The organism is Denitromonas iodatirespirans (genome assembly GCF_018524365.1).
Classification (GTDB): domain Bacteria; phylum Pseudomonadota; class Gammaproteobacteria; order Burkholderiales; family Rhodocyclaceae; genus Nitrogeniibacter; species Nitrogeniibacter iodatirespirans.
In genome coordinates this window covers 1-57,144 of record NZ_JAEKFT010000008.1, presented here as the reverse complement: position 1 = coordinate 57,144, position 57,144 = coordinate 1, and the positions used below count along the sequence as shown (strand labels likewise).

Here is a 57,144-nt window from a genome sequence, read left to right as displayed (position 1 = left end):
CCACGTCTTCGGTCAGGTCAAAGTAATGCACCCTGGCCGCCACCGCCGCCTCGGCCAGCGGCGCGCTCAGGTCGAAGGGGCAGGCATTGATCAGTGCCTGCTGGTCGGACAGCACCGTGGCCAATTGCGTGGCATCGCCGGCATCGATCTGGCACAGGTTCGCCGCCGGCAGTACCTGCGCCAGGCGCGCCAAGCGTTGCGCGTCCCGATCGACCACCGTCACTGCGTAATCGCCTGAGGCGATCAACAGATCGGCAATCACCTCGCCGATCTTGCCTGCTCCCACGAGGGTCACCTGTCGCATGTCATGCTCCCGGCCGTGTCCTTCAGGTCGGACCGAGGTTACGCCAAAACGTGCCCGCCGGGGATCAGGCGAAACGCGCCGTCGTCGCCTTCAGCGACTCGGCCAGCGCGCGCAACGCCCGCGAGGTGTCGCTCAGCGCGCCGCTGTGGCTCACAGCCCGCTCCGAGCGCGCCTGAAAGCCGCGCATGCGCTCGGCAATGGTTTCGGTGATGCCTTCCTGCGAATGCACCGCCGACGCCACCGACTGGTTCAGTTGCACCACGCCGCCGATCTGCGCGGCAATGTCGGCAAAGCGCGCGTTGAGCGCTTCGCTCTGGTGCTGGGTGTGGTTCATCGCCTCGCCGACGGCGTCGAGTCGATCGACGGCGCCGGTCACGTCCTGCGACAAGCGGCGCAGGATGCCATCGACCACCTCGGTCGATTGCCGCGTGCGTCCGGCCAGCTTGCGTACCTCGTCGGCCACCACTGCGAATCCCCGCCCCTGCTCGCCGGCGCGCGCCGCTTCGATGGCGGCGTTGAGGGCCAGCAGGTTGGTCTGGTCGGCGATCTCGCCGATTTCGGCGAGCACACCGGCCACCTGGGCGGTCAGCGCATGCACGGCTCGGCTGGCGTCGGTGGCGTGCGCCAGCGTCGCCGACAGCGCCGCGACCGCTTCGCGGTTCTCGGCGATCGCCTCGCGCCCCCGCTCCGACGAGGTCTCGATCTGCACGGCCGCGGCGTTGGCCGAACGGGTGCAATCCACGATCTGGCCGATGGCGGCGGTGATCTCGTCGACCGCCTCGGTGATGTCGCGGCATTCGCCGTGCTGGGCGAGCAGATCCGCATGGCCGCTCTGCACGCCACGGTCGAGCTGTCCGGCGGCCGCATCCACCTGGGTCGCCACCCGGCCGATGTCGGCCACCAGGGCCTGCAGCGCACCGACCATCTGCGCCATCGCGTGCTCCAGCGTGGCCACTTCGGCCACCCCGCCGCGCGCCACCGTCACCGACAACTGCCCGCCGGCGATGGCTTCGGCCACCCCGGCGGCGCGCACCAGCGGCGCCAGGTAGTGCTGCATCAGCGCATACAGGCCGGCGATGCCGAGCCCGACGATCAGGGCCAGCGCCGCGCCGGCCCGCCACAGAAAGCGCGACGCCTCATCCAGTGCCGCAGTGGCCTCGCACACCGCCAGCCAATGCCCGATCACCACACCGGCGGCGTTGCTCACCGGCAGCCGATTGACCCGGTAGCCAGCCGCCCCGGTACGCCACACCGTCTGCCGCGCATCGCCCGAGAACGACGCCCACAGCCGGTCTGCATCGATGCCGTCCGGCAGGCCGCTGGTCAGCGTCGTCTGGGCCGTGCCGCGGATGACGATCCCCTGGCCGCTCTCCTCGGCCATCGCCGCCGCCATCGGCGCCAGGCCCTTGACCAGTACCGCGATGCCGATCAACCGGTCGCGCGAGCGCAGCGGAAAGGCCTTGACGGCCCACGGGACGCCGCCGGGCGTGGCGACGAGGTCGGTCAGCTCCTGATTTTGCCGGGCCACGGCCGCCACCAGCGCGTCGATCTCCAGCGGCGGCGCCGACTGGCTGCGGTAGAGCGACCGGCCGTCGGGCGCGTGGATCGACAGGTGGTCGTAGCCGCCGCCGTCACCGGTCAGGCCGATGAAGCGCTCGGCGTACCCGGCCAGCGCGACGGCATCGCCCTGCTTGAGGGCGGTGCGCAGGTCGAATTCGCTCTCGAGCGCCGTCACGGTGGGGGCCATCTGCCGGTACAGCCGGCCCAGCGCACGGGCCCACACGCCGGCATTGCTGCGTTGTTCGGCATCGATCAGACGCTCGCCCATGTGTTGCTGACCGACGGCGCCGAGCGCGCCCATCAGGAGCGCGACCATGACGGTGATCAGGGCGCTGAGCAAGGTGATACGCAACTTCAGAGACATGCTGTGCACTCGCAATATTTCCGGACGAGTAGCCTATCGTCACAGGCATGGAGTGCCTGATAGGTGTCACCAAAACTTAATGTTGCGTCGCGCCATCACATCGTCACAATGCGTCGCCCGCCCCTCAGTCAGCGTCGTCCGGCGCAACGACACCGGCGAGTTGTTCGAGCAGGCGCGGGTATAGCGCGCGGGCCTGGGCCGGGTCGAAATCGGTCTTTTTGAGCTTCTTGACGCCGAAGGTGTCGAGGCGCACATGGACCGTCGGCGTCAGGCCGTGCTGGGCCAGGGTTTCGCGCACGCAGGCAAGCACGCAGCCGTCGAGCGCGATCAGCGGGCGGCCGGTGCGCGCCATGTGCACCAGCGGCGCCACATGACCGCCCACGCCGGCAATGCAGGACATGTCGGCCCGCCCCTCCCGGTCGAGCCGCAGCGCGAAGTGGTTGGCCAGTTGCGCGGCGCTGGAGCAGCCCGAGCAGGAATAGACGATCGGCCGCTCGCTCATTGCGCGGCGAACCCCCGCTCGACGGCGAATACCGCCGCCTGCACGCGGCTGCTCAGGTGCAGCTTCTTGAGAATGCTCTGCACATGGATCTTGACCGTGCTCTCGGCCACGTCGAGATTGCGCGCGATCTGCTTGTTGCTCTGGCCCTTGGCGATGCAGCCGAGGATGTCGCGCTCGCGCGGAGTGAGCTTGTCGAGCGCGCCGTCGGCCACCGGCGCTGCGGGGCTGGCGCCCGTGCGGTTGGCCAGCAGCTTGCCCATCATCAGCGGCGAGATCACCGGTTCGCCGCGCGAGGCCATGCGGATGGCGTCGATCAGGGTTTCGGCCTCGATGTTCTTGAGCAGGTAGCCGGTGGCGCCGGTGCGCAGCGTGCCGAGCAGGTCTTCGGAATCTTCCGACACGGTGAGCATCAGCACCTGGGTGCCGGGCACGTCTTCGAGGATCAGCTTGAGCGCATCCAGGCCGCCGACCCCCGGCATGTGCAGGTCGAGCAGCACCACGTCGGGTTGCAGCTGCTTGGCGCGCTTGGCGCCTTCCAGGCCGTCGGCCGCCTCGCCCACCACCTCGAACTCCTCGCTGCGCTTGAGCAACGAATTGATGCCGCTGCGGAACAAGGCGTGGTCGTCGACCAGCAGAACGCGAATCCGATCACTCATGCCGTGCTTGTCTCCTGATCCCGTTCGGTCAGGCGCAGGCTGACCGCCGTCCCGCCGCCCGGTTGCGATTGAATGTCCAGCACGCCGCCGATGCGCGCGGCGCGCTCGCCCATGATGTGCAGACCGACGTGCTCGCCCTGGTCGGGCGCTCCCGCCGCCTGTGACTCGAAGCCGATGCCGTCGTCGCGGATCTCCAGGCGCAGGCTGTCGGTATCGCGCCACAGCTCGACGAGCACATGCTGCGCCTGGGCGTGTTTGCGCACATTGGACAGCGCCTCTTGCGCGATGTACAGCAACTGGGTATCGACCTCGGCAATCGACGGCGGGCTGGCGCCATGCACCCGCAGCTCGCCCTTCACGCCGCTCTGTTCGGAGAAGCGATCCACCGCCAGGCGCAGCGCGGCGGCCAGATCCTGCTGCGGCAGGCGGGCGCGGAAGTGCTGCAACAGTTCGCGCACGTCGGCATAGCTCTCCTGGATGCCCTGGCGGATCATCTCGACCACCTCGCCGGTCTCCTCGATCCGGCCATGGGCCAGCGCATCGTCGAGCATCTGCACCTGCAGGTTGAGGAAGGCCAGCCCCTGGGCGATCGAGTCATGCAGCTCGCGGGCGATCAGGTTGCGCTCTTCGGAGACCGCCATCTCCTTCTCGCGCGAGAGCAGGCGCACGTTGTCGATGGCCATGCCCAGATGCTGGCCGAGGCTTTGCAGCACCTGCCGGTCGCCCTCGGAGATCTCCAGCTTGCGGCGGAAGTAGAGGTTGAAGATGCCCAGCGCCCGGTTGTTGTGATTGACCGGCACCGCGCTGACGGTCTCGAAACCGGCCCGGTTGCAGGTGTCGCGGGTGCGTGCGCTGTCCGGGTCCGCGGTGCCGCTGACGATCGGGATGTCGCCCAGCACCGCCTGCCCGCACAGGCAGTTGCCGCAGTCGAGAATGGCTTCCTCGTCGATGAACTCGGTGGCCAGGCCCTGGTGGGTGGTGATGTAGAGATTGTCGGCGGCGGCATCGAAGAGCCGCACCGAGGCGGCATCGGCATCGAAGGTGCGCCGCACCTCTTCGAGGAAGCCGCGCGAGAGCTCCTCGATGCTCATCGGCTGGCGCAGCAGGTGGGCGATGTTGTAGAGAATCGACAGCTCGCGGTTCTTCTCGGCCAGCGACCGGGTCTTGGTGGCCACCCGCTCTTCGAGCGTGCCGTAGAGTCCTTCGAGGTGGCCGGCCATGCGGTTGAAGCCGCGCGACACCTCGCCGAACTCGTCGTTGGTGAGCACCGGCACGCGGGCGGTGAAATCCTCGCGCTCCATGCGCTGCATGCCGCTTTGCAGGGTGTCGAGCGGGCGGATCACGGCGACGAAGAAGAAGCGCATCAGCACCACCGTGCCGATCACCGCCAGCGCCACCAGCAACACCTGGTAGCTGCGCAGCACATTGGTGTGGGCGGTAAAGCTGTTCTCCATCTTGCGCACCACGGTGTCGATGCTCTTGACGTAGCCGTAGGTGGCGCCTTCGAGCGCCATCACCGCCTGGCGGGCGGCCTCGGGCGAGTCCGCGCCGGTCACCTGCTCGATCAACGGCCGGATCTCGGCATGCCACACCCGGGTAATGGCCGCCACATCGTCGGGGATGCCGTCGTCTCGCGGGATGAAGAGCGGCCGTGCCGGATCGCCCTTGGCGAGCCCCGCCTGCACCGCTTCGATGTCGGCCATGTCGTGACGCAGGACGACCAGGCGGGCATCGCGGCTGGCACCGTCGAGCGGCAGTACGGCGGCGTGGTGGGCCACTTTCCAGGAACGCATGCGCAGGCTGCCGGCGTCGTTGATCGCCGCGGCCACGCCTTCGAGTTTCCACGACGAGTAGAGCGTCAGGCCGATGGCCACCAGCGCGAGCAGGAAGAAGGCCAGCAGCACGCCGATGATCTTGGTCGCCAGCTTCTGGCCGAGCAGGGTATTCAAGAGCGCGTATTCCGTACCAACGGGATGTTCGTCAATGCCTGCCAAGATGCCCTCCCCGGCCGCTTGCGTCCATGAGCCTGGTCAACGAAAACGGGCGACCGCCCGAGATCGGCGGTCGCCCTGGGACGTCACGGTGCTCAGGCCGCGCGACGCTTGGTGCGCACGATCTGGTAGGCCCGGCCGACATAGCTCAGCGGGGCGGTGAGGATGTGCACCAGACGGGTGAAGGGGAAGATCAGGAACACCGTCATGCCGAAGAAGATGTGGGCGCGGAAGATCGGATCGACCGCTTCGAGCAGCTCCGGCTGGGGGTTGAGCACCAGGATGCTCTTCACCCAGTCGGCCAGCGCCAGCATCACCGACGGATCGTTGTTGTTGGCATGGCCGATCGAGAATGGCACCGTCGACAGGCCCAGCAACAGCGTCACCATCAACCAGCTGATCACTAACATGTCGTTCTTGCGGCCGGTGGCGCGGATGCGCGGGTTGAACATGCGGCGCGACCACAGCATGGCGCCGCCGATCAGGCACATCAGGCCGAAGACGATGCCGGCGATGATCGCGATCCACTGGTGGGTCATGTCGGAGATGCCCAGGCCCAGCCACAGGCCGTGCGGCAGCACCAGACCGGCGAAGTGGCCGCCGAAGATCGACAGGATGCCGATGTGGAAGAAGTTGCTGGCCACCACCATGCTCTTTTTCGACAGGAGCATGGAGGAGTCGGTCTTCCAGGTGTATTGCTGGTAGTCGAAACGGATCCAGCTGGCCACCACGAAGATGGTCAGGCAGATGTACGGATAGACCGCGAACAGAAATTTCATCAAAGACATGTCACTCTCCTCACGCTGCCAGACGGGTCAGCGTGCCGTGGTTTTCGAGAATGCGGATCAGCGGCGCGTAGGGGCTGCCGGCCTTTTCCAGGTTCTGCGCCAGCACCGTGAAGATCTTCGCCACATCGGCGAGGAACACCTTGGCGCCCGGCGCGTCCAGTTGCGACACGAACTCCAGCATCAGCGGCAGGAAATCGGGGATCTCCGTTTCCTCGTGCGTGAAGCCGAAGGACTTGTAGTACTCCGACAGGTCGATCAGCGCCGGGCCGCGGTTCTTGTCGTCACCGAACAGGTGATGCGTCAGGTGCAGGCTGTGGTCCGGCACCATGTCGAAGGTGGCCACGTAGGCCGCTTCGCGCTCGGTGGCGTCCTGCGCGATCAGCGCGTCGATGAAGCCGGCGATGGCTTGGCGGTCGGCCGTGCTGAACACGTCGTCGCGGTCGATCTCGGCCAGCCAGACCAGCGCCGTCCCGTGTTCGGTGACGGCGTTGTCCAGCTCGCGGACCAGCGCCTGGTTCGGATAGTCCAGCAGCTCGGCGAGCAGTTTGTAGGTCTGCATGCGTCGATCCTCCTCAGTACTGTTCGCCGGACGCGTCATGCGTCGGCTCGGCCAGCGGGGCCGGTTCGCGCGACTCGACCGTGTCCTTGCGGCGGGCCGGGAACAGCGCGTTGTTGGTCACGCCGAGCGACGAGGCGTTGCCGAAGGTGAAGCCGGTCTGGCCCTGGAAGCCGTAGTAATCGTCCAGGCGCATCTCTTCCTTGGAGGTCGGGATGACGAAGCGGTCTTCGTAGTTGGCAATCGCCAGGTAGCGGTACATCTCCTTGGCCATGTCCTCGGTCATGCCGGTGGCGTCGAGCGCACGGGTGTCGGCCTTGCCGTCGACATGGATCGAGCGCTGGTAGGAGCGCATGGCGATCATGCGGTTGAGCGCATCGACGATCGGCTGCTCCTTGCCCGCGGTGAGCAGGTTGGCCAGGTACTGCACCGGCAGGCGCATGGCTTCGGCCTTGGGCAGCACGCCGTCGACCTCGGTCGGCAGGTTCTTCTGGTCGATCTGCGATTGCACCGGCGAGAGCGGCGGCACGTACCAGATCATCGGCAGCGTGCGGTACTCGGGGTGCAGCGGGAAGGCGATCTTCCACTGCACGGCCATCTTGTAGATGGGCGATTTCTGCGCGGCAAGGATCCAGTCGTCGGTGATGCCGTCCTTCTTGGCCTGGGCGATGATCTTCGGGTCGAAGGGGTCGACGAACATGTCCAGGTGGTTCTGGTACAGGTCCTGGGTATCGTCGGCGCTGGCGGCCGCTTCGATCTTGTCGGCGTCGTACAGGATGATGCCGTTGTAGCGGATGCGGCCCACGCAGGTCTCGGAACACACGGTCGGCAGACCGTTCTCGACACGCGGGTAGCAGCCGATGCACTTCTCGGCCTTGGACGATTCCCAGTTGAAGAACACCTTCTTGTACGGGCAGCCGGAGATGCACATGCGCCAGCCGCGGCAGCGGTCCTGGTCGGACAGCACGATGCCGTCCTCTTCACGCTTGTACAGCGCGCCCGAGGGGCAGGACGCGACACAGGCCGGGTTGATGCAGTGGTTGCAGATGCGCGGCAGGTACATGTGGAAGGTGTTTTCGAACTGCTTGTACATCTCCTTCTGCATGTTGGCGAAGTTGGCGTCGCGCGAGCGCGAGGCGAATTCGCCGGCCAGGTCGTCTTCCCAGTTCGGGCCCCAGGTGACCTTGTCCATCTTCTCGCCGGTGATCTGCGAGATCGGGCGCGCGGTCGGCGCGGCCTCGGACAGCGGCGCGTTCTGCAGGCGTGCGTAGTCGAAGGAGAACGGCTCGTAGTAGTCGTCGATCTCGGGCAGGTTGGGGTTGGCAAAGATCTGGATCATCTTCTTGATCTTGCCGCCGGCCTTGAGCTCGAGCTTGCCGTTGATCTTCTCCCAGCCGCCCTTCCATTTTTCCTGGTCTTCCCACTGCTTCGGATAGCCGATGCCGGGCTTGGACTCGACGTTGTTGAACCAGGCGTATTCGACGCCCTTGCGGTTGGTCCACACGTTCTTGCAGGTCACCGAGCAGGTATGGCAACCGATGCACTTGTCGAGGTTGAATACCATCGCGAATTGCGCGCGGATTTTCATTTGATTCTCCAATTCCTGTGTCGTCGTAGGGCGGAAAAGCGCAGCGCCTTCCGCCGTGTTGCATGCGGCGGATGACGCCGCGTTGCGGCTTATCCGCCCTACGTTGTCTGCTTACTTCGAGCCGATGCCCTCGGGGTTGCGCCGGGCCTCGCGTTCGGGCGTCAGCGGCCGCTCGAGCCAGTCGATGTCCTGATCCTCGATCTTGTGCAGCACCACCATCTCGTCACGCTGGCAGCCCACCGTGCCGTAGTAGTTGAAGCTGTACGACAGCTGGGCGTAGCCGCCGACCATGTTGGTCGGCTTGACCACCACCCGGGTCACCGAGTTGAGGATGCCGCCGCGCTTGCCGGTGGTGTTCGAGCCGGGCACGTTGATGTTCTTTTCCTGGGCGTGGTACATCAGCGCCATGCCGCGCGGCACGCGCTGCGAGACCACCGCCCGGGCCACCGTGGCGCCGTTGCTGTTGATCGCCTCGACCCAGTCGTTGTCGCGGATGCCGACCGTGGCCGCTTCTTCCTCGGACAGCCAGATGTAGGGGCCGCCGCGGAACAGGTTGAGCATGCGCAGGTTGTCCTGGTAGCTGGAGTGGATGCCCCACTTGGAGTGCGGGGTGATCCACGACAGCGTCAGGTGCGGCTTGGCGCGGACGCTGGCCGGCACGTTGTCATGGGCCTTGAGGTCGACCGGCGGCTTGAAGGTGCAGAAGCCCTCGCCGAAGTCGAGGAACCACTCGTGATCCTGGTAGAAGTGGGCCCGGCCGGTCAGCGTGCGGAACGGGATGTGTTCATGCACGTTGGTGTAGCCGGCGGTGTAGGACACCGTCTCGGACTCGATCCCCGACCAGGTCGGTGCGGTGATGATTTTGCGCGGCTGGGCGACGATGTCGCGGAAGGTGATCTTGTCTTCATGACGGCCGGCGTACAGGTGGTGGTGGTCGATGCCGGTCTTCTTCGACAGCGCGCTCCACGACTTGTGGGCCACCTCGCCGTTGGTCTCCGGTGCCATGCGCATGATCGCGTCGCACACGTAGATGTCTTCTTCCAGCGACGGCATGCCTTTCGACACGCCCTCTTCGGTCACCGTGTAGTTGCACTTCTTGAGCTCTTCGTACTCGGCCTGGGTGTCCCAGTCGATGCCCTTGACATTGTTGCCCAGCTTGACCATCAAGGGGCCGAGCGCGATGTACTTGTTGTAGGTGCTGGCGTAGTCGCGATCGACCACCTTGAGGATCGGCATGGTCTTGCCCGGAATCGGCTCGCACTCGCCCATCTTCCAGTCACGCGCCTCGCCCAGCGGCTGGGCCAGTTCCATGGCCGAGTCGTGCTGCATCGGCAGCGCCACCAGGTCCTTGGCGCCCGGCAGGTGCTTGGCGGCGAGCTTGGAGAACTCCTTCGACAGGCGCTTGAAGATCTGCCAGTCGGACTTGGACTCCCAGCCCGGCGTGACGGCTTCACCCAGCGGATGGATGAAGGGGTGCATGTCGGTGGTGTTGAGGTCGTTCTTCTCGTACCAAGTGGCCGTCGGCAGGATGATGTCCGAATAGGCGCCGGTGGAGTTGAGGCGGAAGTTGATATCCACCATCAGGTCCAGCTTGCCGGTCGGGCCTTCTTCACGCCATTTGACTTCCTTGCAGCCGTTGCCGGCGCCGCCCTCGCTCATCACGCCGTTCTGCGCGCCGAGCAGGTGTTTGAGGAAGTACTCGTGCCCCTTGGCCGACGAACCGATGAGGTTGGCGCGCCACACGATGAGGTTGCGCGGCCAGTTCTCCTCGGCGTCCGGATCGGCGAAGGCCACATCCAGCTTGCCGCTCTTGAGCTGCTCGACCACGTACTGCGCCACGCCGGCCTCGTCCTTGGCGCCGGCCTTCTCGGCCTCGGCCACCAGCGCGACCGGGTTGCGGTTGAAGTGCGGCGCCGACGGCAGCCAGCCCATGCGGGTGGCCTTGACGTTGTAGTCGGCCAGGGTCAGGCCCTTGTTGCGGTTCTTGCCGGCCGGCGAGAGCAGCGCGTCAGCGTCGATGGTCTCGTAGCGCCACTGGTCGGTGTGGAAGTACCAGTACGAGGTGGAGTTCATGTGGCGCGGCGGACGCTGCCAGTCGAGCGCGAAGGCGATCGGCGCCCAGCCGGCCTGCGGACGCAGCTTTTCCTGACCCACGTAGTGCGCCCAGCCGCCACCGGTCTGGCCCACGCAGCCGCACATGTGCAGCAGGTTCATGATCGCGCGGTAGGACAGATCGTTGTGATACCAGTGGTTGATCGCCGCGCCCATGATGACCATGGACTTGCCCTTGGTACGCGAGGCGTTGTCGGCAAACTCGCGGCCGGTACGCTCCAGGTCGGCCGCCTTGACGCCGGTGTACTTGGCGGCCCAGGCCGGGGTGTAGGGCACGGTGTCGTCATCGTAGGAGGTGGCGACATTGTCGCCGCCCAGGCCGCGGTCGATGCCGTACTGCGACACCTGCAGGTCGAACACCGAGGCCACCAGCGCCTCTTCGCCGCTGGCCAGGGTGAGCTTGCGCACCGGCACGTTCTTCCACAGCAGCGCCGGCTCGCCCGGTGTGAAGTGCGGGAAGCCGACCGACACCACGTCGTCGCGGCTGTCGATGCACGACAGCTCCAGCTCGGTCTCGGCGCCGGCGCCGGACTTTTCGAGCAGGTTCCACTTGCCGTCCTCGCCCCAGCGGAAGCCGATCGAGCCGTTCGGCGCGACATAGCTGTTGGTCTTCGTGTCGAAGGCCACCGTCTTCCACTCGGGGTTGTTGGTCTCGCCCATGGCGCCGTTGAAGTCGGAGGCGCGCAGGTTGCGGTCGGTCACATAGCCGCCGTCATGCTTGCGCAGCATGACCAGCATCGGCAGGTCGGTGTACTTGCGGGCGTATTGCTGGAAGTACGGATCCTGCTTGTTGATGTAGAACTCCTTGAGCGCCACATGGCCCATGGCCAGGAAGGCGGCGGAGTCGGTGCCCTGCTTGACCGGCATCCACAGGTCGGCGAACTTCACGTACTCGGCGTAGTCCGGCGCCATGGAGACGATCTTGGCGCCCTTGTAGCGCACCTCGGTGGCGAAGTGGGCGTCCGGCGTGCGGGTCATCGGCAGGTTGGCGCCGGTGATGATCAGGTAGGTCGAGTTGTACCAGTCGGCCGCTTCGGGCACGTCGGTCTGCTCGCCCCAGGTCTGCGGGCTGGCGGCCGGCAGGTCGCAGTACCAGTCGTAAAAGGAGCCGCAGGCGGCACCGATCAGCGACAGGTAACGCGCACCGGCGGCGTAGGAAATCATCGACATCGCGGGGATCGGCGAGAAACCGTAGATGCGGTCCGGGCCCCACTTCTTGATGGTGTAGACGTTGGCCGCGGCGACGATCTCGCTGACCTCGTCCCACGAGGTGCGCACGAAACCGCCCAGGCCGCGCACGCGCACGTACTTGTCGCGTTTTTGCTCGTCTTTCTGGATCGCTTCCCAGGCCTCGACCGGATCCTTGCCGCTCTTGCGCTCGGCACGGTACAGCTCGAGCAGACGGCCGCGGATCATCGGGTGCTTGATCCGGTGCGGCGAGTACAGATACCACGAGAACGAGGCGCCGCGCTGGCAGCCGCGCGGTTCATGGTTGGGCAGATCCTCGCGGGTGCGCGGGTAGTCGGTCTGCTGCATCTCGAAGGACACCAGGCCGTTCTTGACGAAGATCTTCCACGAACAGCCGCCGGTGCAGTTCACGCCATGGGTGGAGCGCACCACCTTGTCGTGGCGCCAGCGGTTGCGGTAGGCGTCTTCCCAGTTGCGGTCTTCGTCGGTGACGATGCCGTGGCCGTTGGAGAAGGTCTCCTTGACCCGCTCGAAAAACTTCAGTCGATCCAGAAAGTGACTCACTTGTTGCTCCTTCCTTCTAGCTTATGAGGTACGGGGCGACGCCTTCCCGCCCCCGGGGTGCGCGTTCAGGGGTTTTTGACGTAAGCGTTGGGACGCAGGTAAAACCACCAGTTGATGACCAGGCACGCGGCGTAGAACATGGCAAAGCCGTACATGGCGTTCTCGGGCGTGCCGGCATGGATCTGCCCGCCGATCATCGTCGGCGCCACGAACGAACCATAGGCGGCGACCGCCGAGGTCCAGCCCAGCACCGGGCCGGCCTGCTCACGATTGAAGATGTGTCCGACCGAGCGGAAGGTCGAGCCGTTGCCCACGCCCGAAGCAAGGAACAACAGCGTGAAGCACACCATGAAGAGCATGAAGTACTGCTCCGGCGTCTCGGAGTGATAGGCCAGGTACATCACGTAACCCGCCGCGACCGACGCCGCAGCCATGACCGCCGACACCGCCTGCGTGACGATGGAGCCGCCGAGCTTGTCCGAAATCCAGCCACCGACCGGGCGTGCCGCGGCGCCGACGAAGGGACCGATCCACGCATAGGTCAGCGCGGAGGGGGCGGCCGGATTCTTGACATGGCTCCACACGCCGGTGGCGGCGTCCAGGACATGCTTGTCGCCGAAGATCACCGTGATCGCCAGCGGCAGGGCCAGCGAAAACCCGATGAAGGAACCGAAGGTCACGACATAGAGCGCCGTCATCGCCCAGGTGTGCTTGTTCGAGAAGATCGCGAACTGCTTGGCGACGTTCTCCTTCATGGGGCCAAACGCGGCGAGCTTCATGATCAGCAGCGCCATGGCGATATCCAGCGGCACCAGGAACCAGGCGTTGATCAGGCCGAGACCGGTCGGCGCCGGCAGATACAGATACAGGCCGAGGATCGACGGAATGAAGGCCAGCGTGTAGAGCCAGGTGATCTTGGCAAAGCTGGCGGCCACGCCGGTCTGCGGCGAGACCGTACGCAGGTTGTTCATGCCGAACCAGGCGGCAATCGCCACCGGCACCAGAATCAGGATGCCCACGAAGCCGGCGTTCTGGATATAGGTGGGCGAACCGGCCGGAATCTTGCCGAACAGCCAGCCAGAATCCTTCACCAGCGTCATCGCCTCGCCGCCGACGGCACCGAACAGCCCCACGGTCATGAACAGCGGAATGAAGATCTGGGTCGCGGTCACACCGAAATTGCCCAGCCCCGCATTCAGCCCGAGCGCCGTCCCCTGGAGGCGCTTCGGGAAGAAGGGATTGATATTCGACATGGAACTGGCGAAGTTGCCACCGCCCACGCCCGACCACAGCGCCAGGAGCTGGAACACCCACAAGGGAAGATCCTGGTGCTGCAGGGCGATACCCGTGCCAATGACCGGGGTCAGCAGCATGGCCGTGGTCAGGAAGATCGTGTTGCGTCCGCCGGCCAGGCGAATGAAGAATGACGACGGGATCCGCATCGTCGCGCCCGACAGGCCGGAGATCGCGGTAAGGGTGAACAGCTGCTCCTTGGTGAACGGAAAACCGAGGTTGAGCATCTGCACCGAGATGATTCCCCACATCGCCCACACCGCGAACCCGCAATACAAGGCCGGGATCGAGATCCACAGGTTCCGGTTGGCGATGCGCTTGCCCGATCGCTCCCAGAAGCCTTCGTCTTCCGGATCCCAATGTTCGATATCGGCGCCACTGCCGGTCGTTGGTGCGAGCGGCAGGCGCTCGACATTGGTCGTATTCACTCGATTCTCCCTTGCTATCTCGAAACCGGAATCACTTGCCCAGCGCGTTGGCCGTGGCCATGTCCGGCTCACCCTTGAGCACCTCGGTGCCGCGCACCTCGGTCCAGTACATCCAGATGAGCGACACCCAGGTCACGCCGTAGAGCAACATGAAGCAGCTGGAACGCACGCCGGTCAGATCGACCATCGCGCCGAAGAGGATGGGCAGCAGGAAGCCGCCCAGGCCGCCGACCAGGCCGACGATGCCGGACACCGCGCCGATGTCATGCGGGAATTCGTCGGAGATGTACTTGAAGACCGAGGCCTTGCCGAAGGCCCAGGCCACGCCGACGGTGAACATCAGCGCGGTGAACACCCACGGGTTGAGACCGATGTCGAAGGTCTTCGGCCCATTGACGGTGAGGATGGTCAGATGGGTCTGCGGGTAGGACAGGATGAACAGGCAGATCCATGACACCCACATCACCCACCAGGTCACCTTGTGGGCGCCGAAGCGGTCGGAGAACCAGCCGCCGAAGGCGCGCAGCACCCCGCCCGGCAGCGAGAACGCCGCCGCCAGCAGCGCCGCCAGTTGCAGCGAAAAGCCGTACTCGGTGACGTAGTACTTGGTCATCCACAAGGCCAGCGCCACATAGCCGCCGAAGACGATCGAGTAGTACTGGCAGTACTTCCACACCCGCGGATCCTTGAGTGCACGCAGCTGGTCGCCGAAGGTCACATGCGAGGCCACCCGATGGGACGGATCGTCGTAACTGAACACCCAGAAGGCCAGCGCCGTGACCAGCATCGCCACGGCATACACCGTCGGCACCATCTCCCAGCCCCAGGCGGCGACGATGGTCGGCGCCACGAACTTGGTCAGCGCGGCACCCGAGTTGCCGGCGCCGAAGATGCCCATCGCCAGGCCCTGGCGCTTGCGCTCGAACCAGCGCGCGCAGTAGGCGATGCCGACCGAGAACGAACCGCCGGCCAGGCCGACGAACAAGCCGATGACGAGAAACTGCCAGTATTCCGTGGCATGGCCGATCAGATAGATCGGCAGCACCGTGCTGAGCATCAGCACGAAGAACACCAGCCGGCCGCCCAGCTTGTCGCCCCATAGGCCGAGCGGCAGACGCACCAGCGCGCCGGTGAGCACCGGCATCGAGGCCAGCAGGCCGAACTGGGTCTCGTTGAGGTTCAGCTGCGCCTTGATCGGCACGCCGATGACCGCAAAGATCATCCACACCGCAAAGCACACCGTGAAAGCCACGGTGCTCGACGAAAGCACGGATATCTGCTGATGACGTAGCGTCGCCATTGGCGTAATTCCTCCTGCTGCACACGGACGTTTCAATGCCACCGAGCGTATCGGCTGGGCGGCAAGCGCAACATTCGCCATCCGCAGGAGATCGGCTGCGCAGAGGAACTAGATCAAAAGGACTAGGCGGTCCGGCCTCGCATCACCGGCGCACACCGAGCGCCGTCAACGACACGGCCCCGGACAGGCGAGAAACGCCGTGCCCGGGGCCGGGAGAAGGGTGGAATCAGTCGTTGAGCAGCGCGCTCAACGCCTCATGATCGAGGATGCGGATGGTGCGCCCGCCGCCATCGATCAAGCCGGCGTCGCGCAGCTTGCGCAGCGCCCGCGACAGGGCTTCGCTGCTGAGGTTGAGCATCGAGGCAATGGTGTACTTGGGCGCCGCCAGGCGCACGCAGCCGGCCGGCGCGTCCCCCGCGCCCTGCTGCTCGATCAGGTAGGCCGCCACCCGTTTGTGGGCCAGCAGCGGCGCGGTCTGGCTGATCGACTCGATCAGCGACTGCACCCGCCCCGACACCTCGGAGAGCATGCGCAGGGCCAGGTCGTGATCTTCACGCACCGCCTGGCGCAGCGCGTCGGAGGGGATGTGCAGCAAACGCGTCGCGCGCACCGCCTGCGTCCAGGCCCGATAGCGCGCCAGGCGGAAAACGCCGATCTCGCCGAAAAAGCGCTTCTCGGTGAACAGCTCGATGACCTTTTCGCGCCCGTCCGGCTCCAGCGCCAGCAGCTTGATGCCGCCCTCGATGACGAAGAACAGGCCGGTGGGCACCGAGCCGCGGCGGAAAACGATCTCGTCGCGCTCGTAGCGCAAGCCGGCGGCATGCTCGGCGAGCAAGGCCAGCGTGCCGGCCCGAATGCCCTTGAGCAAGGGCATCGCCTTGAGCAGCGCGACGGCTTCCGTCCGGTCGTCGGTCTGACAGCCGGCCATCTGGCGCCGCGCCTGACTGATCCTCATGTCCATGCGCACCTCGTCGTTCGACCGCGGGCATCGGCGCATCCGGCCACCGGAGGCGCGGATACCCGCTTCATGGCATGAACGATACGAAGGACGGCACAGCGCCACAATCGGCCGGACGGCCATCCCCCGAAAGAGGGAGGAGGCCTCGTCCGAAAGAACTACGCCCCCGGCAACGCGCCGATCAGGTGCGCCGTGCCTGCTCCACGCCGGCCACGTCGCTCATCAGCCCGATGGCGCGCTGGATCTGCTGCGAGCCGTTGACCTCGATGGTGAAGCGCATGTGCGCCTTGCCCTTGCGGGTCAGCGTATTGACGGCGATGACGTTGAGCTTCTCGCGCGAGAGCACGTCGGAGATGTCGCGCAGCAGGCCCTGGCGGTCGCTGGCCTCGACCACCACATCGACCGGATAGCGGCTGCCCGGCGCATCCACGCCCTCGCCCCAGGTGGCGGGAATGGCACGCTCGGGGTGGCGCTTGAGCAGGGCCTGGAAGTCCGGGCAATCGACCCGATGCACCGAGATGCCCCGCCCGCGCGTGACGAACCCCTCCACCGCATCGGGCGGTGCCGGCTTGCAGCAGCGCGCCAGCGAGGTCATCAGCTTGCCCACGCCGACCACCAGGATGTCGTCGTCGGTGCTGCGCTGGCGGCGGCGACTGATGATGACTTCGTCGGTCGCCGGCGTGCTCACCTGCTCGGCCTGGGTGGCGATCTGCACCGCCCGCGGGCCGACCTCGCCGCGCCCGGCGGCGATGAACATCGCGTCGGTGTTCTTGAAGCCCAGGCGCTGGGCCAGGGTCTCGTTGTTGAACTGGGTCTGCCCTTCGCGCTGCAACTCGCGGTGGATCACCGCACGGCCGCGTTCGAGCAACTCGCCCTGTTCGAGCTGGGCGAAGTACTGCTTGATCTTGCGCCGCGCCTTGCCGGTGGTGACGTAGTTCTGCTGCGGATTGAGCCAGTCGCGCGACGGGCCGCCTTCCTTGGCGGCGGTGATCTCCACCGTCTGCCCGCTCTCCAGCGGCTTGTTGAGCGGGATCAGGTGGCCATCCACCTTGGCGCCGCGGCAGCGATGGCCCAGGTCGGAATGCAGTGCATAGGCGAAGTCGACGGCAGTGGCGCCGCGCGGCAGATCGACCACCCGCCCCTGCGGCGTCATCACGTAGAGCGTGTCGTCGAGCGAGGCGTCGCGGTATTTTTCTTCCCAGTGGTCGGCATCGGTCACCTCGTCGCGCCATGACAACAGATCGCGCAGCAAGGCGATCTTCTCGTCATAGGCGCTGCCGCCGGCACCGCTGCCTTCCTTGTAGCGCCAGTGCGCGGCCACGCCGAACTCGGCATGCTGGTGCATGTCGTGGGTGCGGATCTGCACCTCCAGCGCCCGCCCGTCGGCCGCGCGCACCGCCGTGTGCAGCGACTGGTAGTTGTTGCCCTTGGGCTTGAGGATGTAGTCGTCGTATTCCTTGGGGATCGGCGTCCAGATCTGGTGCACGATGCCCAGCACCGCGTAGCAATCGCGCACCTGGCTCACCAGCACGCGCAAGGCGCGCACGTCGTACACCTGCGAGAAGTCGAGGTCTTTCGAGCGCATCTTGTTGACGATGCTGAAGATGTGCTTGGGCCGCCCGTACACCTCGCCGCTGATACCGGCGGCGGCCATCTCCTCGCGCAGCCGGGTGACCGCGTCGGCGATGAACTGCTCGCGCTCGACCCGACGCTCGTCGAGCATCTTGGCGATGCGCTTGTAGGTGTCCGGCTCGAGAAAGCGGAAGGACAGATCCTCCAGCTCCCACTTGAGCTGCCACACGCCCAGGCGGTTGGCCAGCGGCGCGTAGATGTCCAGGCTCTCGCGCGCCGCGTCGAACTGCGACTCGGCTTCGGGATGCTCGGCGTAGTAGCGCAGGGTCTGGGTGCGCGAGGCCAGGCGCAGCAACACCACGCGGATGTCCTCGACCATCGCCAGCAGCATCTTGCGCAGGGTTTCGGACTGCTGGCGCATCTCGGGCGCACGGTTGGTGGCCGTCTTGCGGGTGATCACGCGCAGGCCGTTGAGACGGTGCAGCCCACCCACCAGCCGGGCCACGCGCGCGCCGAAATGCTTCTCGAGGTATTCGGTGGCGTTGTCCATGTGGCTGTGCAGGGCGAACAGCAGCGCGGCCAGCCGGGCGTCGCCGTCCATCTTGAGCGAGACGCAGATCAGCGCCATGCCCAGCGCGTGGCGCAGGGTCGGCTCGCCGGTGCCCAGCGGCTGCTGGGCGTACTGTTCGGTGATCAGCGACAGGGCCGCTTCGATGCGTTGCCGGTCAGCCGCGGGCAGGCCTTCGCAGATGCGATCGATCGGCGGTGTTTCCGATTCGGCGTAGGAAATAGCGTTGGTGACGGATACCATGGCCGGGATTATCCTTGAAACCTCGGTTGGACGTGGTTGTTGGTGCGTCTGGGCGGGATGGCCGGCGCGAAGCGACGACGCGGCAGGCATCTGCCTGCAAGGAGAAGCGACAAAGCCGGACGCCCGACCCGGCGTGCCAGCGACCGCGTAGCGCTGCCACCCGACGGGTCAATCGAACTGAAATTACAGCGGTCGGAAATCATGTGGCGAATCAGCCATGGACAAGCGGCCAACTGAGGTTTCAAGGATTATCTCTCATTGAGCGGAGCTGACGCGCAGATGATAATCGCGCCTTCGCCAAAACGCCTCACGCCCAACCCCCGACATGCGCCGCCTCTTCGATCTGCCCTACCTGCTGCTCACCCTGACCGCCCTCTTCTGGTCGGGCAACATGGTCATCGGCCGCGGCGTCCGCGCCGACGTGCCGCCGCTCGGCCTCGCCTTCTGGCGCTGGACGCTGGCCCTGTGCCTGATGCTGCCCTTCGCCTGGCCCCATCTGCGCACCCAGTGGCCGCTGGTACTGCGCCACTGGCGACCGATCGTGCTGCTCGGCGCGCTCGGCGTGGGCGGCTACAACACCTTCGCCTACCTGGCCTTGCAATACACCACGGCAATCAACGCCACCATGCTCAATTCGCTGATCCCGGTGGCCACCCTGCTGCTCGCCGGCGTGCTGCTGGGCCGCCGGCTGCACCGGCTGGAGGTCATCGGCGTGGTGCTGTCGCTGATCGGCGTGACCGTCATCGTCACCCATGGCCACCCGGCGATGCTGCTCGGCTGGCAGTTCAACCCCGGCGACTTCTGGATGCTCGTGGCGGTGATGGTGTGGGGGCTCTACACCGTCGGCCTGCAGTGGCGCCCCAGCGGCATGCACCCGATGGTGATGCTGGCGGCCATGACGGTGGTCGGCATCGCGGTACTCGCGCCGGCCTGGGCCTGGGAGCTGTCGCAGGGCCGGCATATCGTGGTGCATACGGGCAGCATCATGGCCATCGCCTATACGGCGATCTTCCCCGGCTTTCTCGGCTATGTGTTCTACAACCGCGGCGTGGCCATGGTCGGGCCCAGCCGCGGCGCACTGTTCATCCACCTGATGCCGGTGTTCGGCACGATCCTGTCGGTGATCTTTCTCGACGAGTTGCCGGCCCTCTTCCATGGCGTCGGCATCGCGCTGATCCTCTCCGGCATCTGGCTGACCACGCGCCTCAAGGTCGAGGGCTGACATGCTCCGGGTGTTGAAGCGCTGGCTCTTCGGCCGCGGCGAGCCGGCCGCGGTATCGGAGGCGCAGTGGCAACGCGTCGAGGGCGGCCTGCCGTTTCTCGCCTACCTGCCCGCCGACGCCCGCGAGCGCCTGCGCGCACTGGCGCTCGCCTTCCTCGACCAGAAGACCTTCCACGGCGCCGGCGGCCTGGTGCTCACCGACGACATGCTCCTGGCCATCGCACTGCAGGCCTGCCTGCCGATCCTCAACACCGGCCTGGCGGCCTATCGCGACTGGGTGGGCGTGGTGGTCTATCCGGGCGACTTCGTCATCCCGCGCGAGGAGATGGACGAGGACGGCGTGGTGCACGAATACGATGACCCGGTGCTTGGCGAGGCCTGGCCGGGCGGCCCGGTGATCGTCTCCTGGCAACCGCTCGAGCCTGCCGACGGGCTGAACGTGGTGATCCATGAATTCGCCCACAAGCTGGACATGTGCAACGGCGAGGCCGACGGCTTCCCGCCGCTCGGCCCGGACATGACACGGGCCGCCTGGGCACGCATCTTCGCAGCCGCCTACGACGATTTCTGCGAGCGCGTGGATACCGGCCGACCCCTGCCGATCGATGCCTACGCCGCCGAGAGCCCGGCCGAATTCTTCGCCGTGATGAGCGAAGCCTTTTTCGAGCGGCCGATCCAACTGCGTGCCGCCTACCCGGCCGCCTACGCCCAGCTCAAGCGGCTGTACGGCCTCGATCCGGCTGCTGGCGCGAACCCTTCGGCCAGCGGCCACTCCAACTGATCGGAGCGTCGATCGCCCGAGGGGATGCCGCCAAGACGGGGCGATGGGCGTTTTCCAGGCGGCAAACGCCAGGAGGCCAGCCATGGAATGCTTCTCCGCCCCGGACTTCGACCGGCACGAACAGGTCGTCTTTGCCTACGACGACGCCAGCGGCCTGCGCGCCATCATCGCCATCCACGACACCACGCTCGGCCCCGCCATGGGCGGTTGCCGCATCTGGCCCTACGCCAGCGAAGCGGCCGCGCTGACCGATGCGCTGCGCCTGTCGCGCGGCATGACCTACAAATCGGCACTGGCCGGCCTGCCGATCGGGGGCGGCAAGGCGGTGGTGATCGGCGACGCCAAGCACATCAAGACCCCCGCCCTGCTCGCCGCGCTCGGCCAGGCCATCGACCGGCTCGGCGGGCGCTACATCACCGCCGAAGATGTCGGCACCAGCCCGGCCGACATGGCGCAGATCGCCCGGGTCACGCGTTTCGTCACCGGCATCACGCGCGACGGGGCCGGCGGCGACCCCTCGCCCTACACCGCGCGAGGCGTCTATCACGGCATCCGTGCCGCCGTGCGTCACCGGCTCGGCGCCGACACCCTGGCCGGCGTCCATGTCGCCGTCCAGGGGCTCGGCCATGTCGGCGCGGCACTCAGCCAGGCCTTGTTCGATGCCGGCGCGCGCCTCACGCTCACCGATATCGACAGCGCGCGCTGCCAGGCGCTGGCGACGCGCCTGGGCGCCGCCACGGTCGCCCCCGAGGCCATCGTCGAGGTGGAAGCCGACGTCTTCGCCCCCTGCGCGCTCGGCGCCATCATCAACCCGCGCACCCTGCCCCGCCTGCGCGTGGCAATCGTCGCCGGCGCCGCCAACAACCAGCTGGCCACCGACGATCTGGCCAACGCGCTGCGCGCGCGCAACATCCTCTACGCGCCCGACTACGCCATCAACGCCGGCGGGATCATCCAGGTGTGTCACACCTATTTCGGTGACGACGCCACGGTCGATGCCCGAATCGCGGGGATCTACGACACCCTGCTCGACCTGTTCGCCCGCGCCGACACGCAGGACATCAGCACCCTGGCCGCGGCAGATCGCCGCGCCCGCGAGCGTCTGACGAACGGTTGAACGACAGCCGAACGGCCCATGGCGCGGGTTTCCCGGGCATGGACGGCCCCGCAGCGCGCTGGTCCGACAAGCGGCGTTTTGAAGTGTCGAGGGCAACTGGCTACGCTAGAAGCGCTGTCGTGCGCCGTCTGGACGGATCGGACGTACACAGCTGATCACCCACTCTTTCGGAGGAACATCTATGGCTATCACATGGATCCTGGTTGCCAACGCCAGCCTTGCCAAACTCTATGCCAACTATGGGCCGAACAAAGGACTCAAGCTGGTCAAGGAGTTGATCCACCCGGAAAGCCGACAGAAGAACAAGGACCTCGTCACCGATCGACCCGGAAGCATCCAGTCGTCGCCCGGCAGCGGCTACGAATCTCACACGCCGCCGAAGACCCAGGCCGCACGCGCCTTTGCCCAGGAACTTGCCCAGGAGTTCTATCAGGGACGCAACAACAACGCCTTCGGCCGTGCCATCCTGGTCGCTCCACCCGCCTTCATGGGCATGCTCAATGCCGTCATGGACGGCCCGACCGCCCAGCTGGTCACCGACCGGGTCGAGAAGGACTACACCAAAACCGCCGAACCGGACCTCGCCGTCCGCCTGGGCGGCAGCATCTGCCTCTGATCGACTGACGCATCCACCCACAAACGGGGCGCCGGAGGGCGCCCTTTTTGCGAGCGGCCAATACCCCGGCCCTGCCGGCGACGGTGGCATCATCTGCCAAAAGTGTCTAGACTCTGTGCCATATGGCACTCCAGGAGTCCACATGAGCACCGTCGGCGCACTGCCCACCTCCGCCTTTTCTGCAGACCGTCTGCTGGGCGGCCGCAAAGTCCTGCACCACCAGCCGCGCACGCCGCTGGAATGGGTGGACCTGATCCGCCAGGGCATCTCCTCGGCCACCATCGACGCGCTCGCCAAGGCCCTGCGCCTCAGCCACAACGAACTGGCCTCGGCACTCGCCATCCCCGAACGCACCCTGGCCCGCCGCAAGAAGGAAGGCACGCTGAGCAGCGAAGAGTCCGCCAAGGTCGTGCGTCTGGCACGCGTCGTCGAGCGCGCCGAAGAAGTCTTCGAAGAGCTCGCCCCCGCCCTCGACTGGCTCAAATCCCCCAACGCCGCCCTCGGCGGCGACACACCGCTGTCGCTGCTCGACACCGACATCGGCGCCCAGACGGTGATGGAGACCCTGGGGCGGATCGAACACGGGGTGTATGGTTGAGCGGATGGCTGGCGTGATCCGCTCTACGGGTACCGTGACCACTTTTTTTGCACTTCGGCCAGCGGGGTTTTTCGATGGCGACCGTTGGCCGGGTCTCGCCCCGGCGGGCGACCTACTTTCTTGCTCGTGCAAGAAAGCTAGGCAAAGAAGCACGCCCCACTGTCGTGGCCCTTCGGGCTTCCCTCCCTCCGCAAGCACGGGGCGGGCGGACTTCGCAAACTCGCCCTGCGGGCTTAGACAGCGAAGCCGCTTTTTCCGCCCCGCACTTGCTGCGCTCGGCACGACAGAGGGGGAGGGGGTGCCCATAGGCACGGCATTCGGTTCTTGCGCGGGCAATGGCGAAGCCGAGCCCGCATGCCCTTCCCCTTCTGTGCCGCCGAACGGAGAACGGCGACGGCGGGAATTGTCGTGTCGCTGTTTGAGCCCGAAGGGCGAGTTTGCGACACGACCCGCCGGCGCCGGGCGTAGAGAGGGCACCGGCGAAGCCGGCGGCACAGTCGGGGGCGTTTTCTTGATTACTTCTTTGTCGCGACAAAGAAGTAATTCGCCCGCCGGGGCGAGACCCGGCCAACGTCCCTCACCCGAATCGCACACGCCTCGCCGGCGAGGCGCAAACCAGTGACCACCCTCTGGCGCCTCGTCACCGCCCGTTTCGCCGACACCGCCTTTAGCGGCGAAGGCGCCCGCCTTTACGGCGGGCGCTGGAATCGCAAGGGCGTGCCCATGGTCTATACCGCGGCCAGCCAGTCGTTGGCGATGCTTGAGATCCTGGTGCAGGATGAGCCGCTGCGCGCCCGCTATGTGATGATCCCGGCGACCTTGCCGAAGCGCTTCAAGGTCGAGCAGATCGAACTCGCCGAGTTGCCCGAGCAGTGGAACGATCCGGCCAACCGCGCCCATCTGCAGGCGCTGGGCAGCGACTGGATCGCGCGCGGCAGCAGCGCGGTACTGGCGGTGCCCAGCGCGGTGATCCCGGCGGAACGCAACTACCTGATCAACCCGCGCCACCCCGACTTCGCCAAGATCGACATCGGCCCGCCGCAGGATTTCGTCACCGATCTGCGGCTGCGGCGCAAGTAGCTTTCAACTCAGAGCGTACTTGACGGCTGCCGCGGCATGGAGGGCGGTGGTGTCGTAGAGCGGCACGCTGGTGTGGGCCGGCTGCACCAGCAGGGCGATCTCGGTGCAGCCGAGAATCACCGCCTCGGCGCCTTGCGCGTGCAGGCCCGCGATGATCTCGAGATAGCGCGCCCGCGAGGCGTCCGACACCACGCCATGGCACAGCTCGTCATAGATGATGCGGTGCACGACATCCTGCGCCTCCGCCTCGGGCACCCGCACATCCAGCCCGAAGCGCTCGCGCAGCCGGCCGGTGTAGAAGTCCTGCGCCATGGTGAAGCGGGTGCCGAGCAGGCCGACACGGCGCACGCCGTCCGCCTGCAAGACCTCGCCGGTGGCATCGGCGATATGCAGCAGCGGAATCGACAGCGCCGCCTCGATTTGCGGGGCCACCTTGTGCATGGTGTTGGTGCAGATGAGCAGAAAATCCGCCCCGCCCGCTTCGACAGACCGGCCCGCCTCGGTGAGCATCTGCGCCGTGGCGTCCCAGTCGCCGCGATGCTGAGCCGCTTCGATGGGGCCGAAATCGACGCTGGCGAGCATCACCCGTGCCGAGTGCAGGCCACCCAGCGCTGCGTTCACGCCGCGGTTGATCGCCTGGTAGTAGCTCACGGTCGATTCCCAGCTCATGCCGCCGAGCAGGCCGATGGTTTTCATGCTGCCTCCTGTTGTCAGTGTGCCGGCCAGCGGCGGCGCATCAGATAGCGTGCGCCGGTGTGGTCCCGTTGCGAGACGGCCAGTACCCCGCCGTCGACCGGCCAGTCGATCGGCCGCATGTCCGCCGCCACCGCGTGCCGGCAGCGCCGTGCCAGCGTGATGTGGGGGACAAACGGCCGTGGCGCCAGCGTAATGCCGATCGCCTGCAAGCCCACGGACAATTCATCGGCCAGCTGCGCCAGGGTGTCCGGTGGCGACTGGCTGCCGGCCCACAGGATCTGGTTGTGCGGCCAGTGGCCGAGCTGGTCGAGCCGCAGCATGCAGCGCGGCCAGCGCACCTGGTCGCCGACCGCTTCGATGGCCGGCAGACGGTCGGGGGCCACATCGCCGATGAAGGCCAGGGTCAGATGCAGGGTATCGGCGCGCATCAGGCGGGCATCGCGCGGTGCGGCCCGGCGGGCGGCGCGGTGCAGTTCGGTCGCGATGGCAGCGCTGGGCCACAGCGCGAAGAACACCCGCACGCGCGGCGCCGGGTCGGCCACCGGTGAAGACTCAGCCGGCATCGCCCCGGTAGAGCAACGCCACCGCCTGGGCGGCGATGCCTTCGCCACGGCCGGTGAAGCCGAGCTTCTCGGTGGTCTTGCCCTTGATGTTGATGCAGTCGGCAGCCACGCCGAGATCCTCGGCGATGTTGGCGGCCATCGCCGGCACGTGCGGCAGCAGCTTGGGCGCACGTGCGATCACGGTGGCATCGACATTGCCCACCACATAGCCCGCGGCACGCACCGCCGCCATCGCCTGGCGCAGCAGTTCGCGGCTGTCGGCGCCGGCATGGGCCGGATCGGTATCGGGGAAGTGGCGGCCGATGTCGCCCAGGCCGGCAGCGCCGAGCAGCGCATCGGTGATGGCATGCAGCAGCACGTCGGCGTCGGAGTGGCCGAGCAGGCCATGGCTGAAGGGGATCGTCACGCCGCCGATGATTAGCGGCCGGCCGGCCACCAGGGCATGCACGTCAAAGCCCTGGCCGATACGAAAGGGAAGGTTCACGTCAGCGCTCCCGGTTCTGCAGGATCCACTCGGCCAGATGCAGGTCGAGCGGATAGGTGACCTTGAGATTGGTCGGATCGCCGCGCACCAGGCGCGGGCGCAGGCCGGCGGCCTCGATGGCGCTGGCTTCGTCGGTCACGTCGCGGGCCGATTCGAGGGCGCGGCGCAGCATCATGTAGCGGAACATCTGCGGCGTCTGGGCCTGCCACAGGCTGTCGCGCGGCACCGTGGCGGCGGCACGACTCTGGGCGTCGGCCCGCTTGAGCGTATCGGCCACCGGCACGGCCAGCAGGCCGCCGACCTCGTCGTCGTCCAGCGCCTCGATCAGCGCGTCGACATGCCAGGGGGCCAGGCACGGACGGGCCGCGTCGTGCACCAGGATCCAGTCGCCATCGCGCACATCGGGGCGGATCGCCCGCAGGCCGCCGAGCACGCTGTCGGCGCGGGTGGCGCCGCCGACGTACACCGGCGTGAGCTTGTCGCCCAGATCGCGCCAGTCGAAAGCGTTCCAGTGTTGATCGCCGACCGACAGCACCACATACACCCGCTCGATCTGCGGTGCCGCGCACAACACCCGCAAGGTGTGGCGCAGCAGTGGCTCGCCCATCAGGCTCAGATACTGTTTGGGCGTCTCCCGGCCCATGCGGGAGCCACCGCCGGCGGCCGGCACCAGGGCGAAATGGCGATGCGCTGTTTTTTGCATGGCGCGATTCTACCTGCGCGAATGCGCCGCGGCACGGTCTGTTGCATGCCGCCGAGGGGCGTAGAATGGGGCTCGGCGCCCACCACGAGCCGCTCACGATGGAAACCGAACTCCCGCTCGACCCCACCCAGCTCCAAGCCGTCCTGATTGCCCTGGGCATCGGGCTGCTGCTCGGGCTGGAGCGCGAACGCCGCGAGAACCCCCGCGCCGGGCTGCGCACCTTCGCCCTGGTCGGCCTGCTCGGCGCGCTCAGCGGCCTGATCGGCGAGCGCTTCGACAGCCTGTGGCCTTTCCTGATCAGCCTGACGCTGATCGGCGCGATGATCATCGCCGCCTACCTGCAAGACCCCGATCCGCAAGAGCCCGGCACCACCTCGGTGGTGGCGTTGCTGCTGTGCCATACCCTCGGCTTCATGGTGTGGGAAGGCATCGTGCGCCTGTCGATCATGATCGCCGTGGGCGCCACCGTGCTGCTCTACTTCAAGCCCACGCTGCGCGGCTGGGCAACACGCCTCACCGCGCGCGACTGGCACTCCATCCTGCAGTTCGGCATCTTGTCGCTGGTCATCCTGCCGGTGCTGCCGGACCAGAACTTCGGCCCCTTCGGCGCCCTCAACCCCTATCAGATCTGGCTCATGGTGGTGCTCATCTCGGGCGTCAGCCTGGCCGGCTATGCCGCGCTCCAGCTGGTCGGCGGGCGCTACGGCGCGCCGCTGGTGGGGCTCTTCGGCGGACTGGTATCGAGCACCGCCACCACGCTGGTGTTCGCCCGCGATGCCAGCAAGCGGCAGGATTTCGTGCCCATTTCGGCGCTGGTCATCCTCATCGCCAATCTGGTCATGCTGGTGCGGGTCGCGGTGGTGTGCGCGGTGCTGGCACCCAGCCTGCTGTTGCCGCTGGCGCAGATCGCCCTGCCCGGCCTGGCGCTCGGCCTGGGCGCCCTGGCCTACCAGTGGCGAACGCTGATGGCGCGCGACGGCTCACCGGTGCCCGACACCAAGAACCCGACCGAATTGCGCACCGCCATCACCTTCGGCGCCATCTACGCCGCCGTATTGCTCGGTGCGGCCTGGTTGTCGGACGTGGCCGGCAGCAAGGGGCTGTACCTGCTCGCGGTGGCCTCGGGCCTGACCGATGTCGACGCCATCACGCTGTCGAGCCTGCGCCTGTTCTCGCTCGAACGGCTCGAGGCGGTGCCCACGGTGATCGCCATCGGCCTGGCCATGATGTCCAATCTCGCGTTCAAGACCGGCCTGGCGATGAGCGTCGGCGGGCGTGCGCTGAGCCGGCAGGTATTCCTCGCCATGCTCGCCGTGGGGCTCGGCCTGGGCGCCGGCCTGGCCTGGGTAGGAACCGCGGGATAAACCTATAATCAAATAGTTGCAGTGGTTCCAAGGACATTCGACATGGCCAACGCCTCCCTCCGCCCGCCGGCCGTTGCCGGCGCCTTCTATCCGGCCGACCCGCGCACCCTGCAGTCCATGGTCAGCGAGATGCTCAACATGGCCATGCCGCAGGACACCGTGCATTGGCCCAAGGCCCTGATCGTGCCGCATGCCGGCTATGTCTATTCCGGCCCGATCGCCGCCAGCGCCTACGCCAGTTTGCGCAGCACCCGCGAGTACTACCGGCGCGTGGTGCTGCTCGGCCCCTGTCACCGCGTGCCGGTGCGCGGCTTTGCCCTTCCGGCCGCCCAATGTTTCGCCACGCCGCTGGGCGAGGTGACGATCGATCGCGACAGCTGGCTGGCGCTGCAGGACGAACCCGACGTGCAGGTGGACGACGCCCCGCATGCCGCGGAGCATGCGATCGAAGTCCAGCTCCCCTTCCTGCAGACCGTGCTCGACCACTTCACCCTGCTGCCGATCGTCGTCGGCGACACCACCGCCGAGCGGGTCGCCCATGTGCTCGAACGCGTGTGGGGCAGTGATGACACGCTGATCGTCATCTCCTCCGATCTGTCGCACTACCTGCCCTACCAGCAGGCCCGCTGGCGCGACCAGTCGACCGTCGCTCAGATCGAGCGCCTGCAAAGCGGGCTGGCCTTCGACCAGGCCTGCGGCGCACTGCCCATCGACGGCATGCTGCTCGCCGCCCAGCGCCACCACCTCATGCCCACCGTGCTCGACTTGCGCAACTCCGGCGATACCGCCGGCGACCGCAACCGGGTGGTGGGCTACACCAGCATCGCCTTCACCCCGGCCCAACGCCATGTCGCCCACTGACCCCGACCTCGGCCCGCGCCTCTTGGCCCGCGCCCGCGCCGCCATCGAACATGCGCTGGGCCTGCGCCCCGAGCCGCCGCCCGACGATCCCAACCTGGCCGAACGCGGCGCCACCTTCGTCACACTCAAGCGCCATGGCCAGTTGCGCGGCTGCATCGGCAGCCTCCAGCCGCAACGACCGCTGGGCGAAGATGTAGCCGCCAACGCGGTCGCCGCCGCGCTGCGCGACCCGCGCTTTGCCGCGCTGACGGCCGAAGAATGGCCCGACATCCGCCTCGAAGTGTCCTTGCTCGGGCGCGCCGAGTTTCTCGATGCCAAGACCGAAGACGACGTGCTGGCACAATTGCGGCCGGGCGAGGACGGCGTGATCTTCTTCAATGGCTGCCAGCGGGCCACCTTCCTGCCGCAGGTGTGGGAGCAGTTGCCCGAACCGCGCGACTTCCTGGCCGAACTCAAGAAGAAGGCCCGCCTGCCGGCCGACTTCTGGGGGCCGTCGGTCATGGTCGCCACCTACCCGGTGCTCAAGTGGAAGGAGGAGGAGGTGCGCTGATGCATGACGACGACTCGCGCGTCCCCGGCGGCTACTGGCACATGCTCGACGACGGGCGCATCGAATGCGACCTGTGCCCACGCACCTGCCGCCTGCACGAGGGGCAGCGCGGGGCCTGTTTCGTGCGCCAGCGGGTCGGCGACGCCATGCAGCTCACCACCTGGGGGCGCAGCTCGGGCTTTTGCATCGACCCGATCGAAAAGAAGCCGCTCAACCACTTCTACCCCGGCAGCAGCGTGCTCTCCTTCGGCACCGCGGGTTGCAACCTGGCCTGCAAGTTCTGCCAGAACTGGGACATCAGCAAATCGCGCGACATGGACCGGTTGATGGACGCCGCCACGCCCGAGGCCATCGCCGCCGCGGCCGAGCGCTGGGGCAGCCAGAGCGTGGCCTTCACCTACAACGACCCGGTGATCTTCATCGAATACGCCATCGACACCGCCATCGCCTGCCACGCGCGCGGGCTCAACACGGTAGCCGTGACCGCCGGCTATGTGCACGGCCAGGCGCGCGAGGACTTCTTCGCCCACATGGACGCGGCCAATGTCGACCTCAAGGCCTTTACCGACGATTTCTACAAGAAGCTGTGCGGCGCGCGGCTGCAGCCGGTGCTCGACACCCTGGTCTGGCTGCGCCATGAAAGCCGGGTGTGGTTCGAGATCACCACCCTGGTGATCCCCGGCGAGAACGATTCGAACGAAGAAATCACCGCCATGGCCGAGTGGATCCACCGCGAACTGGGCGACGACATCCCCCTGCACCTGACCGCCTTCCACCCCGACTTCAAGCTCACCGACCGGCACGGCACCCCGCACGCCACGCTCACCCGCCTGCGCCAGTGCGCGCTCGGTGCCGGGCTGCGCTACGTCTATATCGGCAACATCCCCGATGTCGATGCCGCCAGCACCCGCTGCCCGGGCTGCAACAGCGTGGTCATCGCCAGGCTGGGCTACGACATCCTTGAGTACCGGCTCGACGATGGCGGCCGCTGCCAGTACTGCGGCCACAAGCTACCGGGGCGATTCGGCCATTTCGAGCGCTCGTTCGGCAACCGGCGCATTCCGGTCGCCCTCCGCTCGACAGCGGCCGAATAGGCGTGCGATGCTCGCGCCATGTCGCTGACCCTCCGCCACACCACCCTCAGCCTGCCCGCCGGCCCCGTCTGGCTGGCCGCCCGGCTGGCCCATGCGCCCGACGTGCGCGCGCTCGTCATCCTGGCGCGCAGCACCCTAGACGACGACCAGAGCGCCAGCGAAACGGCCATCTGCCATGCGCTCAACCAGGCCGGCTACGCCACGCTCGGCCTGGATCTGGTCACGCCCCATGAAGACGAGCGCGACCCCGATCTGCGCTACAACACCCCGCTGCTGGCCACCCGCATCGAGGCAGCCCTGGCCTGGCTCGACCATCAACCGCCGCTGCATGATTTGGCGCGTGGCCTGGTAACCGGCGGCACCGCCAGCGGCGCGGCCATTCGCGCCGCCAGCCGCTCGACCGACCGGCTGCACGCGCTGTTCTGCATCGGCGGGCGCATCGACCTGGCCGGCGCCGGCCCGCTACGCGCCCTGGCCTTGCCGCTCTGCGTGGCGGTCGGCCAGCACGCCCCCGGCCGCGCCATGATGCACCAGGCCTACAGCCTGATTCGCACCGAGGCCGCCTGGCAGGAAATCGACGACACCGGCCTCTCCGCGCCGGCCACGCTGGCCCGGATCATCCCCGTGCTGGTGCGTTGGTTCGACCACCATTTGGCCAACGCCGCCCCGCCCACCGAAAAGGCCGGCTAAGCGCCTGTCCCGACAGGCAATTCTCCGCCGCAATGAAGTCCATCTAACCCTTTTTCGTCGCCGCGAAACCCACTAGAGTGGGAGCATCGAACGCTTCAGGGGGATATCGCATGATGTCCGTCTCCGCCAGCCTGCCCGTGTCGCTTGCCGCGCCCCAGTCCCGGGCCGCAGCGGGCGATGCCGCGCCGGCAGCGCGCAGCGCCGAGACCGACAAGCGGGAGGCCGCCGCCGTCGCGGCCGAAGTCAGCGCCCTGGCCAGCACCGACCGCCAGGTGCGCTCGCATGAAGCGGCCCACCTGTCGGCCGCTGGCGGACTGGCCCAAGGCGGGGCCAGTTTCACCACCATTCGCGGGCCCGACGGCCAAGTCTATGCGGTCGGCGGCGAAGTGAGCATCGATGTCTCGCCCGGCCGCACGCCGGAAGAAACCCTGTCCAAGGCCCAACAGATCCAGCGCGCCGCGCTGGCGCCGGCCGACCCGTCGTCACAGGATTATCGGGTGGCGGCCATCGCCGCCCAGCTGATCCAGCAGGCCCAGCGCGAACAGGCCACCCAGAACGACCCGGCCCAGGGCGCCGAGGGCGGCACCCGGCAGCTTCAGCAGGCGCTCTCCCAGATCGCGCCGCGCACCGACCCCGGCCAGCAGATCAACCTCTTCGCCTGAGCCTCAGCGCGACCGCGGGCCAGGCGCTTCCGGTTCGGACTCGTCGACCTCGCGGATCACCTCGCCTTCGATCACCAGCCCCTCCTGCGATTGACCGGGCTGCGAGCGGCCGGGCTGCGCCTCGCGCATCTGCTTGCGCAGCGCGCGCGTCTTCCACCAGAACCAGGCGCCGGCCGCGGCACCGACCGTCAGCACCACGGCAAACACCACCACCGAGAACACCAGCGCCAGCCCGAACAGGCCGATCGCCGCCACCGAGCCCACGATCTTCTGCCACGGGCTGAGCGGGCGCGCCTGGCGGCGCGCAAAGGCCTCGAAGAGCTTTTGTTGATTGGGGTCGATACGCATGGGGTGTCCTCGTCACAACTTCAGTGCAATGCACAAAACTATCATTGATCGGACATCCGTGCCTCCGGCCCCGTTCCGGCGCGGGCCAAACAATGCCATTCGCACGCGCGCCGACTACCCTGAAGAGTAGGCGCCTTACCGGGCGCCGCACCGACAGGGCACGCATCCGGGAGACGGCCATGGCCTACACCCTCATCAAAGGCAACTTCCACATCCACTATCCGGACATCCCGCTCAGCGGGCCGGAGCCGGACGGCGACACCATCAAGTTCCAGCCCGACAACCCGCAGCTGATCGAACGCCTGCCCCGCCCCAACCGCGCGCCCGGCTTCAATCTGGCCGGCATCACCAGCATCCGCTTCGAAGGCGTGGATGCGCTGGAGACCCACTTCGAGGTCGAAGACATCGAGTATCACCAGCACCTGCCGCTGGCCCTGGCCGCGCGCGATGCGCTGATGGCACGCCTCGGCTTCGGCACCATCAAGTATTTCGACACGCACCCCTTCAAGGTCGAATCGGTCGAGCGCCACCCGGTGCGCGGCTACATCCTGTCGCTCGGGCTCGACACCTACGGGCGCAGCGTGGCCTTCGTCTACACCGGCGAGCACCCCGCCATCGACGGTTCGCGCATCTTCATGCAGCCGCACATGCTCGATGCCAGCCTCAACGCCTACATGCTGCGCGAAGGCCATGCCTACGGCGCCTTCTACCTCGGCCTGCCGCCCGAGCTGCGCGAGCACCTGCGCGCCGACGTGCGCCATGCGCGGGAAAACCGGCTCGGTTTCTGGGCGCATGCGCCTTCGATGAGCACCGGCCTGCATATCGACGGCATCGATGCCCTGCAGAACAGCGTGATGTGGCCCAAGCTGTTCCGCCGCATCGCGCCCTACTTCCAGGCCGGCCACATCAACTTCGACGCCTTCGACCCCTGGCTGCGCGAAGACACCCGCCATCGCGACGACCGCCTGCTGCTGCCCACTCTGGAAGTGGGCAACCTGCATGACATGATCCGCGCCGAAGGCACCACGCTGCGCCTGATGTTCGCCCCCGAAGACGTGGTGATGGTGCCCGACGACTACATCCTGCCCGCCACCGTTGCCGGCGTGCAGCCATCGCGCCCGCGCCACCCCAGCGGCATCCGTATCATCGCCGCCCTGATCAATCCCGTCGAGCAGCCGGAGCATCATCACGAAACCGTCACCCTGCTCAACACCAGCAACACTGACGCCGACCTCGGTCACTGGCATATCGCCGACGCCCGGGGCCGGCAGACCCTCCTGGGCCGCATCGCTCGCGGCGAAACGCTGCGCGTCCCGCTGAGCTACGCCGTCAAGCTCAACAACGACCGGGACACCATCACGGTGCTCGACGCCGACGACCGGATCGTCGACCAGGTGTCCTACGAACCGAAGGATCTGCTGGAAGAAGGCGTGAGCGTTACCTTCTGAACCCGCCGACGTCGCCCCTATCTGCCCACACCCAAATCTGATACAACCCGCCCATCGAGCCGCCGGCAACCGCCGGCGCTCATTGCCGCAACAACTCATCGAGACAACATGGAAACCGTCGACTGCGTGGTCATCGGCGCGGGCGTGGTCGGCCTCGCCTGCGCGAAATCGCTTGCCGAGGCGGGCCGGGAGGTGATCGTGCTGGAGCGCGAAACGGCCTTCGGCACCGGCATCAGTTCGCGCAACAGCGAAGTCATCCATGCCGGACTCTACTACCCGCCCGGCTCGCTCAAGGCGCGCCTGTGCGTGGCCGGGCGCGATGCGCTCTATGCCTATTGCGCCGAGCGCGGCGTGGCGCATGCGCGCTGCGGCAAGCTGGTGGTCGCGCCCAAGGTCGAACAGGCCGAGGGCCTGCAGCTGATCCGCAGCAAAGCGGCGGCCAATGGCGTCCATGACCTGCAGCTCCTCGACCGTAGGCAGATCGCCGCGCTCGAACCGGCGCTCGACGCCCATGCCGCGCTGCTGTCGCCATCGACCGGCATCGTCGACAGCCACGGCCTGATGCTCGCGCTGCTCGGCGATGCCGAGCGCCATGGCGCCATGCTGGCGCTGGGCAGCCCGGTGGAGGATGGCCGCCCCGACGGCGACGGCGTGGTGTTGCGTGTCGGCGGCGAGCAGGAGATGGATCTGCGCGCCCGCTGGGTGATCAATGCGGCCGGCCTCGACGCCGTTGCCCTCGGCCATCGCCTCGGCGGGCCGGCAGAAGCTCAGCTGCCACAGGCCTGGTTCGCGCGCGGCGTGTATTTCACGCTCACCGGCAAGGCCCCCTTCTCGCGCCTGATCTATCCGCTGCCCGAGCCGGGCGGGCTGGGGGTGCACCTCACGCTCGATCTGGGCGGCCAGGCCAAGTTCGGCCCCGATGTGGAATGGATCGACCAGCCCGACTATCACGTCGACCCGGCGCGCGCCGAGGCCTTCTACACCGCCATCCGCAGTTGGTGGCCGCAACTCGAAGACGGCCGGCTCGAGCCCGGCTACGCGGGCGTGCGCCCCAAGATCGTCGGCCCCGGCATGCCGGATGCCGACTTCCGCATCGACGGCCCGGCGCAGCATGGCACGCCCGGGCTCATCCATTTGCTCGGCATCGAGTCACCCGGCCTCACCGCCGCGCTGGCGATCGGCCAGCAGGTGGCAGGCATGGTGGCGGCCTGAGGCGAACCGGCGCGGTTCAGGCTGCCGGCGCGGCGTCGAGGAAGGCCGCCGCCTCGGGCCCCGGCAAGGGCTTGGCAAACAGGTAGCCCTGAAACTCCTCGCAGCCCAGCGCGTTGAGCACGGCCAGCTGCGAGGCGGTTTCCACCCCCTCGGCCACCACGCGCAGGTTCAGGCTGTGGGCCAGCGAGACGATGGCACGGGTGATGGCCACCGCCTCGTTGCCCAGATCGCATTCCATGACGAAGGAACGATCGACCTTGAGGATGTCGATCGGAAAGCGCTTGAGGTAGGCCAGCGACGAATAGCCGGTGCCGAAATCGTCGATGGCGATGAACACGCCCATCGCCTTGAGCTCCTTGAGCACCGCCAGCGCCCGCTGCACGTCGCCCATCAGCATGCCTTCGGTGATTTCGAGTTCGAGGTTTTCCGGCGGCAGGCCGGCGGCGTCGAGGACCGACTGCACCAGTGCCGCCAGATCCTTCTCGCGGAACAGGCTGGGCGAGATATTGACCGCCACGCGCAGGTGCCCGTGCCCCTGCGCCCGCCAGGTCGCCGCCTGATGGCAGGCATGGCGCAGCACGAACCAGGTCAGATGGCCGATCAGCCCGTTCTCTTCGGCCAAGGGGATGAAGCGCGCCGGCGACACGCTGCCGAATGCCTCGCTGTCCCAACGCACCAGCGCCTCGAAACCATACAGCTGGCCATGCGCGCCGACCTTGGGCTGGTACACCACATGCAACCCGTCCTGCTCGATCGCCTGGCGCAGGGCCGAGTCGAGCGCCAGGCGCTCGCGCGCCGCCACGTTGAGCGACTCGGTATAGAACTGGAACTGCCCCTTGCCCAGCGTCTTCGCATGGTGCATGGCCGCGTCGGCATGGCGCAGCAGGACTTCCAGATCGCCGCCGTCGTCCGGAAACACGCTGACGCCGATGCTGCAATTGACATGGATCTGATGCCCCTGCAGCGCGATCGGCGCGCCGACCACGTCCTGGATCCGGTGGAGGATGTGCAGCGTATCGCTGAGCCCCTCGTAGTCGCCGAGGATCAGCACGAATTCGTCGCCGCCATAGCGCGCCACGGTGTCCGATTCGCGCACACTGGCCTTGAGCCGCCGCGCCACCTCGACCAGCAGCCGGTCGCCGGCGCCATGGCCGAGGCTGTCGTTCACGAACTTGAAGTTGTCCAGATCGACGAAGGCCAGCGCGCCGCGGCTCCCGCGTCGCTGGGCCTGGCGCAGGGCCTGCTGCAGGCGGTCTTGCAGCAGATTGCGGTTGGGCAGGCCGGTGAGCGGGTCGTGGGTGGCCTGATACTCCAGCTGCTTGCGATAGCCGTGCTGCTTGGTCACGTCTTCGACCGTGCCCTCGTAGTAGAGCGGCTGACCGTCCGGCCCGAACACCACATGGGCGTTTTCGGCGATCCAGATGCGGCTACCGTCACGGCGATAGACTTCGGACTCGAAATCGGCCACGCGATGATGCTCGCGGATCAGCGTGGTGAATTCCTCCCGCCGCGTGGGATCGACATACAGCCGGGTGGCGATGTCCGACAACCCCGCGATCAAGGCCTCGGGGCTGTCATACCCGTAGAGGTCGGCCAGCGCCCGGTTGGCCGCCAGGTAGTGGCCATCGATCGAGGTCTGGAACATGCCGATCACCGAATCCTCGAAAATGCTGCGGTAGCGCAGCTCGGCATCGGCCAGCAGGCGCTGGCGGGTCAGCTGCTCGGTGACGTCCTCGATGAAGCCCTCCAGCACCCGCTCGCCCTGTTCGTCGCGCACCACGGCGCCGCGCCCCAGCACCCATCTGTCAGTCCCATCGCGATGTTGCAGGCGATACTTCACGCGATACCGCCCCACGCCGCGGCAGGCCTCGTCGATCACCTCGCGCACGCTGGCCCGGTCGTCGGGGTGGATCAAGGCCTCCAGCGAGACGACCGCGTTGCCCTCCAGTTCGTCCGGCCGGTAGCCGGTCAGCGCCTCGACCCCGTCGCTCGCGAAATGCAGCGTCCAGTGCGCATCGATCGCACAGCGAAAAACCATGCCGTCGAGGTTGCGCACCAGCACCTGCAACACCCGCTCGCTGTCGATTAGGGGCCAGGCGGACGGTACGGGACGGCACGTGTCGGGCAGGCATTCGGCCGGCGGTGTCACGAGATTCAAGATGTCCGCCCCGCGATCAGGACAACACGCCGGTCGACGCCGACGACACAAGACAGCCGACGGGCGCGCATCACGCGGCCCACGCCGTCGTCGCAGCCCCATTGCCTGGCGACGACTGGCGCGCCTGCGTCAGCTGATCGCCGGTTTCATTGGCCCACGCGAACACACCGTCCACCGCACGGCTCGCCACCTCGAACACCTCCTGCACCGACACGCCGACCGCGGCACGCGCCAGCAGGCGGGTCTTGACCATCTGTGCCATGGCCTGCACCGCCGCTTCGGCCTCGTCGGCGCAGCGCCCGCGCGACACGCCGTTCGACGCCTGCGCCAACAGGTTTTCGGCGCGGGCGACCAAGAACATCAGGCGCACACGCGCCACCGCCGAGCAGCCGCCGCGCGCCGCGACGCTCAGGCCCAGCGCCCGCGCCTGGCCGAGGCACTCGGTCAACGCCGGCAGGCGGCTGACATAGTTGCGCACCACGTCCCGCGCGCTGCGCTCGTCGAACAAGGGCTCGACCCGCGCCTCGCCGAGCGCCGCCAGCCACTGCAGCAACTGGGCGATCAGGGCGCTGTGCTGGGCAATGCTCTGCTCCACCGAGAGGCTGCTCAGTGTCTCGCGCAAGCGCCCCCAGCGATGTCCGAACAGCGCCAGATCGTTCACCGTCAGGCAGGGATGCGGCGCGTCCGATTCGGCCTCGGCCACGCTTTTCAATTCGGGCAGCACGTTGTCGATCTCGCGCGCCTTGCGCGCCAGCGGGCCGCCGAAACTGCCATCGCCCGACAACAGCGCCGAGCTCATGCCGCGGTGCTGCTGGAACGCGGCGACCAACACCAGCAAGGCGCGGCACGCCAGCAGGCTGTGCGCGACGGCACGTTCGGCCTCGGCACGCCGCCGGGCACGCCACACCGCCCCGGCGCCCCACACGGCGAGCAGCCCGCCGCCCAGTCCCCACAACAGTGTGTCCATGGCGAAATTCCCTATTCGTAGTGATAGTCGTCCAGCGCACCGGTCAGCTGGACCGCCAGCTCGCTCAGGTAGCGCGACAGCTCGCTGTTTTCCCGCACCAGCTGCTCGTTGGCATCGGCCAGTTGCGCCACCTGCTCGATGTCCTGCGCAATGTTCTGGCTGGCTTCGCTCTGCTCGCGGCTGGCCGCTGCGATGTCCTGGATCAGCGCCTGTGTGCGCTGGGCGTTCGCCGCCACCCGCTGCAGCGCCTCGACCGCCTGGCCGGCATCGCCGACGCTGAGCCCGACCTTTTCCTGGGTGTGCGCCATGGCGCCGATCATCTCCGCCACATCGCCACGCACCCGCTCGATCCGCTCGCCGATCTCGCGTGTCGCATCGCCGGTGCGCTGCGCCAACACGCGCACCTCGTCGGCCACCACCGCAAAGCCGCGCCCCTGCTCACCGGCGCGTGCCGCTTCGATGGCCGCATTCAGCGCCAGCAGATTGGTCTGCGCCGCGATCTCCGAAATCAGGCCGACGATGGCGTCGATCTCCCGCGAGCGCTCGCCCAGGCGCGTCGCGGCGGTCGCCGTCTCGCCCACCGTGGCGGCCAGACCCGCCAGGCCGTCCGCCAGCCCGCTCACCTGTGCAGCGCCGGCCTGCGCGATCCGGCACGATGCCTCCGCCACCTCGGCCGTGCTGCGGGCGCTGTCGCGCGTCATCCCGAGGCTGACGGACAGCTGCTCCAGCGTCGCCGACGAGGACAACGTGATGTCGCGCTGGCGCCGCACCCCGTCGTCTCCGCCGCTGGCGTTGTGCTTGCTCTCGTCGGCCACGCTGTGGATCTCTTGCGACATGCGCGCGAAGCCGAGAAACACCTCGGCCAGCGAGCGCGCCATGGCGTTGAGGCGCTCGGCCAGCGGGGCCAGCGGGCCGCAGCGCGCGCCCTCCAGCCGGGCCACCAGGTCGCCCGCGGCCAGACGATGGGCGAAGGCGTCGATCTGCCGCAAGCCGCCGGCCAGCCCGCTCGCCAGCCGCCAGGCCAGAACCGCCGAGACCACCAGCAGGGCGCCACCGGCCCCGACGAGCGCCGGCGAGCCGCTACCGGACAGACCGGCACCGAGCATCAGGCCGGCAACCGTGGCCAACCCCCATGCCGCGAGTTGCGTCAGCGTCACCCCACGCAAGCGGAGGTCGGGCGGAGCGGCAGTGAGGGGATCTTTCATGGCGAGCACACGCATTCAGATATTTCGTGCACCGCAAGATGCAAGCCGTGTGCCAAGCGAGGTGGCCGGTGATGCCCTGCCCTTTTTGGGGCGCAGCACGGCATCCGGCCGATGCGCAGGCCAGATCGCGCACCGTCGTGGCGCCGTGCGGCCCGCAGGGGTTGCACCGTGGCGGTGCATCGCCCCCATCGCCGGCGCGCGGCGAGGTGCGCCGCATGCATCCGAATCGCGTCCTGGCCCGTACACCGAGTGTGCGGACGCGCAAGGCGCACCAATCCGCGCGCCACATCCATCACACGACGAGAGGTGAGACATGTTTGATACGACGACAGAAGTGGGCGCTTCGCCCATCATCGAACCGGGCTCTTCGGCGGCGGACGCCATCGAGCAGGCGCTCGATAGCGCACAGAGTCGCAGCGAACTCGACGCCATCCTGTTCCGGGAGATCCCCTACAAAACCACCATTCGCAGCTTCGACCGCCTGGGCCGCATCCAGTGCCGGCGGCTTCAGGGCGAGCACTTCGACCAGGAGCCGGTGGCGGTAACCATCACCGAAAAGATCGCGACGCAACTGAGCAACTCGGTATCGACGACCGTAGGCGCGTCGCTGACCACCACCGTGCAGGCCGGCGTCAAGGCATCGGTCCCCGGCGGCGAGAGCAGCGTCTCGACCAGCGTGAGCGGCACCGTAGAGGCCTCGAAAACCGTGGTCAATGCCGTGCAGACCCAGCTGTCGCGCAGCGTCGGCGTCACGGAAAGGCTGTCGGTGACCTATCACGCCGACGAATGCTTCGAGCACAACAACCCCTACGGCCTGTGCCTCGAGATCACCATCACCGGCATGCTGAGCTTCCGCCAGGATTCGCGCATCGCGCGCGGCAACGACGGCCTGTTCCATCACAAGCTGCTCAATGCCGGTGTGATTGCGGCGATGACGGTCGAGGATGTCGACGTCAGCGTCGACCCCTGCGTCATGCCCGACGAATCGCCCCGGCGCATCCCCGGCTGCGAGCCCCAGCGCAAGGTGGGCGCACGCCTGCCGGTCGAGACCATCGAAGGGGTGGGCGCGGAGTTCGGCGGAAAGTTGCGCAACGTCGGCATCGCCACCGTCGGCGATCTTGCCGAGGTGGACATCGACGCCACGTTCGAAGACATCCCCCGCAACCAGCTACTCGCCGCCCGTGCCCGCGCCCGCATGCTGGTCGGCATGACGCCCGACGCCACACGCTGGGCCTCGCTGGGCGACCGCCCGGTCGGCCAGGTACTCGACACGCCGCCCGAATCGCTCGGCGAGCGCTTTGCCTCCGCAGACGATATCGCCGCGACCATGCGTGTGCAGGAAGATCTGGCGACGATGCTCGTCTCGCTGGACGATTCCGTCGTGCGCGACACGACCGTATCGGAACTCAGCGGCAAGCTGGACATCGTTCGCTAGGCATCTGCGCGGCGGACGTCATGCAAGGGGCAACGGGCGTCGGCGCCGGTGGTCACGAACCCCCGGTCCGGCGCCCCACTCCAACCGGCATGAGCGCCACCCGCTTTCGCTTCTATGCCGAGCTGAACGATTTCCTGGCGCCGGGCCGGCGGCATCGGGAATTCACCGCGCAAAGCCCGGACACGGCCTCGGTCAAGCATGTCATCGAAGCGCTCGGCGTACCCCACACCGAGGTCGAACTGGTGCTGGTCAATGGCGAATCGGTGGATTTCGACCGGCAGCTGGCCGATGGCGACCGGGTGGCGGTGTACCCGGTGTTCGAGGCCTTCGACATCTCGCCCCTGCTGCGTGTGCGCCCCACCCCTCTGCGCCGCACCCGCTTCATCGCCGATGCGCACATGGGCGGCCTTGCCCGTCTGCTGCGCATGACCGGCTTCGACACTTTGTACGACAACGGCTATGACGACGGCGAGATCGAAGCGCTGGCCGCGCGCGACCACCGCATCGTCCTCACCCGCGACCGCGACCTGCTCAAGCGCCGCAGCATCACCCACGGCTGCTACATCCACGCGCTGAAGCCGTCCAAGCAGATCGAAGAAGTGTTTGCCCGCCTCGACCTGGCACGCAGCGCCCGCCCCCTCACTCTGTGCCTGGACTGCAACACCCCGCTGCGCCCCCTCGCGCGCAGCGAGGCGGAGGGCCGCGTGCCGCCCGACGTGGCGCACCGGCAGCCGGCGTTCAGCACCTGCGACACCTGCCGGCGGGTGTTCTGGGAAGGCTCGCACTGGCAGCACATGCAGGCGATCATCGCGCGGCTGGGCATCGCCTGACGCGTGCGCCGACTGGCGAGCGCCCAGCGGACACGTCAGACCTTGAAGCGCGCCACCTGTGTGTTCATGCTGCGCGCCATGGCATCGAGCAATTCGGCAGTGCGCGCCGCAGCACGCACGGCGGCGCTGTTCTGCTCGCTCATCTGCGCGATGGCCTCCACGTTCCGTGCGATGTCGTTGCTCGCCGCGCTTTGCTCGCGCAGTGCCGCCGAGATCTCCTCGACCGCAACCACCACCTGGCTCGCCCCGGCATCGATCTGCGCCATCGAGGTCCCCGCCTGCTTGGTCAGTGCCACGCCCGCCTGCACGCGGCCGACCCCCTCCTCCATGGTGCCCACGGCGCGAGTCGTGCCCTCCTGGATCGCACCGACCATGCCGGTGATCTCCCCGGTCGCCTTGGCCGTGCGCTCGGCGAGCTTGCGCACTTCGTCGGCCACCACCGCAAAGCCGCGGCCTTGCTCGCCCGCGCGGGCCGCCTCGATGGCAGCGTTCAGCGCCAGCAGGTTAGTCTGGTCGGCAATCTCGCGGATTTCGCTGACGATGGTCGATATCCGGCCCGAGCGCTCGCCGAGCGCGCCAATGACGTCGGCCACCTGGTTGACCGAGGCGGCGATGCGCTCCATCTCCTCGACCGAGCGATGCACCACCTCGGCCCCCTCGCGCGACAAGCGGCCCGAATCGGTACTCTGCGCCGAGGCCGACTGCGCATGCCGGTTGATCTCGTCGATGCTGACGGTCATCTCCTCGACCGCCGCCGCCATGCTCGACGCCGCCTCCGACTGGCGCTCCGAGCCGTCGGCCACCTGGCTGGCGTTGGCCGCCATCTCGCTGGCCGCATCGCTCAGCGAAGTCGAGGTGTCCTTCACCTGGCGGATGATCCCCGCCAGTTGCTCGGCCATGCCGTTGAACTGGCGCGCCACTTCCGACAGCTCGTCCCTGGCCGAGAAGACCACCCGCGCGGTGTAGTCACCGCCCGCCAGCTGCCCGGCGCCGACGTTCAGTTCGCGCACCGAACCGACGATGGCCAGGTACATGGCACCGAGCACATAGCCCACGAACAGGATCGCCGCCACGGCCACCATCATCTGGATCGTCAAAAAGCGCCGGTCTGCGTCGGCGCGGCTGCGCAGGGCATCGCGGGTGGCCGGCAAAATGGCCTGCGCATTGACCTCGTAGACGCGATCGATCGCCGCCGTGGCCAGCGAGAAGAACTCGCCCGGCTTCATCGCGAAGGCCTGCTCGATCAACTGGGCCTGCACCGCCTTGTCCACCACCGCCATGCGCCCGGCGATATCGTCGGACGCCTGGGCGAAGCGCTGCGTCAGCGCGGCATTGGCAGCGCCGGCACGGCGCAGCTTGTCATGCAGATTCGCCGACACCAGCTTGATCTGGCCTTGCAGGTCATACAGCCGCTTTTCGTCGTCGGCACTCAAGGCGCCCTTGGCCAGCACGCTCGCACCAAGCGCACGCATGCGGCCCAGGCGCTCGGTCATCTCGGGCAGCGGGCCGAGCAGTGCGGCGAGCATGTTCGAGGTATCGACCGCCGGGTCCATGGCAAGCCCCGCCGCGGCGCCGATGTCTCCCAGCATCCGCATCGTCTCCTCGATCATCTGCGTATGCTGCTTCACGTTGGCGACAATGTCGTTCGGCGTGCCGCCGCGCAGCGCCGGCCAGTGCGACTTGATCGACGCCCAGGCGCTGTCGAGCGCAAACGCCCGCCCCGGCCCGGCAATGGCCGAATCCACCGCCCCCATCGCCTGATCGAGCTCGCCGGCGAGCCGCTCACGCGTCGGCGCGATGCTGGCATCGCCGCCCAGCACCGCGGCCGACGCGCCGCGATGGCGCTGCATCAGCGCCAGCGCCTTGAGCGCATCCTCGAACACGGCCAGGCCGTGCACTTCGCGCTCGGCCATTTCCGCCCGCACATCGATCTGCACATACAGAGCGAAGAGCAAGCTGCACGCGACCAGCGCGGTGACCGCGCCGACCAGGAAAAACTTGGTGGTGTACCGCAGGCGGTTGAGAACGCCGATGGCCGGTGTGAAGAGGAGACGCATTTCCTGCTCCAGGAAAGTGAGGGCATGAGTGCGTTGTCGACGCCACGAGCCATTCCTGAAGCATTTTCTGACCGCCCCCGGCGCATGCCAAAACACGACTTTGACTGCGATCAAATCCGGAATCAGACGAAAGTCAGAGGCGCCCGAGCACGGCGCGACCACCGAAAACGCCCCCGCCATGCGGCTCTGCAACATCTACCGGCGAACGGCCACGGCTATGCGCTCGACTCTCCCTACCGCTTGTCGGCAAGTGGCCGGATTTTTTTGACCCGGGGCGTCGGGATCCGGGTTCGGGGGCGTGACCGACGGCCTACTGCGGCGGCATCAGCAGCGGCGACAACGGCTTGCGTCGGTAGTCTTTGCCGGGCGGGTAGTTGGTCGCCAGATAGGTCAGGATCCGGTCTTCCATCTCGGGCTCGAACTGCCACAAGCCCTGGGTGGCCTGCATCCAGCGGATGATGCCCTTCCAGGTGGCGCGCGAGCCGCGCTGCGCGATCACCAGTTTGGATGAATGGCAGGCCGTGCAGGTGGCCTTCACCTCCTCCCAGTTCTTGTCGATGACAAAGCCCGACTCAGGGTCGATCTCCCTGGCGCCCGCCGCCAGACTGAGGCACCCCAGCGCGACGAAGGCCGCGCGTCTCACGGTCGCGTTCATGGCTCATACCGCCTTCACCGCGATGCGATGACATGCGTTGTTGAGATAGCCGCGCGGGTTCCAGCCTGGCAACACCATGGGCTGGGAGCGTCCCTGGCTATCGACGGCCCGCGCCCAGACCTCGAAATAGCCTTTCTCGGGGAGGCGCAGCTCGGCCTGCCAGTGCTGCCAGGCGATCGGGTTGACCGGCCGTCTCAGCGTGGCCTTTTGCCAGGTCGCGCCGAAATCGATCGACACGAACACCTCCGCCACTTCCAGATCGCCCGCCCAGGCATGCCCGCGCACGGCGAGCACCTCGCCCTGGGGATGGGTGATCCCCGACTTCGGGAAGGTGACCAGCGATTTGACCGGCATCGACTCGATGATGCACATGTTCTCCTTGGGCACCTCGGTGCCCGGTGCGACCGGCGTGCACGGCACGCGGTAGGAATGCCCGGTCATCTTCGCGCCGTCATGCTCCTGGTTGCGGATGACGATCTTCTTCAGCCACTTGCCCGACACCGACCCCGGCCAGCCACCGGCCACCAGGCGCAGGGGGTGGCCGTTGAGCGCGGGGATGTCCTCGCCGTTCATGGCCCAGGCAATCAGCGTCTCGTCGCGCAGCGCCTTGGCCATCGGCACGCCGCGCGAGATCACCACCTTGGTCGGGTCGCCGCTCAGGTGCGTGTCGGCGCCGTAGTAGCCGACATACACCGCATCTTCCTTGATGCCACAGGCTTCGAGCACATCGCGCAGGCGCACGCCGGTAAAGGTCGGGCAGGCCACGGCACCGGTCGACCACTGGTTGCCGGTGGCCGGCGGGTTGAACTCCGCGCGGCCGTTGCCGCCGCACTCGATCTGCAGCTGATAGGTGCGGTGCGCGAAGCGCGCCTTGAGTTCGGCGATGGTGAAGTTCATCGGGGTCTGGCATGACTCGCCCGCCACCTCGAGCGTCCAGGTCGCCGGGTCGACCGAGGCCTCCACCGGCGGAATGCCGTTGTTGCGCACGAACATGCGGCTGGCCGGCGTCACCTCGTCGTCCAACAGGTGGGCCGGTGTCTCGGCATTGATGGGCCGGTCGTTGAGCACGCGCAGCCCCTCCCGCCCGGGAATCACGAAAGGCTCGGGCGATGCCGCCAGCGCCGCCGGAATCAGCCCGCCGGGCATCTTTTCCCAGAACGGAATGTGGGCGCCTACCGCAGCGCTCATCGCCAGCAAACCCGTCTTCTTGAGAAAACCTCGCCGGCTGGTCGGATCCACCTTGCGCCCCCAGACCAGCCAGTCCGCCTGTTGCGGATCCTGCGCATACAGCGCGTGGATCCCCCGCTCGAGCTGTTTGTCGTTCATTGCCGTGTCTCCCTGTCTTGTTGCCGGGCCTTCGGAGAGGGTTCTTTCAAGCTAGACCCGGCCTCTTGACGGGTCAACGAAGCCGGCCGCCCGGCGACACGGCCTTGAATGGCGCTGGCATTGCCGACGGAACACGCGGCACGGGCAACCGGCACCGCAGCCCGGTTTGTCAAAAACTGTCGTTTCGCCTTCAGCTTGGCCGATCGCGTCCGTAGTAGGAGAGGAGAACGGTTCATGAGAGCCGGCGCCGCGTGACTGCCCGGGGCGGACTTCCGCACCCGGCGCGACGACGGCCAATGCCCCCTAACAGAGAAGCAGTCGTCCACCTATGCTCGATCTCCGGCAGTTCTTCGCCCTCGACGCGGATCCCGCGTTGTTCCTCTACGGCAGCTACAGCCCGGGGTTGGTGGCACTCTCGGTGGTGGTCGCCGTTCTCGCCGCCATCAGCGCCTTGCATGCGGCCGGCCTGGCCCGCCACGCCACGAGTCGAAAACAGCGCGCCACCCTGATCGTCACCGGCGCGGTGGCGCTGGGCGGCGGCATCTGGTCCATGCATTTCATCGGCATGCTGGCCTTCGAGCTGTGCACGCCGGTGAGCTATTCGCGGCCGATCACCCTGCTGTCGATGTTGCCCGGGCTGGGCGCCTCGCTGGTGGCGCTCTCTCTCTTGTCGCGCCGCCACCTGAGCGGGCCCCAGCTCATCGAAGGCGGCGTGCTGATCGGCGCCGGCATCGGCACCATGCACTACAGCGGCATGGCGGCGATGGTGATGGCGCCGGCCCTGCGCTACGACCCGCTGTGGTTCGCCGGCTCGATCGTCGTCGCCGTCACGCTGGCGGTTCTCGCGCTGTGGCTACGCTTCCGACTGCGTCGCCTGCAGCGCCGTCTGTCGGCATGGGTCAGCATCGTCACCGGCGGCACCGTGCTCGGCCTGGCCGTCGCCGGCATGCACTACACCGGTATGGCGGCCGCGCGCTTCGTCGGCACCGCGGCGGACACCGCCAATGCCGACACCGACTTCGTGGCCGGCGCGGTGGCGCTCACCACCATCGGCCTGACGGTGCTCGTCGCGGTGGTCAACGGCATGCTGCGCTACCAGCAGCTGTACCACCAGATCGAGTCCAAGGAGGCGCGTCTCAAGGCCATTTTCGACACCGCGGTGGACGGCATGATCACCATCGACGGCAACGGTCTCATCCACGACTTCAACCAGGCCGCGGAAGCGCTCTTCGGCTGGACATCGGCGGAGGTCGTCGATCGCAACATCAGCATGCTGATGCCCGAGCCCCATCGCAGCCACCACGACCGCTACCTTGCCCACTACCTCACGACCGGCGACGCCCGCATCATCGGCGTCGGCCGCGAAGTCATGGCCCAGCGCCGCGACGGCTCGCTGGTGCCGATCCGGCTGGCCATCGGCCAGGCCGCGGTGCCGGGCGAACCGCTGTTCGTCGCCTTCGTCACCGACATCAGCCAGCGCAAGGCCATGGAACAGGCGCTGCGCGACAGCGAGGAGCAGCACCGCACGCTGTTGCGCAACATCCCCGGCCTGTCCTTCCGCCGCCTGCTGGACGAGGGCCGCGCCATGCTGTTCATGAGCGACGCGGTCCTCGGCCTGACCGGCTGGGACGCCGCCGAATTCGTCGAACGCGGCCGCCGCTTCTGCGAACTGGTCCACCCCGACGACCGCCCGACCTTGCGCGCGGCGATCGACGCGGCCACTCATGGCGGCGGCGACTACGCCATCGAATACCGCCTCAACCACCGCGACGGGCGCGTCCTGTGGATGTGGGAGAGCGGCTCGGTCATCTTCGACGCGGCCGGCGAGCCGGCCTGGGTCGACGGCGTGGTGTTCGACCTCAGCGAGCGCCACCGCATGGAGCAGGAGCTGCGCGAATCGCGCGATCGCGCCGAACTCGCCGCGGCCAGCAAGACCGCCTTCCTGGCCAACATGAGCCACGAGATCCGCACCCCGATGAACGCCATCATCGGCTTCACCGAACTGCTGCTCGACACCCGGCTCGACGCCTTCCAGCAACGTCACCTGGAAACCGTGCGGCGCTCCGCGCGCTCGCTGTTGGGCCTGCTCAACGACATCCTCGACACCGCCAAACTCGAACGCGGCGCGGTCGACATCGAAACCGTGGATTTCTCCCTGCGCGAGCTGGTGCACCAGGTGGCCGCCTCGCTGCGCCTCACCGCCGAGAGCAAGGGCCTGGCGCTCGACGTGAGCTATCCGCCGACGCTGGGCGACTACTTCAAGGGAGACCCGCTGCGCATCCTGCAGGTGCTCACCAACCTGGTCGGCAACGCCATCAAGTTCACCGAGCGCGGCGGCGTGCGCATCGAGGTCGGCGGCACCCCCGGCGCGCTGCGCATCGACGTGGTGGACACCGGCATCGGCATTGCGCCCGACCGCATCGCGCGCATCTTCGAACCCTTCGCACAAGCGGACGCTTCGACCAGCCGGCGCTTCGGCGGCACCGGCCTGGGCACCACCATCGCGCGCCAGTTGGCCGAACTGATGCACGGGCGCCTCGAGGTGGACAGCGAGGTCGGCGTCGGCAGCCGCTTCATGCTGCACCTGCCGCTGCCGGCCGGCGATGCCGTCGCGGCGGAGCAGGAGGCGCCCATCGTGCGCCTGCCGTCGATGACGATGCTGGTGGCCGACGACGTACCGCAGAACCTCGAACTGATGACGCTCGTGCTCGGCCGCGCCGGCCACCGTCTGGTCACCGCGGCCAACGGCGACGAAGCCTTTGCCGCCTTCCTTGCCGGGCGCTTCGACGTGGTGCTGATGGACGTACAGATGCCCCACACCGACGGCCTCGAAGCGACACGCCGCATTCGCGCCCACGAACGCCTGCACGCCCTGGCGGCCACGCCGATCGTCGCCCTCACCGCCAGCGTGCTCAACCAGGACCGTGTCGCCGCCCGCGAAGCCGGCATGGACGGCTTCGCCTCCAAACCGCTCGACATGTCGCGGCTGATGATGGAAATCGCCCGCGTCACCGGTCAAGCGCTGACCGACACCCGCCGGCACCTGCCGGCCTCCGTCGAGACGGACGGCAGCACGGTAGCCGACTGGCAGCGCGGCATCGCCCTGTGGGGCGACGCCGACGCCCTGTGCCGCGCGGTCCGGCGTTTCCTCGACAGCTTTGCCGGCAGCGCCGAACTGCTCGCCGGCCTCGCCACCGCCGGCGAGCACGAGGCCCTGTGCCAGCACGTTCACCGCCTGCGCGGCGCCGCCGCCAACCTGTGCCTTCCGGCGGTCAGCACCCTCGCCATGCGGATCGAAAGCGAGGCCGCCGCCGGCCGCGTCGACGCGCTGCCCACGCTGTGCAACGCGCTGAAAGACGCCCTCGACGCGGTCGCCGCCGAACTGGCGCAACACGGCCACCGGCCGGACGCCGCCGCGGCCACCACCCCGGCGGCGGGCGGCGAAGACATCCCGGCACTGGCGCGCGCCTTGCACGACACCCTGACCCACGGCGAATTCGACGACGCCGTGCTGGGCCGCCTGCTCGACAGCCTCAAGGCCGCCGGGCGCGGCACCGTGGCCAGCCGCATCGAAAAGGCCATCGACGAATTCGAATTCCCGGCAGCCCAAAGCGCGCTCGCTGCGCTCTACGACCCAACCGCGACCGAGAGCCCATCGCCATGACCCCACCGATCGATCGCAGCCCCCGGCTGCTGCTCGTCGACGACGAGCCGACCAATCTCCAGGTGCTGCGCCACATCCTGCAGCAGGACTACCGCCTGCTCTATGCCAAGGACGGCCATCGCGCGCTCGAACTGGCCGCCGGAGAGCGCCCCGACCTGATCCTGCTCGACGTCATGATGCCCGGCATCGACGGCATCGAGACCTGCCGCCAGCTCAAGGCCGCGCCCGCCACGGCCGGCATCCCGGTGATCTTCGTCACCGCCCTGGCCGACATCGAGAACGAAACCGAAGGCTTCGATGCCGGCGCGGTGGACTACATCACCAAACCGGTCAGCGCACCGATCGTGCGCGCCCGCGTGCGCACCCATCTGTCGCTGGTGCGGGTGGACGAGTTGGCCGACACCCGCCTGCAGATCGTCCAACGGCTCGGCCGCGCCGCCGAGTTCAAAGACAACGAAACCGGCCTGCATGTGATCCGCATGAGCCACTACGCACGCATCCTGGCGCTCGCCGCCGGCCTGTCCGAACGCGACGCCGACGACATTCTCAATGCCGCCCCGATGCACGACGTGGGCAAGATCGGCATCCCCGACGCCATCCTGCGCAAGGAGGGGCCCCTCGACGACGACGAATGGCGCGTCATGCGCAGCCACTGCGAGATCGGCGCTCAGATCATCGGCGATCACAACTCGGGCTTGCTCGCCATGGCACGGCGCATCGCCCTCACCCATCACGAAAAGTGGGACGGCAGCGGCTACCCCGCCGGCCTCGTCGGCGATGCGATTCCCATCGAGGGCCGCATCGTGGCCATCGCCGACGTGTTCGACGCCCTCACCAGCGAGCGCCCCTACAAGGCCGCGTGGCCGGTCGACAAGGCGCTCGACGCGCTGCGAAACGGCGCCGGCAAACACTTCGACCCCGCGCTGATCGACCACTTCATCGCCCACCTGCCGGCGATCCTGGAGATCAAGGCGCGCTGGGCCGAACACCCGGACGACGCAGGAGCACCCGCCCCCGCCCCCACATCGCCCGCCTTTTCCTAGGGCCTGCTACGCCACGGGCGCCACAGCCGCCGCCAGCGCGCGCAGGAGCGCCCCGCCGTCGCCCTGCCAAGCACTGCCGTGCATGCAGGCCAGCGTCCCGGGTGCCTCGTCGGCCAGCCGGTGCAACATGGCAGCGGTGCCGGGCGCGTGGGCGAAGTAGTCCAGCGGCTGTCGAAAGGCTTCGCTCGGGGCCAGGATGTCGGCCTCGGTCAGCGCCACCTCGCCGCCGCCGGGCTGGGTGAACAGGTCGCCGCAAAAGAAGGTGCGCGAGGTCTCCTCCATCATCAGCCCGCAATCCCAGCCATGCGGCATGTGCGGCGTGTCGAACCAGCGGATCGCGCGGCGCCCCAGCGACAGCAGCTCGCCGTCTACCATCGCCTGCGGTGCGCGATCGGCCAGATCGTTCATCGACACCATGGCCGCGATCTGGCTGCACAGCGGCACCGCCTGCGGGGCCGCCGCGAGAAACGCGTTCATGCCCCCGCATTCGTCGGACTCCACATGCGACAGCCCGACATAGCGGAGCCCTTCGAGCGGCATCACATGGCCGATGGCCTCGCTGACCAGCGGGAACAACTTGCGTGGCCCGGTGTGGAAGAGCAGCGGTGCGTCGTCCACGATCAAGTACTGGTTGAAACTGAACCGGGCGCCGTCCGGCAGGTGGATCGGCGTGTTGATGCGGTAGATGCCGTCGGCGATCTCGACGACGTTGGTGCCGGATTGGGGATTGGTTACCATGATGTACGCTCCTGTGGGGAAAAACGGCAGGATGTGTTGCCTCCGGGCAGATCGTTACAGTCTTTTTTGCAGGCGATGCATAGCGCCTCCGCGTCATGGACATGGCAGATCTCGATCTCGACGGCCCCGAAGCCCGGCTGGCCCGCTGCATCGCCGATGCGCCGGCCGGCGAGGCGACGGAGGCCGAGGGTCAGCTGTATCGCCTGCTGGCCCCGCGTGCGCGCCGCTACGGGCTGCGCCACCTGCGCGACGAACATGCCGCGGCCGACCTCATGCAGCATGTGCTTACCCTGACCATCGAACAACTGCGCAGCGGCGCATTGCGCGAACCGGCGCGCGTCGTCTCCTTCGTGCTCGGCGCGTGCCGCATGACGGTGCTGGAGATGCGCCGCAGCGGGCAGCGTCGCGACGCCTTGCTGGGGCGCTACGGCGACAGCCTGTCGATCGCCGACATTGCCGAGCCGCCGCGACTCGACCACGACCGCATGGCCGACTGCCTGCAGCGCCTGCCCGAGCGTGAGCGCTCCGTGCTGGTGATGAGCTTCTACGAGGACCGCTCTGCGGACGACGTGGCGGACATGCTCGGCCTGCGCCCAGGTAACGTGCGCGTCATCCGCCACCGGGGCATCGCCAAGCTGCGTACCTGTCTCGAATCCGGAGGCCGGCGATCATGAGCACTCCCACTTCCCGCAACCACCCCGCCTTCACCGATCTGCTGGACTACTGGTTCGGCGACACCGACGACGCCACCACCGAGCGGATCGATGCGCATCTGTTCGCCTGCGACGCCTGCGGCGCACAGATCGACCGCCTCGCAGGCATGGCCCGCGCCCTGCGCGACGCGTTCGCCGCCGGGCAACTGAGCGCCGTCGTCAGCCCCGACTTTGTCGAACGGCTGGTCGAACAGGGGCTACGGGTGCGCGAATACCGGGTTCAGCGCAACGGGAGCGTCAACTGCTCGGTGGGTGCCGACGACGACGTGGTGGTCGGGCGCCTCCAGCTGCCGCTCGACGGCGTGCAGCGGCTCGATGTGGCCAGCGATCTCTCGCTGGGCGGCGACACCCACTGGCTGCGCGACATCCCGTTCGATGCCAGCCGCGGCGAGATCGTACTCATGGCCCGCATCGCCGAACTACGCGGCCGGCCGGCCCACGAGATGCACGTGCGCGTGCTGTCGGTCGATGCGCAGCAAGCGCACGAGATCGGCCGATTTACCTTCCGGCATACGCCAGCGGCCACGTCCTGAGCGCCTTCTCCCGCACCGGTTCACGGCCTGAAAACGTTACATCTTTGCCGCCCCATCGGCGCCCGGCGGCCGTGATAAGCTCATCGCCCCCTGTGTCGGCAGGTGCCCATCGTGTCGCTGCTTTCCAGCCTTCTCGTCCTCATCGTCGCGGCGCGGCTGCTCGGGCGCCTGTTCGCCCGCTACAAGCAACCCGAGATGATCGGCGAGATCCTCGCCGGCATCCTGCTCGGGCCGGCCCTGCTCGATCTCATCGCCCCCAATGCCGCGCTGTCGGGCGTCACCGAGCTGGCGATCTTCCTGATCATCCTCAATGCCGGGCTGGAGATCCGCTTTGCCGACATCCTCGACGCCATGCGCGGGCGGGGGCTGCTGCTGGCCGTGCTCAGCTTCCTGATCCCCTTCATCGGCGGGGCCGCCGTGGCCGCCGCCTACGAACAGGACATGATGCGCATGATCTTCCTCGGGCTATGCATCTCCATCACCGCGCTGCCGGTGGCGGTCAAGCTGCTCGAGGGCCTGGGCATCCTGCATACCCGGGTGGCCAAATACGCCCTGGCCACCGCCGTGGCCAACGACGTGGCCGCGCTGTTCATCCTCGGCATCGTGCTCAACATGCCGCAGAACCTGAACCTCGCCGATGCCGCCGGCGCGGTCGGCCTGGCAACGCTCAAGCTCGGCGCGCTGGCCCTCGTAGTGCTGGCCATGAACGCGCTGCTCACCTGGCTCGAAACGCGCAACGTCAGCGTCCACGCCGTGCCCGAAACCCTGATCCGCATCTTCGGGCCCGAGGCGCTGTTCGGCATCGTGATCATCTTCGTGCTGATCTTCGGCACCATCAGCGAGGCGCTCGGCTTCCACTTCGTGATCGGCGCCTTCTTCGGCGCCCTGTTTCTCGACAAGCGCCACTTCCTCGCCTCGCGCTACGAAGACCTGCGCGCCACCCTGGCCTCCATCACCAGCGGCTTCCTGGCGCCGATCTTCTTCGCCTACCTCGGCCTGGAATTCCACCCGGAGGCCTTCAGCGAGTTCGGCTTCCCCGCCGTCGTCATCCTCGCCTCCATCCTCACCAAGCTGTTCGCCGGCTGGCTGGGCGGGCGCATTGTCGGCATGGCCAACCGCGAAGCCATCGGCCTGGGCTGCGTGCTCAACGGCCGCGGCGTGATGGAACTGGTCGTCGCCGGCATCGCCTTCCAGAAAGGCTTCATCGGCACGACCATGTTCTCCACCCTGGTGCTGATGGGGATCCTCACCACCTTCCTGACCCCGATCCTGTTCAAGCTGGCCTTCCGGGGCGATCGGCTCGCCCGCTATCGCGACGGGCAAGTGGATTCGCAGTAGCGCCTCCGGTGTCGGATGCCTCGAGAGATGAGGTGAGGCTTCAATAGTGGTGCGGCCTGTCTCGACGTCTTTGACATGGCCCCGTTGATTCTTGCCGTCAGCTTTTTCAGCGTCTTCTCAATGGCGACGGACTTGCCGGCCAGTTCGGTCGCGCCCTCGTTGGCGTACCGGAAGAGTTTGATGTCGCTCATGGGGTCGGTCCCGAATGGGTCAAGGCAATGGCGGCAGGCCAAGTTCCCGCAAGAACGCGTTGTGCTTGTCTTTTGCCTTAACGATGTCTTTCTCGATATCCACCAGTTGCCGGTGGACGTCCGCCAAGTCAATCTCCTCCTCCGCGACCGCCGTGCTCACATACCGCGAGATGTTCAGGTTGAAATCGTTTTTCTCGATTTCCTCCATGCTCACGCGCCGCGCGTAGCGGGCTTCTTCTTTGCGGAATTGGTAGGTGTCGATGATCTTGCCGATGTGTGTTTCCGTGAGCTGGTTCTGGCGTTTGCCTTTTTCGAAGAGCTCCGCCGCATTGATGAAGAGCACGTCATTCGGCTTCTTGCACTTCTTCAGCACGAGGATGCAGACCGGGATGCCCGTCGAGTAAAACAGGTTCGCCGGCAGTCCGATCACCGTATCGATATGGCCGTCCTTCAGAAGCTTTTGACGGATACGCGCCTCTGCGCCGCCGCGGAACAGTACCCCATGCGGCAGGATGATGGCCATCACGCCGTCGTCTTTGAGGTAGTGCAGCCCGTGCAGCAGGAAGGCGAAGTCCGCCGCGCTCTTCGGGGCCACGCCATGATTCTTGAAGCGCATGTCTTCGCTCATGGTGTCGCCCAGGTCCCAGCGATAGCTGAACGGCGGATTGGCCACCACCGCATCGAACTGTGGCTTCTTCGCCGGGTTGGTCTCGCGCAGGAAGTCCCAGCTGTTGGCGAGCGTATCGCCGTGGTAGATCTCGAACTCGGTGTCCTTCACCCCATGCAGCAGCATGTTCATGCGCGCCAGGTTGTAGGTGGTGACGTTGTATTCCTGCCCGTAGATCTTGCCGATGCTGCCGCCCGCCTCCTTCATGCGATGCCTGATATTCAGCAGCAAGGAGCCCGAGCCACAGGCGAAGTCGAACACGCTTTCCAGCTTCTTGCGTGGCCCTTCCTCCGGCGCATGACCGTCGAGCGTGACGATGGCGGACAGGATGTCGGAAATCCGCTGCGGCGTGTAGAACTCGCCCGCCTTCTTGCCCGAACCCGCCGCGAACTGCCCGATCAGGTACTCGTAGGCATCGCCCAGCGTATCGGTGTCGGTCGAGAACAACGCCATGCCGCGCGCCAGCTCCGAAATGATCGAGCACAGCTTGGCATTGCGATCCTCGTACTTGCGCCCGAGTTTGTCCGAGGCAAGGTTGATTTCCGAAAACAAGCCTTGGAAATTGCTCTGGAAGGATTCTTCCTCGATGTACCTGAAGCCCTGCTGCAGCGTGCCGAGCAACTTGTCGCTTTGCGTTTTTGCGAGGTGGGCGATGCTGCCCCACAGGTAGGGCGGCTCGATCACGTAGTGCACCTTGCGGCGCATCTGCTTCTCGAAATCGACAACATCGGCGGCATTGTCGGCATACCAAACCGATAGAGGCGTCTTTCCACCATTGCCGATCGCATTGGCGTCGGGGTAGTCCGCCCCCAGCTCCCTCTTCGCCGCCTGCTCATAGTTGTCCGAGAGGTAGCGCAGAAACAGGAAGGACAGCATGTAATCGCGGAAGTCGTCGGCATTCATCGACCCGCGCAATTGGTCCGCGATGTTCCAGAGCGTCTTGCCGAGTTGTTTTTGATCGTTTTCAGTCATGCGAATGGGGCTTTCCGGGGCGTTTCTTGAGTGTGTCTTCCAGGGCTTTCAATTCGGCGTCATCCTGCGCGTCGGCCTCGCGGGCCTCTTCCTTTTTGCGGCGCTGGTCAAAATCCAGATACAGCGCGCTCGTGCTGCGTTCCATCTGCGCATGGCTGATCTTGCCCGCATGGGTGAGCACCGGAAAGCCGTTGCTGCCGATGATCTGGTCCACATTCTGGCGCCAGAAACTCATGTGGATTTCCTCGCGGCGCTTGGTGCGCAGCTCGGCGGTTTCGAGAAAGATCACCACCAGGCGGTTCAGGGTGTCGATCTCGTCTTCGGTGAGGTAATTCTTGGCGATCAGGATGTCCTGCTTGCGCACCTTGGTGCCCTGCCAATGCAGCAGGCCGAAGTGGCGGTCATCCGGGTTGGCGCGGGCCATGATCAGCTCCGCGGCCGTTTGCTCGGTCACAGCGTAAAGCAACAGGTTCTGCACCGTGGCGAAAAAGGTCTGCGTCGCCTGGTCGGTCTTATCGTAATCGACGCTCAAAGCGAACAGGTCACGCACCTTCTGGTAGAAGCGCTTCTCCGAGGCGCGGATATCGCGGATGCGCGCCAGCATCTCGTCGAAGTAATCCGGGCGGCCATCCGGGTTCTTCAGGCGTTCGTCGTCCATGACGAAGCCCTTGAGCAGGTACTCCTTGAGCACCGTACTGGCCCAGCGGCGGAACTGCACCCCACGCGGCGAGCGCACCCGGTAGCCCACGGCCAGGATGGCGTCGAGGTTGTAGAGCGCGACGGTGCGCCGCACCTCCCGAGCCCCCTCGGTTTGAACTGTCAAGGATTCCTTGACAGTTGCTGCCGGGTCGAGCTCCCCGTCCTGAAAGATGTTCCGCAGGTGCAGCGAGATGTTCTGCTTGGTGGCGTCGAATAGCTCGGCCATCTCCAATTGCGTCAGCCAGACCGTCTGCTGCTCGGCCCGCAGCTTGATCTGGCTGCGCCCGTCTTCGGTGGTGTAGAGAATCAATTCGCTCATGTTGCCCCTCCGAAGAGTGCCGGGCTGAAGGGGTGGGTTCTGACGAATTGCCGCAGCGCCCTGCCGAGATGCTCCTTGTTCTCCGGCAGCATTTCCCGCGGCTCATATAGCGAATAGTCGCCGTGGCTCATCAGGTCGATCACCCGCTTATAGCCGGTTTGGTTGGGGTCCTCCGCTTCTGGAGCAGGCTTAATGCATTCCTCCCACTTGGCATAGCCGAAGAAGCAGGCTGTCTGCTCCATCACCCGGCGCAACATGTTGAAGTGATGCGTGTACAGCGCACCAGACTGCATGGCCTGATGCAATTCAAGCAGCGACGACAGGTGATAGAGAAATGGAGTGCTATCGGTTTCCTGAACAGTAAAACCGCGCCCGCGCCGCTCTCGCGTCAAAAAATATTTTCTCGATTTGCTGATTTCATTGCACAGCACGTTGAAGAACAGCACATGGTGGGTCGAAACAACTACTCGCAAATCTCGCGGTGGATCCTTCAGCATCTGCGCAAGATGATGTGCAACCATCACGATGTTGCCCTCGTCTAGTGAAGACATCGGATCATCAATGTAGATGTAGCGCACCCACTTGTATGCCTCAGCTTGGTCCAACACTAGTTGAACGATGGCCAAGAAGAAGCACCAAATAAAAATGCTCTCTTCGCCTCGAGATGCCTTAATCGGAATGGGGTCGCCGTCTTTGTCTCGTTCTCGGAAGAACAATACCGCCGGCGGCAACTTAGTCTCGGTATTGTCGGAGCGATCCTGCTTGCGGCGGTCGTAGTCGATGTAGAAGCTGAAATCGGCATAGCGCTCCAAGAACTTGCCAATCTTGACCTCCATTTCAAGATCACGAAGACCATTGAAGAACTTCGAGCCAGTATTGAGTTCGGAGCAAGTCAAGATAGTTGTCGCCTGATTCATGCAACTAACGTGTGTATGTCTTCAGCATGAAGTGTCGCATTGACGACAGCGTCTCGCTCTGGATTGAGCGTCACGAGGCCGATATGCGACCAA

Annotated in this window: 49 protein-coding genes (1 of these 49 only partly in view); 21 read left to right on the top strand and 28 right to left on the bottom strand. The window is 67.0% G+C overall.

Annotated elements, in window-relative coordinates; translation table 11 throughout:
- The 13 genes from I8J34_RS09185 to I8J34_RS09125 form a co-directional block, all read right to left on the bottom strand.
- Positions 1-304: the 5' end (the start) of a saccharopine dehydrogenase family protein gene (locus I8J34_RS09185; RefSeq protein WP_214361105.1), read on the bottom strand. The gene continues 827 nt to the left of window position 1, outside the view; 304 of the gene's 1,131 nt are visible here — the first part of the coding sequence; its start codon is at positions 302-304; the stop codon falls past the left edge of the window.
- Positions 305-368: 64 nt separating this feature from the next.
- Positions 369-2,228 (bottom strand): methyl-accepting chemotaxis protein, encoded by a 1,860-nt coding sequence (locus I8J34_RS09180; protein WP_214361104.1) that lies wholly within the window; start codon positions 2,226-2,228, stop codon positions 369-371.
- A gap of 124 nt (positions 2,229-2,352) precedes the next feature.
- Entirely contained in the window at positions 2,353-2,730 is a 378-nt protein-coding gene (locus I8J34_RS09175) for a putative zinc-binding protein (RefSeq protein ID WP_214361103.1), read from the bottom strand.
- Entirely contained in the window at positions 2,727-3,386 is a 660-nt protein-coding gene (locus tag I8J34_RS09170; RefSeq protein ID WP_214361102.1) for a response regulator, read from the bottom strand. Before I8J34_RS09170 ends, I8J34_RS09175 begins: the two co-directional genes overlap by 4 nt.
- Positions 3,383-5,335 (bottom strand): type IV pili methyl-accepting chemotaxis transducer N-terminal domain-containing protein, encoded by a 1,953-nt coding sequence (locus I8J34_RS09165; RefSeq protein WP_230411772.1) that lies wholly within the window; start codon positions 5,333-5,335, stop codon positions 3,383-3,385. The genes I8J34_RS09170 and I8J34_RS09165 overlap by 4 nt, the downstream gene beginning before the upstream one ends.
- Positions 5,336-5,472: 137 nt before the next feature.
- On the bottom strand, positions 5,473-6,165 hold the full coding sequence (gene narI, locus I8J34_RS09160) for a respiratory nitrate reductase subunit gamma (protein WP_214361101.1): 693 nt from the start codon (positions 6,163-6,165) through the stop codon (positions 5,473-5,475).
- A gap of 10 nt (positions 6,166-6,175) precedes the next feature.
- Entirely contained in the window at positions 6,176-6,724 is a 549-nt protein-coding gene (gene narJ, locus I8J34_RS09155) for a nitrate reductase molybdenum cofactor assembly chaperone (RefSeq protein WP_214361100.1), read from the bottom strand.
- 13 nt (positions 6,725-6,737) lie between these two features.
- The gene (gene narH, locus I8J34_RS09150; protein WP_214361099.1) at positions 6,738-8,309 is read right to left on the bottom strand and encodes a nitrate reductase subunit beta; all 1,572 of its coding nucleotides are present in this window, start codon (positions 8,307-8,309) and stop codon (positions 6,738-6,740) included.
- Positions 8,310-8,420: 111 nt separating this feature from the next.
- On the bottom strand, positions 8,421-12,173 hold the full coding sequence (locus I8J34_RS09145) for a nitrate reductase subunit alpha (RefSeq protein ID WP_214361098.1): 3,753 nt from the start codon (positions 12,171-12,173) through the stop codon (positions 8,421-8,423).
- Positions 12,174-12,238: 65 nt separating this feature from the next.
- Positions 12,239-13,894, bottom strand: a complete 1,656-nt coding sequence (locus I8J34_RS09140) for an MFS transporter (protein WP_230411771.1) — start codon at positions 13,892-13,894, stop codon at positions 12,239-12,241.
- Between the two features lie 31 nt (positions 13,895-13,925).
- Positions 13,926-15,194, bottom strand: a complete 1,269-nt coding sequence (locus I8J34_RS09135) for an MFS transporter (protein WP_214361097.1) — start codon at positions 15,192-15,194, stop codon at positions 13,926-13,928.
- A gap of 226 nt (positions 15,195-15,420) precedes the next feature.
- Positions 15,421-16,155, bottom strand: a complete 735-nt coding sequence (locus I8J34_RS09130) for a Crp/Fnr family transcriptional regulator (RefSeq protein WP_214361096.1) — start codon at positions 16,153-16,155, stop codon at positions 15,421-15,423.
- A gap of 178 nt (positions 16,156-16,333) precedes the next feature.
- Positions 16,334-18,535: a RelA/SpoT family protein gene (locus I8J34_RS09125; RefSeq protein ID WP_214361095.1), complete on the bottom strand. Its 2,202-nt coding sequence runs from the start codon at positions 18,533-18,535 to the stop codon at positions 16,334-16,336.
- A gap of 325 nt (positions 18,536-18,860) precedes the next feature.
- On the opposite strand from I8J34_RS09125, the gene I8J34_RS09120 reads away from it, so the two are divergent.
- The 6 genes from I8J34_RS09120 to I8J34_RS09095 all read left to right on the top strand — a co-directional run bounded on the left by I8J34_RS09120 (position 18,861) and on the right by I8J34_RS09095 (position 23,949).
- A complete protein-coding gene (locus I8J34_RS09120; protein WP_214361094.1) occupies positions 18,861-19,757 on the top strand; it encodes a DMT family transporter in 897 nt (298 codons plus the stop codon).
- Between the two features lies 1 nt (position 19,758).
- A complete protein-coding gene (locus tag I8J34_RS09115; RefSeq protein WP_214361093.1) occupies positions 19,759-20,538 on the top strand; it encodes a M90 family metallopeptidase in 780 nt (259 codons plus the stop codon).
- Positions 20,539-20,620: 82 nt separating this feature from the next.
- The gene (locus I8J34_RS09110; RefSeq protein ID WP_214361092.1) at positions 20,621-21,655 is read left to right on the top strand and encodes a Glu/Leu/Phe/Val dehydrogenase dimerization domain-containing protein; all 1,035 of its coding nucleotides are present in this window, start codon (positions 20,621-20,623) and stop codon (positions 21,653-21,655) included.
- Between the two features lie 181 nt (positions 21,656-21,836).
- Complete coding sequence (locus I8J34_RS09105) at positions 21,837-22,271, top strand: host attachment protein (RefSeq protein ID WP_214361091.1); 435 nt, start codon at positions 21,837-21,839, stop codon at positions 22,269-22,271.
- A 142-nt stretch (positions 22,272-22,413) separates the two neighbouring features.
- Complete coding sequence (locus tag I8J34_RS09100; RefSeq protein ID WP_214361090.1) at positions 22,414-22,869, top strand: Xre family toxin-antitoxin system antitoxin; 456 nt, start codon at positions 22,414-22,416, stop codon at positions 22,867-22,869.
- Between the two features lie 618 nt (positions 22,870-23,487).
- Complete coding sequence (locus I8J34_RS09095; RefSeq protein WP_214361089.1) at positions 23,488-23,949, top strand: RES family NAD+ phosphorylase; 462 nt, start codon at positions 23,488-23,490, stop codon at positions 23,947-23,949.
- Between the two features lie 3 nt (positions 23,950-23,952).
- On the opposite strand, the gene I8J34_RS09090 is transcribed toward I8J34_RS09095, so the two are convergent.
- Genes I8J34_RS09090 through ispD form a run of 4 tightly spaced genes read right to left on the bottom strand, consistent with a single transcriptional unit; the run spans position 23,953 to position 26,395 of the window.
- Positions 23,953-24,645, bottom strand: a complete 693-nt coding sequence (locus tag I8J34_RS09090; protein ID WP_214361088.1) for an aspartate/glutamate racemase family protein — start codon at positions 24,643-24,645, stop codon at positions 23,953-23,955.
- Positions 24,646-24,659: 14 nt separating this feature from the next.
- Positions 24,660-25,187: an RNA 2',3'-cyclic phosphodiesterase gene (gene thpR / locus I8J34_RS09085; RefSeq protein WP_214361087.1), complete on the bottom strand. Its 528-nt coding sequence runs from the start codon at positions 25,185-25,187 to the stop codon at positions 24,660-24,662.
- 10 nt (positions 25,188-25,197) lie between these two features.
- Positions 25,198-25,692, bottom strand: coding sequence for a 2-C-methyl-D-erythritol 2,4-cyclodiphosphate synthase (ispF, locus tag I8J34_RS09080; RefSeq protein WP_214361086.1), 495 nt, complete (start codon positions 25,690-25,692; stop codon positions 25,198-25,200).
- 1 nt (position 25,693) lies between these two features.
- The gene (ispD, locus tag I8J34_RS09075) at positions 25,694-26,395 is read right to left on the bottom strand and encodes a 2-C-methyl-D-erythritol 4-phosphate cytidylyltransferase (protein WP_214361085.1); all 702 of its coding nucleotides are present in this window, start codon (positions 26,393-26,395) and stop codon (positions 25,694-25,696) included.
- 98 nt (positions 26,396-26,493) lie between these two features.
- Here ispD and I8J34_RS09070 point away from each other — a divergent pair, with 98 nt between their 5' ends.
- The 6 genes from I8J34_RS09070 to I8J34_RS09045 all read left to right on the top strand — a co-directional run bounded on the left by I8J34_RS09070 (position 26,494) and on the right by I8J34_RS09045 (position 31,616).
- A complete protein-coding gene (locus tag I8J34_RS09070) occupies positions 26,494-27,759 on the top strand; it encodes an MgtC/SapB family protein (RefSeq protein ID WP_214361084.1) in 1,266 nt (421 codons plus the stop codon).
- Between the two features lie 42 nt (positions 27,760-27,801).
- The gene (gene amrB / locus I8J34_RS09065; RefSeq protein ID WP_214361083.1) at positions 27,802-28,620 is read left to right on the top strand and encodes an AmmeMemoRadiSam system protein B; all 819 of its coding nucleotides are present in this window, start codon (positions 27,802-27,804) and stop codon (positions 28,618-28,620) included.
- Positions 28,607-29,170 (top strand): AmmeMemoRadiSam system protein A, encoded by a 564-nt coding sequence (gene amrA, locus I8J34_RS09060; RefSeq protein WP_214361082.1) that lies wholly within the window; start codon positions 28,607-28,609, stop codon positions 29,168-29,170. The genes amrB and amrA overlap by 14 nt, the downstream gene beginning before the upstream one ends.
- Positions 29,170-30,264, top strand: a complete 1,095-nt coding sequence (gene amrS, locus I8J34_RS09055; RefSeq protein WP_214361081.1) for an AmmeMemoRadiSam system radical SAM enzyme — start codon at positions 29,170-29,172, stop codon at positions 30,262-30,264. The genes amrA and amrS overlap by 1 nt, the downstream gene beginning before the upstream one ends.
- An 18-nt stretch (positions 30,265-30,282) precedes the next feature.
- Positions 30,283-30,954, top strand: a complete 672-nt coding sequence (locus I8J34_RS09050; protein ID WP_214361080.1) for a dienelactone hydrolase family protein — start codon at positions 30,283-30,285, stop codon at positions 30,952-30,954.
- Positions 30,955-31,064: 110 nt separating this feature from the next.
- Positions 31,065-31,616: a putative metalloprotease CJM1_0395 family protein gene (locus I8J34_RS09045; RefSeq protein ID WP_214361079.1), complete on the top strand. Its 552-nt coding sequence runs from the start codon at positions 31,065-31,067 to the stop codon at positions 31,614-31,616.
- Between the two features lie 3 nt (positions 31,617-31,619).
- Here I8J34_RS09045 and I8J34_RS09040 read toward each other — a convergent pair whose 3' ends face one another.
- Positions 31,620-31,964 carry a hypothetical protein gene (locus I8J34_RS09040; protein WP_214361078.1) on the bottom strand — a complete coding sequence of 115 codons (345 nt, stop codon included), beginning with the start codon at positions 31,962-31,964 and terminating at the stop codon, positions 31,620-31,622.
- 179 nt (positions 31,965-32,143) lie between these two features.
- Here I8J34_RS09040 and I8J34_RS09035 point away from each other — a divergent pair, with 179 nt between their 5' ends.
- Positions 32,144-33,412 carry a thermonuclease family protein gene (locus I8J34_RS09035; protein ID WP_214361077.1) on the top strand — a complete coding sequence of 423 codons (1,269 nt, stop codon included), beginning with the start codon at positions 32,144-32,146 and terminating at the stop codon, positions 33,410-33,412.
- 108 nt (positions 33,413-33,520) lie between these two features.
- Entirely contained in the window at positions 33,521-34,624 is a 1,104-nt protein-coding gene (locus I8J34_RS09030) for an NAD(P)/FAD-dependent oxidoreductase (protein ID WP_214361076.1), read from the top strand.
- Positions 34,625-34,640: 16 nt separating this feature from the next.
- On the opposite strand, the gene I8J34_RS09025 is transcribed toward I8J34_RS09030, so the two are convergent.
- From I8J34_RS09025 to I8J34_RS09015, 3 genes are all read right to left on the bottom strand, one after another.
- Entirely contained in the window at positions 34,641-36,773 is a 2,133-nt protein-coding gene (locus I8J34_RS09025) for a putative bifunctional diguanylate cyclase/phosphodiesterase (protein ID WP_230411779.1), read from the bottom strand.
- Between the two features lie 79 nt (positions 36,774-36,852).
- Positions 36,853-37,749 (bottom strand): nitrate- and nitrite sensing domain-containing protein, encoded by an 897-nt coding sequence (locus I8J34_RS09020; protein ID WP_214361075.1) that lies wholly within the window; start codon positions 37,747-37,749, stop codon positions 36,853-36,855.
- An 11-nt stretch (positions 37,750-37,760) separates the two neighbouring features.
- Positions 37,761-38,954, bottom strand: a complete 1,194-nt coding sequence (locus I8J34_RS09015) for a methyl-accepting chemotaxis protein (RefSeq protein WP_214361074.1) — start codon at positions 38,952-38,954, stop codon at positions 37,761-37,763.
- Between the two features lie 313 nt (positions 38,955-39,267).
- Between I8J34_RS09015 and I8J34_RS09010 the strand changes: the two genes are divergently transcribed.
- On the top strand, positions 39,268-40,389 hold the full coding sequence (locus tag I8J34_RS09010) for a DNA polymerase Y subunit UmuC family protein (protein ID WP_214361073.1): 1,122 nt from the start codon (positions 39,268-39,270) through the stop codon (positions 40,387-40,389).
- Positions 40,390-40,478: 89 nt separating this feature from the next.
- A complete protein-coding gene (locus I8J34_RS09005; protein WP_214361072.1) occupies positions 40,479-41,219 on the top strand; it encodes a Mut7-C RNAse domain-containing protein in 741 nt (246 codons plus the stop codon).
- A 35-nt stretch (positions 41,220-41,254) separates the two neighbouring features.
- Here I8J34_RS09005 and I8J34_RS09000 read toward each other — a convergent pair whose 3' ends face one another.
- From I8J34_RS09000 to I8J34_RS08990, 3 genes are all read right to left on the bottom strand, one after another.
- On the bottom strand, positions 41,255-43,276 hold the full coding sequence (locus tag I8J34_RS09000; RefSeq protein ID WP_214361071.1) for a methyl-accepting chemotaxis protein: 2,022 nt from the start codon (positions 43,274-43,276) through the stop codon (positions 41,255-41,257).
- A 310-nt stretch (positions 43,277-43,586) separates the two neighbouring features.
- Positions 43,587-43,931, bottom strand: a complete 345-nt coding sequence (locus tag I8J34_RS08995) for a hypothetical protein (protein WP_214361070.1) — start codon at positions 43,929-43,931, stop codon at positions 43,587-43,589.
- A gap of 3 nt (positions 43,932-43,934) precedes the next feature.
- The gene (locus I8J34_RS08990) at positions 43,935-45,257 is read right to left on the bottom strand and encodes a sulfite oxidase (protein WP_214361069.1); all 1,323 of its coding nucleotides are present in this window, start codon (positions 45,255-45,257) and stop codon (positions 43,935-43,937) included.
- Positions 45,258-45,585: 328 nt separating this feature from the next.
- Between I8J34_RS08990 and I8J34_RS08985 the strand changes: the two genes are divergently transcribed.
- Positions 45,586-48,921 carry a PAS domain S-box protein gene (locus tag I8J34_RS08985; protein WP_214361068.1) on the top strand — a complete coding sequence of 1,112 codons (3,336 nt, stop codon included), beginning with the start codon at positions 45,586-45,588 and terminating at the stop codon, positions 48,919-48,921.
- Positions 48,918-49,964 carry an HD-GYP domain-containing protein gene (locus I8J34_RS08980; RefSeq protein ID WP_214361067.1) on the top strand — a complete coding sequence of 349 codons (1,047 nt, stop codon included), beginning with the start codon at positions 48,918-48,920 and terminating at the stop codon, positions 49,962-49,964. The genes I8J34_RS08985 and I8J34_RS08980 overlap by 4 nt, the downstream gene beginning before the upstream one ends.
- 6 nt (positions 49,965-49,970) lie before the next feature.
- Here the strand turns inward: I8J34_RS08980 and I8J34_RS08975 are convergent, their stop codons facing one another.
- Positions 49,971-50,702, bottom strand: a complete 732-nt coding sequence (locus I8J34_RS08975; protein ID WP_214361066.1) for an oxygen-binding di-iron domain-containing protein — start codon at positions 50,700-50,702, stop codon at positions 49,971-49,973.
- A gap of 101 nt (positions 50,703-50,803) precedes the next feature.
- Between I8J34_RS08975 and I8J34_RS08970 the strand changes: the two genes are divergently transcribed.
- The 3 genes from I8J34_RS08970 (at position 50,804) to I8J34_RS08960 (ending at position 53,286) form a co-directional block, all read left to right on the top strand.
- A complete protein-coding gene (locus I8J34_RS08970; protein ID WP_214361065.1) occupies positions 50,804-51,376 on the top strand; it encodes an RNA polymerase sigma factor in 573 nt (190 codons plus the stop codon).
- Complete coding sequence (locus I8J34_RS08965; RefSeq protein WP_214361064.1) at positions 51,373-51,948, top strand: anti-sigma factor; 576 nt, start codon at positions 51,373-51,375, stop codon at positions 51,946-51,948. The genes I8J34_RS08970 and I8J34_RS08965 overlap by 4 nt, the downstream gene beginning before the upstream one ends.
- A gap of 111 nt (positions 51,949-52,059) precedes the next feature.
- On the top strand, positions 52,060-53,286 hold the full coding sequence (locus I8J34_RS08960; RefSeq protein ID WP_214361063.1) for a cation:proton antiporter: 1,227 nt from the start codon (positions 52,060-52,062) through the stop codon (positions 53,284-53,286).
- A 210-nt stretch (positions 53,287-53,496) separates the two neighbouring features.
- Here the strand turns inward: I8J34_RS08960 and I8J34_RS08955 are convergent, their stop codons facing one another.
- The 3 genes from I8J34_RS08955 to I8J34_RS08945 are packed head-to-tail and all read right to left on the bottom strand — an operon-like array spanning position 53,497 to position 57,051.
- On the bottom strand, positions 53,497-55,116 hold the full coding sequence (locus tag I8J34_RS08955) for a type I restriction-modification system subunit M (RefSeq protein WP_214361062.1): 1,620 nt from the start codon (positions 55,114-55,116) through the stop codon (positions 53,497-53,499).
- Positions 55,109-56,134, bottom strand: a complete 1,026-nt coding sequence (locus tag I8J34_RS08950; RefSeq protein ID WP_214361061.1) for a virulence RhuM family protein — start codon at positions 56,132-56,134, stop codon at positions 55,109-55,111. Before I8J34_RS08950 ends, I8J34_RS08955 begins: the two co-directional genes overlap by 8 nt.
- A complete protein-coding gene (locus tag I8J34_RS08945) occupies positions 56,131-57,051 on the bottom strand; it encodes an AAA family ATPase (RefSeq protein WP_214361060.1) in 921 nt (306 codons plus the stop codon). Before I8J34_RS08945 ends, I8J34_RS08950 begins: the two co-directional genes overlap by 4 nt.
- Positions 57,052-57,144: the final 93 nt, after the last annotated feature.

What these genes read in the sequence shown, in the direction of transcription:
- I8J34_RS09180 (WP_214361104.1), bottom strand. Translation starts at nt 2,228, where the DNA reads ATGTCTCTGAAGTTGCGTATCACCTTGCTCAGCGCCCTGATCACCGTC.
- I8J34_RS09175 (WP_214361103.1), bottom strand. Translation starts at nt 2,730, where the DNA reads ATGAGCGAGCGGCCGATCGTCTATTCCTGCTCGGGCTGCTCCAGCGCC.
- I8J34_RS09170 (WP_214361102.1), bottom strand. Translation starts at nt 3,386, where the DNA reads ATGAGTGATCGGATTCGCGTTCTGCTGGTCGACGACCACGCCTTGTTC.
- narI (WP_214361101.1), bottom strand. Translation starts at nt 6,165, where the DNA reads ATGTCTTTGATGAAATTTCTGTTCGCGGTCTATCCGTACATCTGCCTG.
- narJ (WP_214361100.1), bottom strand. Translation starts at nt 6,724, where the DNA reads ATGCAGACCTACAAACTGCTCGCCGAGCTGCTGGACTATCCGAACCAG.
- narH (WP_214361099.1), bottom strand. Translation starts at nt 8,309, where the DNA reads ATGAAAATCCGCGCGCAATTCGCGATGGTATTCAACCTCGACAAGTGC.
- I8J34_RS09135 (WP_214361097.1), bottom strand. Translation starts at nt 15,194, where the DNA reads ATGGCGACGCTACGTCATCAGCAGATATCCGTGCTTTCGTCGAGCACC.
- I8J34_RS09130 (WP_214361096.1), bottom strand. Translation starts at nt 16,155, where the DNA reads ATGGACATGAGGATCAGTCAGGCGCGGCGCCAGATGGCCGGCTGTCAG.
- I8J34_RS09125 (WP_214361095.1), bottom strand. Translation starts at nt 18,535, where the DNA reads ATGGTATCCGTCACCAACGCTATTTCCTACGCCGAATCGGAAACACCG.
- I8J34_RS09120 (WP_214361094.1), top strand. Translation starts at nt 18,861, where the DNA reads ATGCGCCGCCTCTTCGATCTGCCCTACCTGCTGCTCACCCTGACCGCC.
- I8J34_RS09115 (WP_214361093.1), top strand. Translation starts at nt 19,759, where the DNA reads ATGCTCCGGGTGTTGAAGCGCTGGCTCTTCGGCCGCGGCGAGCCGGCC.
- I8J34_RS09110 (WP_214361092.1), top strand. Translation starts at nt 20,621, where the DNA reads ATGGAATGCTTCTCCGCCCCGGACTTCGACCGGCACGAACAGGTCGTC.
- I8J34_RS09105 (WP_214361091.1), top strand. Translation starts at nt 21,837, where the DNA reads ATGGCTATCACATGGATCCTGGTTGCCAACGCCAGCCTTGCCAAACTC.
- I8J34_RS09100 (WP_214361090.1), top strand. Translation starts at nt 22,414, where the DNA reads ATGAGCACCGTCGGCGCACTGCCCACCTCCGCCTTTTCTGCAGACCGT.
- I8J34_RS09090 (WP_214361088.1), bottom strand. Translation starts at nt 24,645, where the DNA reads ATGAAAACCATCGGCCTGCTCGGCGGCATGAGCTGGGAATCGACCGTG.
- ispD (WP_214361085.1), bottom strand. Translation starts at nt 26,395, where the DNA reads ATGCAAAAAACAGCGCATCGCCATTTCGCCCTGGTGCCGGCCGCCGGC.
- I8J34_RS09070 (WP_214361084.1), top strand. Translation starts at nt 26,494, where the DNA reads ATGGAAACCGAACTCCCGCTCGACCCCACCCAGCTCCAAGCCGTCCTG.
- amrB (WP_214361083.1), top strand. Translation starts at nt 27,802, where the DNA reads ATGGCCAACGCCTCCCTCCGCCCGCCGGCCGTTGCCGGCGCCTTCTAT.
- amrA (WP_214361082.1), top strand. Translation starts at nt 28,607, where the DNA reads ATGTCGCCCACTGACCCCGACCTCGGCCCGCGCCTCTTGGCCCGCGCC.
- amrS (WP_214361081.1), top strand. Translation starts at nt 29,170, where the DNA reads ATGCATGACGACGACTCGCGCGTCCCCGGCGGCTACTGGCACATGCTC.
- I8J34_RS09050 (WP_214361080.1), top strand. Translation starts at nt 30,283, where the DNA reads ATGTCGCTGACCCTCCGCCACACCACCCTCAGCCTGCCCGCCGGCCCC.
- I8J34_RS09045 (WP_214361079.1), top strand. Translation starts at nt 31,065, where the DNA reads ATGATGTCCGTCTCCGCCAGCCTGCCCGTGTCGCTTGCCGCGCCCCAG.
- I8J34_RS09040 (WP_214361078.1), bottom strand. Translation starts at nt 31,964, where the DNA reads ATGCGTATCGACCCCAATCAACAAAAGCTCTTCGAGGCCTTTGCGCGC.
- I8J34_RS09035 (WP_214361077.1), top strand. Translation starts at nt 32,144, where the DNA reads ATGGCCTACACCCTCATCAAAGGCAACTTCCACATCCACTATCCGGAC.
- I8J34_RS09030 (WP_214361076.1), top strand. Translation starts at nt 33,521, where the DNA reads ATGGAAACCGTCGACTGCGTGGTCATCGGCGCGGGCGTGGTCGGCCTC.
- I8J34_RS09020 (WP_214361075.1), bottom strand. Translation starts at nt 37,749, where the DNA reads ATGGACACACTGTTGTGGGGACTGGGCGGCGGGCTGCTCGCCGTGTGG.
- I8J34_RS09015 (WP_214361074.1), bottom strand. Translation starts at nt 38,954, where the DNA reads ATGAAAGATCCCCTCACTGCCGCTCCGCCCGACCTCCGCTTGCGTGGG.
- I8J34_RS09010 (WP_214361073.1), top strand. Translation starts at nt 39,268, where the DNA reads ATGTTTGATACGACGACAGAAGTGGGCGCTTCGCCCATCATCGAACCG.
- I8J34_RS09005 (WP_214361072.1), top strand. Translation starts at nt 40,479, where the DNA reads ATGAGCGCCACCCGCTTTCGCTTCTATGCCGAGCTGAACGATTTCCTG.
- I8J34_RS09000 (WP_214361071.1), bottom strand. Translation starts at nt 43,276, where the DNA reads ATGCGTCTCCTCTTCACACCGGCCATCGGCGTTCTCAACCGCCTGCGG.
- I8J34_RS08995 (WP_214361070.1), bottom strand. Translation starts at nt 43,931, where the DNA reads ATGAACGCGACCGTGAGACGCGCGGCCTTCGTCGCGCTGGGGTGCCTC.
- I8J34_RS08990 (WP_214361069.1), bottom strand. Translation starts at nt 45,257, where the DNA reads ATGAACGACAAACAGCTCGAGCGGGGGATCCACGCGCTGTATGCGCAG.
- I8J34_RS08985 (WP_214361068.1), top strand. Translation starts at nt 45,586, where the DNA reads ATGCTCGATCTCCGGCAGTTCTTCGCCCTCGACGCGGATCCCGCGTTG.
- I8J34_RS08980 (WP_214361067.1), top strand. Translation starts at nt 48,918, where the DNA reads ATGACCCCACCGATCGATCGCAGCCCCCGGCTGCTGCTCGTCGACGAC.
- I8J34_RS08975 (WP_214361066.1), bottom strand. Translation starts at nt 50,702, where the DNA reads ATGGTAACCAATCCCCAATCCGGCACCAACGTCGTCGAGATCGCCGAC.
- I8J34_RS08970 (WP_214361065.1), top strand. Translation starts at nt 50,804, where the DNA reads ATGGCAGATCTCGATCTCGACGGCCCCGAAGCCCGGCTGGCCCGCTGC.
- I8J34_RS08965 (WP_214361064.1), top strand. Translation starts at nt 51,373, where the DNA reads ATGAGCACTCCCACTTCCCGCAACCACCCCGCCTTCACCGATCTGCTG.
- I8J34_RS08955 (WP_214361062.1), bottom strand. Translation starts at nt 55,116, where the DNA reads ATGACTGAAAACGATCAAAAACAACTCGGCAAGACGCTCTGGAACATC.
- I8J34_RS08950 (WP_214361061.1), bottom strand. Translation starts at nt 56,134, where the DNA reads ATGAGCGAATTGATTCTCTACACCACCGAAGACGGGCGCAGCCAGATC.
- I8J34_RS08945 (WP_214361060.1), bottom strand. Translation starts at nt 57,051, where the DNA reads ATGAATCAGGCGACAACTATCTTGACTTGCTCCGAACTCAATACTGGC.